A 45826-nucleotide genomic window follows, 5' to 3' on the forward strand; every position below is an offset into this window, starting at 1 on the left:
CGACCCAGAGCATCACTGGCTGCGCCACAAGATTGCCGCCGCAGCGGCGGCGGGAACAGAGCTGGCGCATCCATCGACAATGAGAGGGCAAACGGCTGATGCTTCGCCAAGGGAAGAAGCGTGATGCGATCGAAGTCTGGCACCATCTTCAGGACCGGGCCAGTTCATTACCCCCTCGTCCATCGGGACGCGATGCTGGTTTCGCTGTCCCAACTCAGTGAAACCGACGCGCGCTGACTTCGAGCGAGCATCTGCTGTGAAGAAGGCATTCACACTTACAGCCAACTACACAAACCAAGACCCACCTTTTTCGACCGCCGCTCGGCCGGGTCAAGGCTTCCGCAGGCCATGTTCTCAGGGTGTTCCCGAGGTGCATGCATCGATTCTGGCCGCGTATCTTGGCCCGGACCCTTTGGCAGGTAAGTGTTTGGCACAAATTGCGAGTTCTCGGATCTTCGGCAATCTGCCCAACGATGTGCGGCAGATCGATATCCTTGAGCACCGTTTGTTGCGGCGCTGCGCGCAAATCGTCATCATCGATTGCCGCGAATGGGAGCAACATGGGTACGGTCATGCGAAGCTCTCTTCCGGACTGGTGCAACTAGCCCTGGTTTCCGAAGACAGGCTGGACCGAGAGGCGGTTTTCTCCGACGGGTATTCCGATTACCTGTTGTGGCCACTGATCGAGCAGGAAGTTGTGAGCAGACTGACCGCCTGCGTCGCTCAGATCGCGCGGCGTTCTGCACCGCTATTCTTCTCAGCCGACCCCCTCGTTCAGAAGGCTTGCGATCTGCTGGCACAGCGCGTCGATCAGCAGATCGCCCTCAGCGAACTGGCGCGCATAGCCGGGACCAACAAGACAACGCTCGTCAACCGCTTCGAGGCTGCCTTTGGCTGCGGGCCTATGACCTGGTTACGGCACTACCGGATGATGGAGGCTGCCGCCCGCTTGCGAAGCGGGCATGAAAGCGTGGCCGAGGTTGCTGAATCCTTAGGCTACGAAAACAGCAACAATTTCTCCACGGCGTTCAAGGCGATCCATGGGCTCTCGCCGCTGCGCTATCGCAAAATGGCGGCGCGCAGAGAAAGGTCTGCCTGACGCAAAGGTGGGGATCGGAACAAACTGATATACAGCCAGTGAAGACATGCAAGATCACCTAATACTCAAGCGTTTACGCAGTCCAGGCACTTTGCGAATTTCACAGCAACGCTCACAAAGGAAGATAAGCATGTTGAACGCGGTCGCGGCGCATTTTCAAGGGCATGAACAGAGCTGTTCGGACAAGAACTATGAGGCGGCGAGCGCGTTTTTTGGCGCCAAGCCCCTGGTTTTGGCCCAGACAGGTGCTGCGCCCCCCAGTGACGACACGATCGCCAACGATCAAGGAACAGTACAGTTTCACCTCATTGGTCAGAAGACCGATGACCCGGCGTACAGCGGCATCATGAGTGAAAATCAGGACAATCTTCTGGCTGTAGGAGGACTCATTCACGACTACATGCATACCCATTATCCTGAGGTTGATGCGGAAAAACTTGACATCAACACCTGGACGAACGTTGTGGGCAACATTCCCGATCTTTCGATGGGACGGCAAAAACAGAAAGGTTACTCAAACAAGCTTGCTGGCACCTCCGTTTCAGCCACGTTCCTCTCCTTGATCGCGAAGGCGATCGTCACTGACGGGGCGTCTCTGCTAACGGATTTCCAGTCCTTCCTCACTGGGATGGGCAACCTGACCTTCAGCGCCAACAGCAAGGCGAAGCAGTACAAGGCTCTGACATGCACCTACCAAAGCTACCTTATCGATAACGGGGCAGGCGGATATTACGATTACGGAGCAATTGTTCTGCGGCAAATCGAGTTTAAGGAGTACTTCCTTGACCTAAAATCTTCTTGCTTGTCGACACAATACGTCAACGTCGACATAAGCTATAACGAGGTTACCAACATCGTTCAGACTCGCCGGATCCGCAAAGGCGGCCCCGATTACAAAAACTTCCAGGAGATCGTGAATAAGAACGCCACCGAGCAGTTTACGAATGCCAAGACCTTCTTTAATGGCGGCTCGACCCCGCAACCAGACATCACGCCCCAGGTCTGATCCTCATGATTGGTCTCGAAAGCAGCAGCGCACCCAACCGACGGTGTCAATTCGAAGGAACCTCGCCAGCGTCATAGATCAGGTCCGGCTACCCGCGGTGCCGACGAACTCCGGCCTCGCTTTTTTAAGAAAGCAACTATGAACCCCATCGCAGAAACAACTGCGGGCCTCTTCCTGGTAATCGGCGCCCAGAGCAGCGGCCCGCTCGAAGCGGAGAGGATTTGCTCAGCCTTGATCCAGAAACTGTCCGAAGGCTCAATTCTGAACTTGGATCCTAGTACGTGGCAGAATGCCATGCAGATGGTGCCGAACCAGGTGGAGGCCGCCACGGCTTCGAAGACCCTGAACCGCACGATGGCCGTTGCGGATTTGCCAAGTACCCTTGCGTCAATTTGCGCCGATGCTGCCGACGGCGACAAAGCAGGCGTCGATCTGGCGAAGCCCATCAGTGTCTATCTGAGCAGATACGGCGAACCGACTGCATTCAATTGCTTCATCCTAGATCAATCCGACTCCGCGAAAATCTATTTATCTTTAACCTGCCTTGCCGTTTTCGATGGTGGAAGCCCTGGCAGTTTCGCCGTCACCTCAACATTGCTGAAGGCGTGCCTGAATCTGTCAAACAAGGATACGCAGTCCACCATCGCGCAGGTTTTCGGCCGCTTCGGCCCGCCGAGCGACTCACCTTACTACCTGCGCGTCTTGCCCTGATCCGTATGCCAGACTCTGCATTCAGCCAGAAGGAGCAGCACGCTCGTTGAATATGTGAATACCGCAGATTCCGTCGGCGGAAGCGAAGTCGGTGGTGCGCGTTGTAGCGGGAAAGCCCATGTCCTATTGTGAAGACTTCGCGAAGGCGGACGGATGGTCCGCAGCGGATGTCAGCGTCCGTCTCAACAATAACGCGGGCCGGAAATTTCTCACTTTCTTGCGAAGATCGGGGGTGACCACGGTCATTCGGTATTACGCGAGATCCGCGAGGCCAAAAACCATCACACCAGTGGAGGCCAAACTGCTATCTGGGCAGGGTTTCGGAATTCTGCCGATCTTCCAGGACAGCAGCCGCCATATTTCCAATTTCTCGAGCTCGATCGGCACTGCAAATGCAAAGAGTGCTATGGGGTTCGCAAACCGCATCGGTCAGCCGAAAGATAGAGGCAGTACGATTCTTTTCGCCGTCGATGGGGACTATCCGGCTAAGCAGATCGATGGCCCCATCCTCGCCTACTTCCACGCGATCAAAGAAGAGATCAACGGCACTTTTGCCATCGGCGCGTATGGTTGCGGTGCGGTGCTCTCAAAACTAATGGCGGAGGGATTGATCACGGTTCCATGGATATCTATGTCGCGCCTGTTTCTTGGAACCGAGCAGTTCTTCTATTCCAACCGATGGTCGATGCGGCAGGTACCTCCAGAGGTTACCCATGGCCCCTCTGGGGTGGGCTATGATCGCAATATCGTTCGGGTTCCTCGGAGGGAGATCGGGGCCTTCCAAGTTGATGAGTCGGGCGAAGGCTCGCTGGCCTAGATGGCGAAGGACGGGCGGCCCGTAGACGCGGCAAGCTGAAAACGTTGTCGGATTTTATGTTCGTAGAGGTCTCCGACGTCAATTGCCGGACCGTGTCGTGTCTTTTATCGAAACCGGCGAGTGTAAAGCAGATGGTCCGCGAAGTTGCTTCGAAGACCAACGACATCGCCGGCTATTTGATTGGTGGTCATTCATTTCCCCTCGGACCTCGTCCCATAAAGCATAGGGCGGGTGTGGAGCGAAGAAAGGCGCAGCACGCATGCTTCCGCCTGGCCATGGTCAGCTGACATCAGCGGCTGCAGGTCTCAACGCGTGTATATGCAGACAACGTGACATCCCCTCTCGGTGAACTCGGTCAAGGGCAAGGCCGCACTCCAGCTCTCGCGCGAGATCGGCGTGCAGTTCAAGACCGCCTGGGTGATGCTCATGAAGCTACGTGAGGCGATCGCGTGGCGCAGGGAAGACATGGTGCTCAAGGGCGAAGTCGAGATCGACGGCAATACGCTGGCGGCTATATCCGACCCGAGAACAAGGCCGAAGACCGCGTCGACCGCCGGCCGAGACCGCGCTCCCTGAGCGCCAAGGCGCACAGCCGCTTCATGTTCTGGAACTGCTTCAGGCGTGGCGGCCAGACATTCACGCGCGGCATCCGCGACGATGACGGAGGTGGGCAGCGGTCCGTGACCACGTCTCCCGCGAAGCTACCGTGAACCGTGATCTCCGACGAGCATGGCAGCTACAAGGACCTGGCGGGCGTCAACAAGCTGAAGCGAGTGAACCACTCCAAGGCCTACCAGACCGAGGGCGGCACGAACACCAACCAGGTCGAAAGCTTCTTCTCGCGGGTGCAGCGCGCCTACCCGACCAATCTTTGCGAGCTGTCGAGGACCGCTGACAGACGATTTGCGATATGGGTCTGCGGGGCCTTGGCTGCGACTCCTCGGAAATGGATCCCATTCGCATTTTGTATGAAATCGCCGGCTTTTCCGGTTGGCACAAGCGTTGCAGAGCTATTTGCGATAACATTTCGCCTAATGGGTAGGACGCATGAATTGCTGCAACAAGCTGCCTGACATCGGCCGCCGTCAATTTCTAAGAGGAGGAACGTTTGCCGATGCAGGAAGGGCCATACCTGTGGAACTGCCTGCGCAGACTCAGACAAAGTCTGCACTGGGGCTGGCACTCGTCGAATACCCATCGAACAGGCTGAAGCCGAACGAACCCTCGACGTCAGTACCAGACGGCGCGGGCCGGACCGCGACATTGTCAGATTCTCGACCACGCGCCCGCACAAGAGCTTTCCATGGAACTACAACGCAGATGACCACTCCTTTAGTTGTCCCGACCACAACACACATTTGAGAAAGGTAGCAGATCTGGGACCAGTCGACGGCCAATATTCCTCAATACGAGCTGCGCATCGACGCCAAGGGCGAAATCTACGCCGAGTGAGTCGACGAGCTTCTTTACGGCTGCCTGAGCAACGTACTTTAAGCGAGGATTGGATCATGGCTTATAAACATATCGACCGCCTGCCGTACCTTCAATCGGGGAATTCCCGCGTGAAATATCTGTTCGTCGGCGCCACAATGGTTTTGGCGTGCTTGCCTCCGGTCGCCCGGGCTCAGGATATCGAGGCCGGAAAGACAGTCTTCAAAAAGTGTGCCGCCTGCCACAGCGCTGATACCGACGCGAATAAGGTCGGGCCAACCTTGAAAGGCGTTGTAGGCCGGACAGCTGGCACCGTCCCGGGCTATTCGTACTCGAAAGCCATGAAGGATGCGGGCGCAGCGGGCCTCGTATGGGATGAGCCGAACCTGATGGCATATTTGGCCAATCCCAAGGCGAAAGTCCCGGCGAACAAAATGGGGTTCCCTGGCCTCAAGAATCCCGAGGACCTCAAAAACGTCATCGCCTATCTCAGGAGTGTGTCAGGTTAGAAAGCTTTGGCCGTTGCGTTTCGGGAACAACGCGAAGGAGGGAGCAATCGTGTTTCACGCCGTGAAACCAGTTTTGAAAGCCGACTGTTCTGTCGGGCAAAGTGGCGAAGCTATCCGACGCGGCTGGTCGAGCAGGCCTGTGCTCATGCCGTCAGCAACCGCAGGACGGGAACCCATCCAATACGCTTGCTCTGGCTTCGCCACGACGGTACTCATTAGGCCGCGTCCTATGGCTCTGCCCAAAATATAGCCATGCGTCGCCGCGCCCTTAATAGGTCAAAGTTGGTTAAGTTGCTCCCTCTTCCGGCAGCCTGCATTCAGCAAGGGCCGCCGACAATTGACTCATTTCGCTGAGTTTCCGGGGCTGTCGTCCCGTTTCAACGGGATGAGGGGGATGTCACGTTGTCTGCATATACACGCGTTGAGACCTGCAGCCGCTGATGTCAGCTGACCATGGCCACGGCTTTCCATTCCGCCATGGCCTGCAGGCGGTGAATATGTGTAGCGAGAGCGGAGCGTTTTGAGCGGGGCGGGACGAAGAGATTGCGCAGAGCCGAGAAGATCGAAACGAAGCGTTGCAGTGCTCCTGGTGATCGGAAGCCTTGCATAATCCGCTCCCGTTTTCGCAGCGGCACATGCGAATTCTCGGCACGGTTGTTCAATCCCTTATGCGACCAATGCTCGACGTCCGGCATCACCTGTCGCCTGGCTGCTCCATAGGAGCGCAGCTTGTCGGTGATCATGCGCTTCGGCGCGACGCCTTGCTTCTTCAGCAGCCGCGTCAGCAAGCGCTTGGCCGCTTTGGTGTTGCGGCGGTTCCAGTACCGATGCTACTGCATCCCGCGCCTGTCAGCGCAGGAAATCCCATCCTAACCGGTCGACCATGGATTTTGCGCCCTAAAGTGCCGATTCCCTGATATCCAACGCCGAAGTTTTCCCGGCCAGTATTTGATTGCAAATCTCCTCGAGTGTGGACGTTGCAAACATTTAAGAAGCCTTTTCTAAAGAACGCTAAATTTACCGGTTCTCAATATCGATAAGCGGAATTCATCGAATCAATAGGGTTACCGCTCAAGAGCTGGCCGCCACTGCTGCGGATAACAGCACATGCGGCATTCAAGCCCGTTTGTACCGCGCCCTCGACCCACCCGCCGGTAAAGGAGCATCCACATCCTGCGAGATACAAGCCCGTGTCTTCTTCCGGTCTTTTTGCGGTAGCGAATTGGAAAAATAACCGTTCTGAATAGATGTCTTCACCAGGATAATTGAGCTTGAAGGCACCTACTGAATATGGATCCATCAGCCAATCGTGCTGCAGGACATGACGTTCATAGTCACCGTTAGCCGGGACTAGATGACGGGCGAAATCAGGGGAAATGGTGGCCAGATCATCGACCAGACGCTGGCACCGTTCCTTTTTGTCCAGAATGGAAAGCATTTTGTTAGCATCATCTTCCCATGTATAACTTAACAGCACCACGCCCTTACCATCCGGATCATCTGGCTGATAGTCTAGGCAGTAAACCCCTCTGGCAAGGCCATCTGACAAGATGGTTGTCGGCGAGCCCTTTTTTAACCAGAACTTGTTTTCCGTCAGCATAAACAGCTTGGAAGAGCCGGTAAGGTGAGTTTCTCTGACCGCTCGCAAAACTTCGTTAGTAAGAAAGGTTCCATCCGCCGTGAGACGATGGGCCAGCTCCATAGCTCGATTGCTGGTAGTGACGATGACGCGGTCAAAAGGCACGACCTGCCCTCCTGCGCATGTCACGAGAATCTGACCGCCCTGTTTGTAAATACGGCTTACATGACCGTAGCGGACACGCTGCCGCAAACTCACACCGTTAAGCTCCTGTTCAGCCAACCGTTTCACCAACAGGGAGATCCCTCCCATAATCAGGCGCTGATCGTCCTCGTACCCGTTAATTACTAGACGCAGTATCTCAGTAAACGCGGCTTGGTACACAGGTAAAAAGCCTCCAGATCCAATCCCCAGCGATCCGAAAAGCTCAAAATCTTCCGGCCTTTTCCAAGGTACGCGCCCTGGTGGCTGCGGTCCGGTAAAGATGGTGACGAGGGCCGAATAGAAGGAGATGTCGCGAAACGAATCTAGCCAGGCCTGCCATGCGTCACGAGCTTGGTCAAAGCGATGCGACCGAAGCAAAGTTGTGATCTTCGCCGGTGCGGGCAGTTGAATCCCTTCGTGCACGTAACCGTCGCTTATCAAAGCCTGCCATCCTTGATGAACGCGTCTGAACAGTGGCGGCGGAGACTCGCCGGCCTGCCATAAATGACGCGCACCTCGATAGTGCACCTCGGTATCCACGATGCCCGGATCGGGGAAGGAAGCTGCGGTATCTATCCTCAATTTGTCCAGATAATGGAACAGGCAGGTTGCGCTGGAAGGAAAGCGCATAGCGCCCATCTCGGCAATGAGATGCGGTTCGCGCGGGTCGAAGATTTGTGACCAAGCCCGCCCACCCATACGATCCCGCGCCTCAAATAGCACGATGTCCGTTATTCCGGCGCGCAAAAGTTCAGTCGCCGCCACCAAGCCACTGATGCCGGCGCCCACAATGCCAACCCGCGGGCGCCGGCTGTTTTGAGCAAAGCTCCCAATACCACCTTCAGACTCGCTCAATCGCAAGAACGGTCCATAATCATACAGAAGATCGATACTCGGCAATGAATTTCTTGCGATGGTATTGTTCAGCATACCGCTCTCCGGTGATAGCTATATTTCTTGAGATCTAGTGTGGCCGCCCTCAGAATGCCTCCCCCGTTAAATTGGAACGATGGCCACAGCATAACAATTTCTGCTCACCGGAGGCGCAATTAACGGTGTGTATTATAAGAGAGCTTGCCAGATTCTGTACTTAGTAATAATAATACGCATCTCGCTCATCGACTATTGACGCAATATTTATTTGGATGAGAATGGATTTCTCAGCCGAAATACATCGCGTTCCTCTCATATGGGGAAGTCGCTCTCCTGCCACCGAGCATGTTCCAAATACTCGCGCGCGATATCTTCTATTAGTGCTTTCTAACGATCCATATTATCTATTTCTTTCTATCACTCAATTCCAACTCATTGAATTAATATTACGTTTCATATGTAATATAATACGCTTCCTCACTGATCAAAACCCATTTGCCGCCTCTCTTGCGCTTGGGGCGTCGCTGGAAGAAAGCGTGCCCAATGCCAAGAAGTACGTATTCAACACCCTTGCTAATCAAAGTGAGATTTTGGCCACTTGGGATGATGAACAAGCCGCCGGATGAACGAAGTGCCCTCTTCAATCCAACAATCCTCTCGGTGGGTCTACCATTCTTCATGGGCAGGCCGGGCTGGCTGCGGTCGAGCGCCTGGATCTGGCTCTTCTCGTCGACCGACAGCACGATGGCGTGAGCCGGCGGATCAACGTAGAGGCCGACGACATTGCGCAGTTTGTCGACGAACTGCGCATCATTGGTAACTGGCGCCAGCGGTTGGGCTGCAGCCCGTGCGCCCTTCCAGATGCGGCGCACCGCGCTGGCGCTGATGCCGGCTGCGGCCACCATCATGTCGGCGGTCCAGTGCGTCGTCTCGCCAGGCGGGTCCTGCAACGACAGTGCCACCAGCGCTCGGCGACTTCTAAAAACTGGATGAAGCCTGGATCGTGAACTGTCTGCAGGGACCTGGACGTAATCGGCTTCGGCGCTAGAATCCGTTCGAACCCCACATTGCGAAGGCCAGCGATTATTCGTTTCGGCCGTTCTGGTGTGTCGAAGCAGGGCACCATCTGTCCACGCCATAACCCGCCCGCGCTTTCATGAGCATATTGGTCCTCGGAAAGATAATAAGCACGTTGCCCTAATCCTCTTCGCCAATTGGGCGTACTTGCATAGAGACGGCACGGCGCTCTGGCATGGATGTAATCAACGCCCCGACGATAATGGCCAATGCTGCAAACATTCCTGGACCTGTCAGCCATTCGCCGAAGAGGGCGGCTGCGAAGAGCGCAGAAAAGAACGGCTCGCTCGATTCGATGACCTGCGTCTTGTATGCCTCGATATGCTGAAGAGCGAGAATTGTGCAGTAGAACCCAAAGAACGAGGGGATAACCCCCAGTGCTAGCAAGCTTGGCAGCGCGTTCACTGACGGGATTGGTGCTCCGCTCCAAGCATAGGGAACAGCGAGCATAACGAGGCCATAAGCCAGGAACCACCAGAAGGTTTCTAGGGATGAGCGCAGCTTAAAGAATTTCCAGGCGAAGATAAAGCTGGCGTAGCCTAGACCCGCGATAAGGGCGAGGCTGACACCGATAATGCTTCCGGTCATCAGGCCGTCCCCAGCAATCACGAAGTAGCCTCCAAGAAAGACCATGGTCATGGCGAACGCCTTTCGCGTCGTTACCCTTTCCTTCAAGATGAGGATGTCGAGCGCGATTGCACCAAGGCCGCCAGCGAAAACAAGGATGGCGACAAGCGGGATCGGTGCATACGTGAAAGCTTGGGTTTCGAAATGGTAAAGTGTGAAGATGCCAAGCGCGGAGCAGACGGCGATCTTCCACGATCCCGTGAACACTGAGACTAGTCGGGCTAAACCTCCAGACCTTAAAAGGATGATGATCGAGAGCAGCGAAAACGCAATGGCGCAACGCCAAAATGCAACTGCAGTGTGATCGAGGCCTTCCTTGAAAGCGGACCGCGAAAGAACGCCGACGGTTCCATTGGACAGAGCTGCAAGGAGAGCGAAACCGGCCCCAAGGATTGATGAAAGATAAGCATTTCTCATGGCGGTCACTTTGTTTCTATCATATGCGAGCGGCAGGCCTCGCCGAATGCACGAAAGATTTCGACGCTGAGCAGATCCTCAACGTGAAACCATTCAGGATGCCATTGTACGGCGGCAGCAAAAGTTGCCGTGTCCTTTACCGATATGGCTTCAATAACGCCGTCCACGCATCGCGCATCAACCGCAAGGCCATCCGCCAAACGCGCGATCCCCTGCCGATGCAGGGTATTGACCAAGACTGGATTTTTTTGCGAGCGGCGGATGCATTGGGCGATGTGGCCGTGGCCTTCGGCTAGAATTGCATGAAAGGGGGCGTATTGAAGGTCGCGTGGGAGAGAGAGGTCTTCCACATGAGTGATCCGACCTTCACCTTCCGAGATGTTGCTTGAGAGGCTGCCACCAAGTGCGACATTGAGTTCTTGCAGCCCACGGCAGATTCCGAACAGGGGAATGCCCGATGATAATGCAATCTTGATCGCAGCAAAGCTTGTCCTGTCCCGGTCAAGATCAAGCGTCTTTGGACAAGCCTCTGGGCCCCCGTAAAATGAGGGCGAGACGTTCGACTCCGCCCCGGTCAGCAGTACGCCATTGAGGACTGACAAACAGACTCGCAAATCCCCTTCCACCAGTCCGCACGGGATCACTAGCGGTAAGACACCTGCGGTCGTACGCAGGGCTTCAAGATAACGAACGCGTACGGTCTCATACCCGACGCCGTCCTCTGTCCGGCGGTCGGAAATGACACCAACGCGGGGCCGCTGTTTATCAGCGAGGCCACAATCAGGTGCCCTCAAGAGCTTGCCCGATATCGGCGATGATATCCTCAATGTGCTCAAGTCCTACAGAAATCCGGATTGTTCCATCGCGAACTCCGGCAGCAAGGCGCGCCTCGCGCGGGACCGAAGCATGTGTCGTCGAGGCTGGATGCGTGGCGAGTGTTCTCGCGTCGCCAATATTTGAGACGTGATAGGCGAGTCGCAACCGCTCGATAAAACGGCGCCCAGCCTCAATGCCGCCAGCGATCTCGAACACGAGCATCGGGCCACCATGATCACCCATGTTCTGCTCGGCGCGATGCCGTTCAACAATCCCGCCAAAAGTCGGATATGTTACGTCGAGAACGCCAGGATGCGCCATGAGAAACTCGGCTAGCTGGCGGGCATTGGAGCAATGTCGAGGCATTCGCAAAGGTAACGTTTCCAGACCTTGGATACAGAGAAAAGATGCGAATGGCGACGGGCAGGGACCGAAATCGCGCATGAGCGTATTGCGCATCTTGAGCAGAAACGGGCTGGCTCCGTAGGGGCCGGGCAGATTGCGCGCGGCATCGAGCCAAAGAATGTTACCGTGCGAGATGTCAGGACGTGTCATCAACGAAAAGCGTTCGGAATAGGCAGCCCAGTCGAAGGTGCCCCCATCCACAATAATGCCGCCAATCGTCGTGCCGTGGCCGCTGATATATTTGGAAGTGGAGTGCACGGTAATGTGGGCGCCAAGCTCGAGAGGGCGGGAGATAAGAGGGGTCAGCGTGTTGTCGATGATCAGCGGAATTCCGAGTTCCTGCGCGATCGCCCCGACCTCGACGATCGGGAAAGGGCTGAGCTTGGGGTTGGGAAGCGCTTCGCCGAACCAACAGCGCGTTCGGCGATCTGAGGCTTCGCGGAAACGTTCGGGATCGCTTGGATCGACGAAGCGGGTTTCAATCCCGAGCCGTTGAAACGTACTGGCCAGCAAATTGATTGTGCCACCATACAGGTGCGTGGAGCTTACGATATTGTCCCCGGCTACGGTGATGTTTAGGATTGCAAGCATAATTGCGGCTTGCCCCGACGAGGTTGCCAAGGCGGCGACGCCACCATCCAGAGCCGCAACGCGTTGCTCGAAAATATCCGTTGTCGGGTTCATCAACCGCGAATAGGTGCGCCCCTCGCGTCGGAGATCGAAGACGTCCGATGCGTGATCAATTGATTCGAATGCATAAGCATTCGAGAGATAGATCGGTACAGTTGTAGCAAGGGTCGCCGGATCATAGCGATAGCCGCCATGCAACACTGCCGTTTCCGGATGCAGGTGTGGCGTTGGCGCCAATCGTGCTGAAGGGTCATTTTTCTCTGGTTTGGTCAACATTGGATCTCTCCGGGAGTTGGATACTTCTCGGCGCGGCATTCAGACTGGGCGAAGCGCTTCCGGTTCTGGTCGCGGATCAGTTTCAGGATCGAAGGCTCACCATTTGGGCCAGGCTGGAATATCCCACCCGTTTCGGAGCAGTGCGCCGCATAGACGGTGTCCCCCATGCGGATGGCATGTGCTTCGGGTAAGCGCCAGAACGGGGTTGTCGGGTCGAGATGATGATCGAGATGGTAGTTGTCGTTATTAATCGCGGTCAGCCACTTCTCGATATTACAGCTGCGGCGGTTCCTAGCCATGTGCAGGTTCACGGTCTGATTTTCGATGGAGCTGCAATGCTCAGACATCTCGATAAACCAGCCGATAATGTGGAATGAGGTGAGGTAGGGGACGACCCAGAGAAGGACGACTTCCGAGAAGTAGCCATAGATCAAAGCGTACACGACGATACAAGCCCAGAACGCGTAGAACCCCCAGCGATCGAACTCGTAACGCCACTTTTCTCCGCGCTTCACCCGCACTGAACTCTCCTTCCCGGAGAGGGAATTGAGGATTATTTGATATCTGCTGCGGACCAGATACTTCAGATAGGCGTAGGTTTTCGATCCAAGCAGGGGCAGGATGATGAGCTTCCAGACGAAGGAACGATCCGTTCGGGGTGTGAAGACACCTTCCGCGATGAAGAACTCCAGGTCAGGATCGGCGTCGGCTCTTCCCAGAAAGGGATGATGGCTGTGGACGTGTGATTCCTTGTAGGCAAAGTGGCGTTGAAAGATGGGCCAAGCCGTTGGCAATGTGCCGAGCAGGAAGTTCAGCAGACGGTTCTTTGTCAGCACACCGTGCGCAGAATCGTGCAGAATGGTGGAGATTCCTCGCTGATGGGCTCCGATCATTATCACGGCGAGAGGATAGAACCACCAGCTGACCCCAATGACCAGCCACGCGAAGGCAGCGATCACCGTATAATCCTTCACGATATAAAGCGGGCCATGCCAATTGTCAGTTGTAAGAGCTTTGATGTCACTAGTGATGCATCGATCAAAACGATGGTGAACGTAGCGGCCGGGCGCTTCGATGCCGCTGTAGAGCGGCCGCGCGTGAGCGTTCATGAAGACACCTTTTGCCGAGAATTGCAGCGCCACTCTGCGGTATAGGCACCGACGAAGCGGTCAATGAGATCAGCTTTGACGTTTGGCATAACGATCGCGTGGGCGGAGTTGTCATGGCATGCGAGCTGGTATTCGCTGACGAGCCTCTCGGATGGCTTCGGAAATACAACCGTCAAGGACCATGGATTGAGCAACACCGGGATGCCCGCTGAACGAAATGCTGCTGCGAGGCCTTCCGCACGCTCGATGCAGGTTCGGGCATTATGGCGGAAACCGGCTATGCCAAGCCGCATCACCCGGTTCCAGATCGCGAGAACGGCGTGGCCGTTGCGCGATCCCATCAGAGTCGTATCATCTGAGCGCAAGTAGCTGACGGCGGAAGCCACTCGACTGACATGCTCACGACGAACTACAAGGATACCGCAGGGCATTGGCGTGCCGATCATCTTATGACCTGAGGTTGACACGCTGTCGATCCCGTGCCGGAAAGAGGGACGGATGCAGTTCGGTAAGCCATCGACAAAGGGAAGGACCATTGCATTCAGGGCGCCATCGACGTGAACAAAGCGTCGGCTCGGATCGATCCCGACGCGGTCCAGAACGCTGACGCAGGACGTGATATCGTCGTGTGCGCCTTTCATCGTCGTCCCAGAGGTCAGTGCGAGAATGATGCTGCGATGACGATTTGCGTGGATAACCTCAGAAAGAGCATCTGGAGAGATGGCACCGGAACAATCGGCCCCGCACGTCAAAGCCTCGATCCGGAGGATTTTTGCAGCCTTTGGAAGCGAGTAGTGCGCCTCTGTGGAGTATATCAGAACAGGATTATCAAGGGTCTCGCGCGCAAGGTATATGGCCCATAGATTGCCTTCAGTTCCGCTCGCGCCCACAGTCCCCCAATATTTTTCTGGATCGGCGCACTCCCATACCCGCATGATCCAGTCGACCACCTCTCGCTCTAAGTCACAGACCTCGGTCGCATAGTGTGAACCGACATATGGATCACCTAAATTATTAATTAAAAACTTGTCGAATTGAGAGATTGGCTCGGGGTCAAAATCGAGATTGTAAGGATATCCCAGATGGTTATCACGCTTGTCGGAAAATTTCTTGCTAAGACTATGCAGCCTCGCATCAATATATCCATGCTTTCTTGAAAGATGGCCATCATCTTGGTTGCATATAATCTTCACGCATATGATCCACTATTAAATTCTGCTGCATAGGATCTACACGATGGGACACTTATTATGCTATCATTATTATGTCACGTGACACTTTTGGATGCCAGATGCAGTTGAAATCGCCTTGGGAACCACGACTCACCGTAGGTAGTGAGCCGATCTACCAGCGCCTCGCAGCCGCGATCGCGGAGGATCTGAGCAGTGGCAAAATCCCACCTAGCGCCAGGCTCCCAGCGCATAGGGACTTGAGCTATCAACTAGGCGTGGGCTTGGGAACGGTCACCAAGGCCTATGGCCTGCTGGAGCGCCAAGGCCTCGCCTCATCTGTCCATGGTCGCGGCATGTTCGCGACCAAAAAAAATCTCACGATCACCAAGGCTATTGATCTGAGCGTGAACGTGCCTCCGAACATTATGTCGGACCGGTTGCTAAGTGGGACATTGGCTTCGCTAGCGTCGGCGATTGATGCCAAGACCTTCGGAGCATATGCGCCTCCGCAGGGAATGTTTCAGCATCGTCTGGCACTCGCAGGATGGCTGCAACGTTACTGTGCCTCCGTCGACGCCGAGCGGATGATCCTCTGTAATGGTGGCCAGCAAGCACTTTCAATTGTGCTCGCAGCGCTGCTCGCGCCAGACCTTTGCATAGCGACAGACGATCTTCCGTTCCCTGGCCTCCAGATGATCGCGGGGCTATTGAGCCTTCAATTATTCGGCATAAAAACTGATTTTGAGGGCATTCTACCGTCTGCATTAGATAAGATTGCACACGAGGTCGCGGCGAAGGGGAAGCGTCTAATATTATTCACGAACCCGACGGCGCAGAATCCAACCGGCAAGACGATGTCGCGATCGCGCCTCAAGGATATTGCGGAAATTTGCAGGCACCGAGATATATTGATCATTGAAGACGACGTATACTCTGCCTTCTCCGCTCGAGATCACCTCTGTTTTCTCGATCTCGTGCCTGAAAGAACATACTATATCAACAGTTTAGCTAAGATTCTAACGCCTGGCATGCGACTCGGTATTCTCATCGCACCGTCTGACCAACTAGGTAATCTCCTGCGCGTGATCCACGCGCAGGGTTCCACTGTTTCTCCGATCGCAAGTCTTGTCATGTACAGATGGGTCGTGGATGGAGTCGCATCCCATATCGCGACGATGACACATTCAGAAGCGGTCGCGAGGAATAAACTAGCGGCTTCAGTCTTTAGCTCCATAACTGATGCCTGGATTGGCAGCGGGTTCCATATGTTCCTCCCGACACGCCGCGCGGCGGCCATCGCTCTTGCCAGCGCCGCCCGCGAAAACGGTATACTGGTCACCGAGCCTGCACTTTCCTTATCAGAGGAAAGCGATGAAAGTGGAATTCGCCTTTGTCTTGGTGGACCGACCTATGACGAGCTCAGCATCGCACTGAGAAAGGTTGCAGCTCTGCATGTTCAGGGATCGGTTCCGGCTGGGGGCGAAAAACCACTCTAGCGAATTAGGCCACAATTGTCACACTGCACTAGAGAATGCTAAGTCAATTATTTCAGAGGCTTAGCTGTGTACTTAATTTGAGATTGTGTACTTAATTTGAGAATTCGAGGCGACATATTGCACTTAATGCGAGAATCAGGACTCACCACGTTGATCTCCGTGTTGTGAGGCAAATGACCGAACCGTTTCCCGATGAGGTGGACCAGCAGCGCTGGGACGAGGCCTGCCGACGCGCGGACGCTATCCGCGATTTCCTGCGCCAGCAGCCTGATGGCTCAACGATCGGTGATGTCGCGAGGCTCGCGGCAGAACTCGGGTTGAGGTGTCAGGCCTCCGAGTGACAGACATACACCTTGATCACGCTATTCCGCACATCACGGTCGAATGGCACGACGACCGCCGAATTAAGAATGCAGTCTCACGCCGCAACGTGCCCTTGGTGGGGGACGCGCTGGAAGCTGCGAAGGAAGCCAAAGCTGCGGCAGGCGACGCGGCGATGCTGTTCCCGACCTACGGTAGGCCCAAAGGTGCATCCTCAGCGTCCGCCGCTCTGGGGAAGCATGTGCGGGCCTGCGTAGTCGACCCGAAGGCGACCACCCACTCGCTTCGCCACCTGATGAAGGATCGGCTGCGCTTGGCTGGCGTCAGCAAGTCTGACCAAGATATTGTTCTCGGGCACTCGTCGGGCACTGTTGGGGAGGACTATGGGGGCGATGAGGCGAGGCTTGAGGTAGCTAGAAGAGCACTGCAGCGCGCCAACCGAGCTACCGGCTAAAGAACCCGATGCGGCAGCTTGACGCTGCGCACAGCAATCACCAAATCTCGGGGCAGCCCTCAGAAGAGGGGCAGAAGGGAGAGTTTCCATGTTGGAAGCTTTTTTGGTGCCCCATTCTCAAGGCTGGTTGTTGCACCTTCTTGAGGCGTCTCTAGGCGGGGGCCGGGTTAAGGTCGAAATGTGCCGAAGGCTTAGCAAGGCTGACGGTCTGCAAATGTGAGGGCACTCCTCCCCAAAGGGCAGGAACAAGCCCGGGGTCATAAAACCCGCAGATTGATGATGGAACGTTAGAGTCGCCTTGAGCTAGCGAACCGGACCCCGTGTCGGTGACATGGGCCACTCCGGTATCCGGAAGTGGTCAAAGAGTCAGAACCACTGTGAAAAGGTACTAGCTGCCGGACGATTTCTTCGATGACTCTGGCTTCGCCGGCGGGATGCTCCACCCAGTTGGCAAGCTGGGGCGGGCGTCCTTCGACCTCCTTAATGATGCCCCGTCCAAGCGCGTGAAACGTCGTGACGCGGCACTCCAGCGCGCTTTCCTCGATCTGTAGCTGTCGTGCGATCCTGGTCCTGAGTTCATCTGCTGCGCTCTTATTGAAGAGCCAGAAGCAGGATCTCATCGGGCCGGTAGAGCTGCCTTTCCAGGACATAGGCCACGTTGCCGACCATGGTCGCGGATTTACCTGACCCGGCCGAGGCGACGAGGAGATTGTTATCCTCCAGACGGATACAGGCTTCGCGTTGCTGATCGGAAAAGGAGCGCCCGTCGAGATCGTCGAAAAATGGCTGGAATTTGCGCAACTCCGCGGCAACGAATGCTTCATTATAGGCGTGGCGAACGCCCGGGTCGGTCAGCATGGCGAACGAAGCCGGCAGGGACGCCTTGAGTCCGGCCGGCATCAATTGTGGATCCAGAAGCGGGTGAGAAAGCGCGGCAGCGGCGCTGCCGGGCACGCTGGCGATGGCCCGCCCGAGATCGGCCTGCGCGAGATACTGTCTGTTGTCTTCGATGATCTCCCGAAGCCTGGCATCGACATCGAGCAAATGATCCGTCTCTGTGCCGATGAGGTCGAAGAGATGGGTGTTGATGAACGCATGAAGGTCTGCGGCCAGTTGCTCGGACGCGTCCCCCGACAGACTCGGCAGATTGTCCGTTCTGCCGCGTGCGCGGATCTCGACGGTATGCCACAGCAGCGCCTTGCTGGTTGAAACCGACACGATATCGAGGCAGCTGAGATCAACATCGCCACCCTGGCTCAGCCGAATGCGCCCGGACAGCTTGGGGTCCAGGGTCAGCTTTCCATTTTCCGGAAGGAAACATCCGCGCAAGGAAGCCAGGGCGGTATGTGCGCGCACGGCCAGATAGCAATTTACTCAGTGCCACATTCGATCTGTCCAGTAAATCAGGGCTCCCAAGGAGCTGATTATCATCAACGTATTGAGATGTTCCAAATCATCGCGGGCAATCGCAATGAAATGTTCGCAGCCAAAGCGCTGTCCCGGGATCTCGGGTCATCCTGGCATAGGCCAGTCAGTGAGCTGCTTCGATTGTGTGTCAGGACATTGTCAGGCTGCGGTCCCACGCGTCATATTGGTCGTATAGACGCCGCTTGGAAGTGAGCAAATGGTTCGAGATTGTTCACAAGCCCTTGCGAGCCCTGGTGCGTTATGCATCGTAAGCTGGCGGCTGAACGAGATCACCGCCGAGCAGGTGGGCGCCGGGACCACTTTCGAGGTTTACATCGCTGTTCCGCTGGCGCTGGGGTGGAACGGGCTCCCGGCCAATGGCCGCCGGCCCCGAGGCAGGGCTCATCGAGATGATCCGACCGCCTTGCAACAAGATGGGGGTAGAGCATGATGAAGCGTTGGCAGCGTGTCTCCATGGACGCGAGCGCCGAGGATGGGATCACGATCATTCGCATCACGCGCGGCCGCAAGGACGACGCCATGGCTACCTTGGAATCGTTGGAGTGGTTTGAGCCGGACGGTCACAAACACCGGCTACGCCGCGGCCCAGGAAACCGGGCGGCGTCCGGCCGTGGAGGTGCTCGCCGACTCTAAAAAGGTGCGGGCAGTCGTTGCGCTTGAGAGCGACGACATTTGGGATCCGGCATGGGGTGACCTGCTGCCAATCGGCCGTTAACTGTGCCCGACATTAGTGTGCACAACATGCTGCTGAAGTGGCCGTCCGGAAGCGCTACCGGAAGTCCTGCGTCTTGACCTTGATATGGTCGATATGGTCATAGGCATCGATGATGTCGCGCCCATTCGGCATGCCGCGCGGATCGATGCCCGATCCGCCGTGATGACCCTCGTCCCCGCGGCCGTGCGGCAACGGAAACGGCGTCTCGCGGTTTCCCACGCTGGCCAGCTCGGCCGACAGATCGGTCAGCTCGTGGGCGACGAGGTGCACCACCTCCCCTTCCCGCTGGATGCGTCCGCGGACGCCGAGCATGGCCGACGCAAGAAGCACGCGCCGGAATTTCTCGAAGATCTTGACCCAGACGACGACGTTTGCCGCGCCCGTCTCATCCTCCATGGTGAGGAACATGAAGCCTTTGGCCGAGCCCGGCCGCTGCCGGACCAGCACCAGGCCGGCGGCCTCGAGCCAGCTTCTGTCTCGCGCCTGCATGGCTTCCTGACAGGTCACGATGCGGCGCCGGTTATGCGGCACGCCGATTTTGGTAACGCTTGCCTGTGAACTGAAAGATTGAAGGTCGGACTTGCGGCACATCGATTACGTTCAAATGAATAAGTTGCTGCCCGGCGAGGTCGTTTCAGTGCACCGGTGGCGACAGCGGTCATGGGGTCGACGTTGGTATCCAATGCGATCCCAAGCTCGAACGCTACGCGCTCCCGAACGCAGGGCATTCTGCTTGGCCCACCGATCAGGACGACCTTATCCATATCGATGGGCGAATAGCCATTATTGGACAACAGTGTGCGGTATTCCGCGATGGAGCGTTCCACGTTTTCCGCGATCAGGTTCTCAAGCACTCCACGGGTCACCTCGACGTCAAGATAGATGTCTGTGCCGTCCTCATCCTTGGTACCAATCTGGTTCTCATCGGCGGAGACGTGATCTACCTGCTGCGAGGACAACGCGATCTTGCACAGCTCAGCACGGTACGACGCGATCCGGATCAGACGGGAATATCGTGCGTCGGTCTGGAAGTTCTCGGGGAGATTGAAGGTCTCCAGCAACCACGGGCGCACCAGATTGTTCACGATGGCCCGGTCGAAATCGGCGCCACCCAGCATGTTCACACCAGCATGCGCGACAATGGTGATGTTGCCCGAAATGCTCTGCACGATTGCGGCGTCAAACGTGCCGCCACCCAGATCATAGACCAGGAACTGCGCTGACCCGCCGCCGATGCCGGTATTGGCAGCCATCGCTGCCGCAATCGGCTCCTGCAATAGCGATATCTTTGTCAAGCCCCGCCATCTTTGCGGCCCGCATGGTGGCCTCCGACTGCATCTGGTTGAATGCCGCCGGGATGGTAACCACTGCACCCTCGATCTCCATTTCCGGAAGATCGCGACGGGCCTGTCCGACCAAGCTCTTGATGACCTCAGCACTGGCTTCCTCGGGCGTAAGCACGCGCTCGGTGCCAGGAAAGTCGACCGTGCTGCCCGTGCCCATCAAGCGCTTAAATTTCTGCTGAACGCTCTGTGGGGAGAACGCAGACTGGTCGTAGGCCTTGCGCCCCACAAAGAGGCCACCGCGCCGGTCGATCATGATAGCGCTTGGCATGACGTCCATGCCTTCTACGGTCTTGAACAACCGCAGGGTTTCGCCATCGGTGCCGACAATTGCGGAGTTGGATGTGCCGAGATCGATGCCAAGATACATGATGTGCTCCTAAACCTTTTCGGCACGTAGAAAGACGCGGCCGGTCTTGACCGCGGTGGTTCCAACGATAATTGCGGGTTCCAACGTCTGTTCGATCACTGCATCAGCGCGCCGCCACGACTCCTTGCTCACAGCCATTGCGATGCTCCGAAGGCTTCATTCGGAGGGACGGCGTGCACCGCCCGAGCGTGTTCCGACCAGCCATCTCAGTCCAACCGATCGGAAACTGATCTTTGGGCAGCAGAAGCCTGATCGACGGCTCTATGAGATCGCCACGCTCGCCGCATTGCGCGAGCGCCTTTGCTCGGCGTCTCGGCCAGGCAAGTCCAGCGGCTAATGAAGACGTTTCAATCTGAAGGCGCGCCGGCTCTTCGCCACAAGGCGCGTGGCCGTCCCTCCAAGAACCGCATTCTTGATGGCCCTGTGCCGCAAGGAGGTCCGCACGCTGACGCAGGCTCTGACGCTGCGTTACGATAAGGTGATGTTCATTCTCCACCCGACCGAATTGGCGAAGAAGCTTGCCTGCAAGAAGGTGGTCGTCTGCGACTATGCTGATGGCCGTCTCGAGATCATGCATGAGGGTGTCGCCCTGCCCTACAGAGCCTTCGATGAGCTGCGCTCGGTTCACCGTTCGGCGATCGTCGAGAACAAGCGGCTGGACGCCGCCCTGGAGATGGTTGCCGAGATGCAGGTCGGCCGCGAGTCGCGCGCTCTCGTTGTGGCCGTCCCCACCGCCATGCGACATTCTACTTTGCTGGCGCCGCGACATTCGAACTTTGGTTGCAACATCGCGCACAAAGCATGACATCGCCAGATGCCGGGCCGGTCCGAATTCGTTACGTTGAGGTAAGCACCACGCCGCCAACCGGACGATTGCGAGCGGGCTAGCGATGGAGGCGCGGTGGCCAGCTCTCGATCAGGCTGGTCGCGGCCTTGGTTGCCCATCTCAATGACATCGGATCGTACTTCCCCCTGTCGCGTGCGAAATACGCCCCTCCCGTCATCGAGACGAAACGAGATCCTCTTTCACCTTCCTGCAGAAATGACGCCCGCCTGGAGCGCCATCACCAAGCGAATTGCGTTGCCCGCGAGGTCGAACAGCCCGAGCTTGATCACGAGCCCGTCGTGAAGCTTCTCCTGCCAACCGGCGCGCGACTTGGCTCTTGACCGAGTTCGACCGCGAACCCGGAGTCGCCGTCGGTGTTTGCGACCTTGGCATGGGATGGCCGGAGCTCGGCTATGTAGCCCGGTCGGACCTCGACAGCTTGCCCGGGCCGTTCGGCAGGCCATGTCCTCGCTTACCTGCTCGGCAACGAGCCCCGGTCAATTCCGGCAGTTCAGTCAACTTTTCGACGACGCTCAGTCATCGGATCCTTTCGGCAAGGTTGCCACGTCTGTTCGACCTAAAAGCTGGTGCAGGGTGAGCAGCGGCGAGCGCATCGCCTTGGCATAGGCGTAGTGGAAGCGACCGAAATTGCTGAGGCGCCGCTTTCCTATGCCGTGCTGTTCGGCGACGGCGACCGCGTAGGACAGGACGCGTCGGGGCGAACCGGGCTCGCGGAGCCGAATCTTTCGTGCTTCGAGCCATTCGACGACAACCGCATCAGCCGCTTTGTAGGCGCAATTCAACTGATCCGGCCGTGAAAGGACGATGATGGCTTCCCAGGGAGCAAGTGTCGATGTGAGCGGCGATGCCGCATCGAGCAGCGCCGCTTCATAGGCGTCGGCCGTGTCCTCCCCGCCATTATCGAGACGATCGCACATGCATCGACGAACATTATTCGTCACCACCTGTGAGGTCATGGTCGAGCTCGTGATAGGCCTGCGGTGGAACCGGCTTTCGACCTGGCTGAAAAGAGGCCGTGCTTAGCCAGAATCTTTTGCGCTGGCTCATACTTCACGGCGGCTTGTTCGTGCCGTTAGGTTCGCGGCTACGCAGCGCGGCCACCATGTTGGCGCGATGGACGATACGATCCCGTTCCTGCTGCGCCAGCCCTTCCGCGATCAACATTGGCGGCGAAACCCCTGAGCCACGCGACCCAAGCCCGGTATCGCGCAACGAACGGCTTCGGGAAGACGGGCAGAGGCTGCGTGCCGCACGCGCCCTCATGGTCTTGGCGCTTCGCGACCGCGCGGGCGGGCCACGCTGTTCTGGCGCCGCGAGGCGCGTGATGCGTGTCCACAACCTGACAGCGGCACACAAAATGCCAGGTTCAAAACAAACATTGGCGAAATGTCAGGTTCTTACAACCCGCCATCTGGGCACTGTGGAGGTTTTTCAAAGCATATCCATGCGCTTACTGCGCGCTGAGCGCGCTGGCACGGGCTTTGCACATAGAAGTGCGACACTGAATCAGGGTGACTGCACGCGGACCGGCAAGACGAGCATGATCTCTTCCGTTGAACCCGTGTGCCCGTCTTTGAGAGGACGGACTGAAACAGCACCTTCTAACGGATTTGCTGCAGGCCCTGGCGAGCTACAAGGGGTCCAGCCCAGCCTCGCCCGTCATTCGAAAACACGTGCCCGACCAAGGAGAAGACGGATCGACACCTTCCTGGCGCGGCCGAGCATGTTGATGCCGACATTCTCGAGCTTGATGCCGAGGTCTTGGGAGATCACCTGGCCGCCGGTCACGATGCCGGCGGGCCGACGTGCGTTGTCCCACCGGGTGATGCGGGCAAGGGCGAGACGGAAAAATGGGCTCGACTTCCCGGTTGTCAACCTTTCCTTTTTCCCTCGTTCTCAGAAGTAATCTTGAGGAGTAAACGATGCTCAGTGGAATGGCCGACCGTGGCGACGCTCAGATATATTATGAAGTTCGTGGAAGCGGTCCACATCTTCTGCTGATTTCGGGCGCCGGCGGTGACGCCGGGTATTTCTCAGGTCTGGCTGAGGATCTTGCCAGCGCCTTCACAGTCATAAATTACGACAGGCGGGGCAACTCACGCAGTACGGGCCGCTCTGAGACGCCGATCACGGTCGCGCAGCAGTCGGATGATGCGCGCGCGCTGATCGACCAGCTTGCCGGCGGCAAGGCCCTGGTTTTTGGAAACAGCGCCGGAGCGATCGTCGCGCTTGATATTGCAGCCCGTCACCCCGATGTCCTGCGCGGCGTGATCGCGCATGAGCCGCCCGTCACCGGGATGCTCGCTGACGGGGACCCGTTGCGGGGTTTTTTCGACCGCATCGGCGCGCGCTACCGTGAAGCGGGCGCTCAAGCTACTGTCTTCGAGTTCCTCCAGGCCGTCCGGGGCGAGGGCAGCGAAAGCACATATATCTGGCCGGAAGATCTCCAGGCGAGGTTCCTTGGGAATGCCGACCACCTGTTTGGGAATGAATGGGCGGCTTGGGGACGCTTTGTTCCCGACGAGGCAGCACTGCGCAGCGCCAAATTCCCTATAATTCTCGGCGCGGGTTCAGCTGACCGCGGGCTGTTCTATGCCCGGCCATCCGTCGAAATTGCGCGGCGGATTGGCGTTCCCTGGGTTGAGTTTCCAGGCATCCACCTCGAATTCATGCCTCGTCCCGCTCTTTTTGGCGCGGCAGTCCGTGTGCTGGCATGCCTGATGCACACTGCGGCGGACGCCCTCCCCGAGGCGTGGAATACCGAAGCTGGGGGATGAACGCGCAGCGATCCCCCCACTCGTGATTGACACGATTGTTTCGGGAAGCGATGGGCAGCTTCAAAATGTCCCGTCGACGCGCACCAGAGCTGCCATGCCACTAGGATAGTCGTGATCTCCGCATAGCGCCGTTGGGTCAGTTCCACCTCCTCTATCGGGGGAGCATGAGGAAGTGTGGGGCAGTTATGCGGCGAGAGCTGTTTCGTCTGGTTCGTGATTGTCGTTCGCCATACCGGGATACCATTGCTGGAAGGTCGAGCGTATGGAGCCGTCGAGGGTCTGCGTTCGGGTTTGCAGCAGAAGATGCGCGCCGATCCTGCTCCACTGCATCTGCTGCTTTTTCGCGAACCGCTTGCTGATGACGGCATTGACGGTTGCCTCGACGAAGGCCGATGATATCCGCTCACCGGACCGGTAGCGTTCGCCGTAGTTGATCAGGCTGGCACTGTTGGAAGCGATGTAGGATCGGAACTCGCCAATGGCCGTGAGGAATTTGCGCATGATCGGGTAGTCCGTTTCGAGCGCTTCCGCATCGAATTGCAGGTCGCCGATTTCCTCACTGGCACGGTACGCATTGCCATGCCAGAGGTGCCATTTGATCCTGCGCAGGGTTTCAAGCAGATCCTGTCCGGCCTGCTCATTATGGTTTTCGAGACCTTGGGCGAATTGGCGCAGGACCGTGATGCGCATGGTGATGTGGAACCAGTCGAGGACATGTTCGCTTGCCGGCGCGATCATCTCGGCAAGCGAGCGGACTTCTTCTCCTCCGTCGGTGATGAAGGTGATGTCCTGATTGGCCTGAACACCCTGCTTTTTAAGATGGTCAAGGATACGCCGCTGCGGCTTGCGATCGTAGCCATGGACAAAACCGATGTAACGGGCATCTCCGTCCTCGGGTAAGGAGCGGCCGACGATCAGTTCGAAGTTCTTCTTTCGATCGTTGCGGTCACGGATATACCCGCCATCCAGACCGATGACGATGCGGCCATCGGGAACGGGCAGGTTCATCCAGTCGCGCGGACAGGCATCCTGCATGAAGGAAACCCGCTCTTCGGTCAGTTCCCGCTCGATGCGCCTGGCGGCCTGCAAGGCGTGCTGCCGAACCGTCGTGGCGTTGGCGCCGCTCTCGACCGGCAGCACATCGGCCAGCAGCTCGGCCGCGGCGGCATAGGGCACGAGCGATGCCCACCGCGTTTCCAGATAGAGGCGCTCGGGCGCAATGTGGTCGGGGATCAGTCTCCGGAGTGGAGAGATCGTTGCTGGATCGTTTCCGCCGACCGAGTGCGGCAGGTAGTATCGGGGGCTTTTCAGGCGGACGTCCCCAAAGAGCGTATGGAAGGTTATTGGGTAACTGCCCTTGCTGCGCAGGCGACGCCCATCCAGCTCGCGGTTTTCGCTCAGCCAAAGTTCCACCTGCGTCTCCACCATCGCCTGCTGTAATTTCGTAAGAAGGCCTTTCGCCTCCGACAACGACAGACCGAGATCCTCGGCGCCCTTCGTCACCTTCACCAGACGGCGACGGTTTCCATTGCAATCATCTCACCATCGTCACCCATAATCTCCAGAACCAGCCGCGCCCGCATCTCATGTCCTCGCAATGAGTTTTCCAGAATGACCGGAGTGGAAAACTGATTGCGCCCATGACGCCCGTTTCTCCTCTGCGGCCTGCCGGAAACGCTGATAAAGACCATCAGTTAGCAATCCGAAAATCGTCCGGTAAACCGACATGATCTCGATCAAGCAGGCCGCAAACGCCATCCCAGCCTTGCTTTCGGGCATCAACACTCGCGGTGATGATGCCGCCCTTCTGGGGGCCAATCTTCTTTCGAAAGATCAGGTCACATCTGCTGGTGCATGAGGATCAGATGTTCGCTCTGCCGCAGGCGATCATTCACTTTCCGCCGCTCGAACGACTGGCCCAGCAGTGTAGCTCCGCCTTTGATCCGAACCGCAATTCCTGTAATTCCCAAGCGCGGTCCGGATCATCGAGGACCGCAAGGGACCGGGTGTCGCCGATTTCCGTGATGAATTCCAATGCTGTGGCGAGATCCTCATGGAGGTCAGGCCCGAGCGCCTCGTCCCTCTGCCACATCCAGGCTTCCGGTCCACCACAATCCTCAGGCGGACAGTTGCCGTCGCCGCCCGTACACGCCGGATAGTGAGCTCCGGGTTTGACAGGCCGGCGCTGCTCTAGCCGGACCTCGTGCTCCCAAGGGAAGTTGAGGTCGTACTCGTACAGGAACCGGCTGCCGTTACGCAGTTGCAAATTGCCAAGTGGGATAGCCGGAAAGCGGGCACCCGCCTCCCACGAGCCGTACCGCACCGTGTGAATGACGAACTGGTAAAGGTGTATGCCTTCCCATCCCATCGCGACCTGAAGGACGCCATGAAACTCGCGTAGCGTCATCGTCGAGGGAACCTGAACCCTACGCCACACCATGGGGCTCACGTCCTTCAGCCAGATGCGGAATTGCAGGATGGAAATCTCATCCTCCGAGGCTGCCGCCTCTCCGGCAGTTTTCGTCGCTGCCCGTTTTGCCCTTTTCACATCCGCCGGCCCCGTCAAAATTCAACGGTGACGACATACTTCGTTCCAGCCCGCCCCACAAATCCTCATGCTCCCCATTTATGTGTTCCGCTCGTTTGCGCGGTCGTTCTGGAAGGCGCTCTGTCACGCCAGCGAAGAAGTCGGCTACGAAGTGCAGTAGACCGAGGCGGCCGGTCGTCACCTCACTTCCTCACTTGGCGAACGTCACCCACTCTTCCAGCGGCGCGCGGTCGGTGCGGAACTCGTTTTCCGGCTTGGACGTATCCTCGTAACCGAGCGCCATGCCGCAGACGACGATCTCCTCGTCGGGAATGTTGAGCACTGACCTGATTTGCCGGTGATAAGGCGCGAACGCCGCCTGCGGACAGGTGTGCAGGCCCATGCCCCGCGCCGCCACCATGATGTTCTGCAGGAACATGCCGTAGTCGATCCACGAGCCCTTGTTGAGCCGCCGGTCGACGGTGAAAATCATGCCGACCGGAGCGTCGAAGAAGACGAAGTTGCGGTCGTGCTGCGCGCGCATCCTATCCACCTCACGCCGGCCGATGCCGAGCGCACTGTAGAGTCCGAAGCCGTTGGCCCGCCGCCGGCTGAGATACGGTTCGAAGAACTGGTCGGGATAGTAGCGATACTCGTCCCACTCGGCCTTTTCGGCGCGGACGCCGGAGTTGAGGATGGCGTCGGTGATCCGCTGCTTGACCTCGCCCTTGGTGACGTAGACTCGCCAGGGCTGCATGTTGGTGCCCGAAGGTGCACGCGCGGCAACAGAGAGAATGGCGCGGATCGTCTCGTCATCGACCATGTCGGGCAGGAAGGCCCGCACCGAACGGCGCGACGTGATCGCCTCGTCGACGATCGCCGCATCATCTGTAACTGTAGTCCTGTTTTCCAGCATGGGCCGTCCTTAGCGCATGACCCCGGAAACCGGAAATCGGTTTCCGGAAAGCATCATGCGCAGTCTAGAAATGCTAGAGCGTCCTTTGCGCGTCCAATTGGACGCGCGGCGCTCTAGCGTGGGTCTCAACCGGACGCCCCTCAACTCGCCGTTCGTAGCCACGGCCGCGCATAGCGCAGAAATCCCCGAGAATGGTCCAGTCAGGTTCAGGCGCCACCGTGTTCATGCGGACGCCCCGCCGCATGTATAGGTCGAAGCTCGCACTGGCCGACCAAACAATCAGCGCCTGGAAATACTGGTAGCAGGTTTCCTGTGGCACTGGATGGGCGGCGAGCCAAGTGAGTCCATCCGCAAAGCTCTGAGTGTCGGCGAGCTCCTTATGCAGATCAACGCGCTTGGGCCATTCGGTGTCCGAGAGGGAGGCGAAATTCACGATCGAAGCGCCCTTGGGCATACGGCAAAGAAGTTCATATGAGAGATGGCGTGTCCCGAGATAATTCACGCGTGCAACAATATCGCGGTCCAGTATGCGGGGGACGCCGGCGGCATTCACAAGACCGTCGATGCGTTCCGGGAATTTGGTAAGCGCTGGGCGCACTCTGGTCGATCTGAATGAAGCCGTCCAGCGTGACAGTGGGATCACCTCGAGCGAGCCGATGACGCGCGCGCCTTCGCACCGGGCAAGACGGGCGACTTCGCTGCCGACTCCGGAGAGACACCGGTTATGACGATGATTTTACCTGTAAGTTTCAACGGCTTCTCCAATTTAATGGCTGAGGGACGGCACTCTCGTGCAGACGACCTTCCAAACGAGTTGGCCTGATGAGGCGCGCGGCGTCCTTGACCGGAGCCGCCGCCGCTCAATTGAACTTCTCAATGACCGCCAGAGACCGCGCCCGCGCGTGCCGTTGCCCGACTTAAGCGTTGGTCCCACCTCGCGATCGAAAGATCGACGCCGTTAGGCGCTGTCCTTATGCAGCATCGGGCAAGATTGATAAAATCGATTGTTTGTATGAATCTTATCGGCGCTGTGGATACAGGACGCCGCTCTGATTTGGTCTTTTGAGGCTGCCGCTGAGCCCTTCGGCGCCGTTGCCGACGTACGGATTTGCCCGCATCGGCTTCTTCAAGCCGGCGCATGTGAAGTGACTTCTGGCGTTTGCCGTTCGCGCGCTGATCATCGCCCGCAAGAAGCTGGTCGGGCAAGGCGTCATGCAAACCAGATCCGCGGTGTTGTCGTGGGTGTTTCAGTCCCGCTTAATCAAACAGGAGCTGCAGGCCGGCGAGGGAATAGCCGGGCTATCCGCCGCCGTGCAGAGCCTCATTGCAGCGCGTGCCGCGATGCACTCGGCCGTCGGCAATCGATGGCAACATCAAGAACGTCGCGAAACGTTCCACGGCATGCCGCCGGCTAATGATAGTCCCAGGCGTCGACAACCTGACCGCGCTCGCGTTCTCCGCGGTGGTGGACGCTTTAGGCGCTCCCGCGATCTGGGCGCCTATCTTGGCCTGGTGCCACGCCGCTTCCAGTCGGGCGAGGTCGACGACATGACAGAATGTCGAAATGCAGCGCCGGCGGGTGCGTAACCCTGCTCTATGCGGCGGGCGATGTCATGCTGACATGCTTATCGAGACGCATTGAAGCGGTGATGCCACGTTGTCTGCATATAAACGCGTTGAGACCTGCGGCCGCTGATGTCAGCTGACCACGGTCACGGCTTTCCATTCCGCCATGGCCTGCAGCCGGTCAACATGTGTGGCGAGAGCGGAGCGTTTTGAGTAGGGCGGGACGAATAGATTGCGCAGAGCCGAGAAGATCGAAACGAAGCGTTGCAGTGCTCCTGGTGATCGGAAGCCTTGCGTGGTCCGCTCCCGTTTTCGCAGCGGCACATGTGCATTCTCCGCCCGGTTGTTCAATCCCTTGTGCGACCGGTGCTCGACGTGCGGCATCACCTGTCGCCTGGCTGCTCCATAGGAGCGCAGCTTATCGGTGATCATGCGCTTCGGCGCGATGCCTTGCTTCTTCAACAGCCGTGTCAGCAAGCGCTTGGCCGCCTTGGTATTGCGGCGGTTCTGGACGATCTCGTCGAGCACATAGCCGTCCTGGTCGATGGCCTGCCACAACCTGTTCATGCCATCGGGTCTATGCGGTTCTGTCGCAAATCGTGCTTTTGGTTACAACGGGACGCTTTCGCGCCGATGATCATGCTGCGAGGATTTCGAACTGCTCGGCGATCGAGGGACGTGGATTATAGGCGAACCTCGCCTGCCGTTTGCGCATCATGTGAACCATCTCGATGCCGGAAAGGACGGCATCGGCACTGGCCATCGACTTGAAGCCGAGCATCGACCGAGTGCGGCGCTTGATGCGCCGATGTTCTGCTCGATCCGATTGTTGAGGTACTTGCTCTTGCGGATGCGGATCGGCTTCAGCGCTCGTCGCGATCGATTCCGCAGACGGTGTTCGGCGTCGCAGGAAATGATCGCCTCATGATTGGTCGGGCTGCCGTCGATGACGGTGCGATCCGGTGCCGTGGCGCTCCAGGGCCTTCCGGAAGAAGCGCTTGGCTGCCGGCAGTCGCGGTGTTCGCTGAAGAAGAACTCGACCGTGTCGCCGACGCCGTCGACGGCACGATAGAGATACATCCATTGGCCGCGTATCTTGATGTATGTCTCGTCCATGTGCCACTTGCCGGTGACGGCGCGCTTGCGCCCGTTGAAGCGCTCCAGAAGCTGGGGCGAGAAGTGAACGACCCAGCGGTGCACAGTCGAATGGTCGACGTTCAGGCCGCGTTCGGCCATCATCTCTTCCAGATCGCGCAGGCTGACATTGTAGGCCAGATACCAGCGCACGCACAGCAAGATCACTGATCGGTCGAAATGACGGCCTTTGAACATAGCAAGCGAGCTCCCCGAAAAAGAGAGGCCTTCGTGCCAGATAGGGGTTGCCATTCCGTTTGCGACAGAACCATATGCCGGCTATGTCGGCAGGCGCTATGCCGGACAGCGGCTGAAAACGCTTTTGGCCTGGCATGAACAATATGCCCCTGACGAGTGGGAAAGCCATCGCAATGCGGCGATCTACGTTCTTCAAGGTAATCGCAACCCCCTGATCGATTTCCCCGAATGGGCCCCGCGCCTGCAGCTTGAAGGCTGACGAGATCGGTCGTGTCGGGAGGCACGTGCCTGGGCAGTGGCTGGGATAAGGCGCCAGGCTCGAACCGCCATAACCGCAATGGCGATGTTCGCCGCGATCCACACAAGGACAGGAAGCGCAAGCGGCCAGGAAAGCGTGGCAAGCAGGACGAGCGAACCTGTAAACTGCAACAGGAAATATGGTACGCTGTAAAAGGCGACGACGATCTGCTGCTGCACGGCGGAGGCGACTTGCGAAATGCGCGACGCCACCTGGCCGGCGAAGAGATCGTGGAAGAAGGCTACCGCATAGCCCTCTGATTCTCTCTAGGTATACTCTCGGCGATATCCGCGGGGGGTGATGGAGGGCGGACATGCCGCTCCTGCTGACCAACGCAGCAAGGCGTCAAGAGCGAGCTTCCGTCCCTCATGCCGACTCGATCGAACTCGGAACAGCTATCACTTGGATATCTTAAGCATTGCGGTCCCGATCAACGTAATGCCGATGGAGGCCAACCGCGCCAGGTCGAGGCGCTCCTTAAGGAAGAAGACACCAAACAGCACAGCGAACACCATGCTTGATTCCCGGACTGCGGATACCAAAGCCAAAGGCGCTTGTGTCATTGCCCAAGTGACAATCCAATACGCCAACAGAGAAATCATGCCCCCGAGCACTCCGACCTTCCAGCATTTCTGCAGCGAGACCCTAACCTGCCCCCTTCGCAGATACAATGCCAGCAAGGTTATCGGAATACCGTTGTAGAGGTGAGACCAGAAAGTGTAGCTTTCTGCGCTTTCGGCAAGACGGGCGCCTAAACCATCTACGACCGTATATCCGGCGATAAATACGCCCGTGCCCACCGCATACAGCATTGCTTTTGGTTCCCGGAAGCCTCCCGCGCCACGCGTCAGGGTTAGGCTCATGATACCCAGAGCGATAACAACAACCGAAAAGCCAGCCTGCATGGTCAGTGTTTCACCCACGATCGCGACGGAGATGAACGCTACGACCAGCGGTGAGCAACCCCGAGAAATGGGGTAAACGTGGCTCAGATCTCCATAACGATATGCATTGATCAGAAACACGCAGTAGGCAGTGTTAAGCACACATGAAGCCCAAATATATGGCCAGCTTTCTGGCGTCGGGAACGCCACAAATGGGACAACCACCATACCGACGGCAACCTGGCTCATCATCATGACTGCTATCATGACGAGCCTGTCGGCATTCACCTTGACCAAGGCGTTCCATGCCGCATGCAAAACAGCCGCGCCAAACACCATCGCAAACACTCCCGTCGTCATATCAAACTCCGTGTTTGGTAGTGTCCACCCTGGTGTCCATGTCGGCTCGTTTCGGTTAACTCCTGCAACGTAGCGGTTGTAGGAGATTTGCGACTAAGCCTTATTCGACCTGGATTGCCGGCCATGACGACGCGGATCTTCACTGCAACGTCGGCGATCAGGGCGGCAACGCCGGCGGTCTCCGTTTTGGTTGGCCATTGAGCATGGACGACAAGTCCGCGACGACGCCAAAGGCAGGGGCTTTCGAGCAGATTCCTCGACATGCTGCAAGGACGGCAATGGTCGAACGTTGCCGTTTAGGCCGAGAGTCGGTCGCGCATCATGTCTATGTAGCCGGACAATTCCATGCGGTGACGCCCATTACGCGGACGCGACGAAGCTGAAGATCCTCGGAGAGATCGAGAACCGTCCTGCCATCCATCAAAGCGGCGAAGGCATGGCACGGCGCGAGCTTTGACGATCCGGCCGCCGTTGCATCGGCGACCCAGGCTGGCGAGACACGGCGGGCGATGATCCGCTCGCCTTCATCGGTCTGAACACGATAGACCCGTGTCGATTCGTTCGGCAGCCGCTTCCAGATCGGGAGCAACAGGCCGGCGACGACATGGATGGTGCTGTCGACGAACTCCAGCACTTCAGCCACCTCAGCTTCCCAGGTACGGGCGAAAATGTCCGGATCGGCCTTCACCCTATATCACAGGCCCGCTGCGAGAATTTCTTGCCGCTCAACTAGCGGACGTTACCAACGGGGTCGGCCGCGTGGAGGTCGATGGGGCCGATCCTGATGGGCAGACGCTGTTGCTCTGGTACCCCGAAGTGGAGCCGCGTGACAGCGCCTACGTTCGGCCGGCGATACGTCTCGAATCCGGGGCTAAATCGGCGCTCGATCCTAACGGCCCATCACCATCACCCCCTATGTTGCGGAAGAAGCGGCAGGCATTGATCTCACCGTCGCCGACGTGACCACGATCGATGCGACCCGTACCTTTTGGGACAAGGTGGTGATCGCCCATGGATTGCGCTGCTGGTACGAGCGGCGCGGCGAACTGCGGCAGGAAGGCCAGCGCGTGTCTCGGCACTACTATGACCTGCACTGTCTTCTCGGATCCGAGACCGGAAAGGCCGCGCTCGGCGATCTCGATCTTGGCGCCGATTGTGTGCGGCACGCACGAATGTTTTTCGACCGTCCCGACTATGACCTCGCTTCAGCGGTCCCAGGCAGCTTCGCAATCGCGCCGAGCCCCGAGATGGCCGACGCGCTCGCGCGCGACTATGCCAACACGACCGCCATGATCTTCGGCACACCTGCCGAGCTTCGACGATATCCTGGCCTCGGCCCGGCAGATCGAGCAGAGCATCAACGGCAAGTAGCCGTTCACAACCGCGTCCGCCTTCTCTCCCATGAGCGAGCCGCCTCTTTGCAGCCCTTAGTTCGTCGAGAGTTGGCTGCCACCAAACGGCGCCATCGATCTCCGTCTTGGAACCCCGAGCGCGAGAGCCAGGTTTTGATGAGCTCACTCAGGTCGGCAGGACGCCATTGCCCTCCAGACTGTGAATCGGCGTCATGCATTGCCCCCTCCTACTTGCATGAAATCAACTGAATAGGACGCCGAACGGCATCGAGACCCCACTCCGATTCACATCCGGGCAGCAGGCGGTGGTAGGTCACCTCTGGCCGGTGCACTGGACCGCGGGGCTACCTTTGGCGCTGCGCTTGCGGCCAGCCTGGAGGCCAACCCAAGCGTTTCGCCGTCTTGGCAGGGCAACGAGTTCAGGTTAACGACGGCGCTCATTGCCCAAAGCTTCTTTGGATCCCCTCGTAATAGGCTGGCCCTTAGGAAGGCCTTGTCTGTCGCCTTTACTGTTTGTTGAAGCACCTCGGATGTGGCCGAGAAGCGCATCCGCTCAGGCTGACCATGACGGCAAGAATGACAAGGCTGTAGCGTCTCATGCAAGCGTAGATCGAGAGGAAGAAGTGCATCGACGCGCCTTAAATCTGGAGAAAGAAGGGCGCTCGTAAGCGCCCTTTCGTGGATCAAGCATGTGCAGGGTCCGGGGAGATATCCGGTTCTTCGCGCGGTATCCGGAACCAGGCCACATAAAGCGCCGGCAGGAAGAGAAGCGTGAGCACCGTGCCGACCACGATCCCACCCATCATGGCATAGGCCATTGGCCCCCAGAAGACTTCCCGGGAGATGGGGATGAGCGCGAGCGTCGCGGCCGCGGCAGTCAGCAAGATCGGGCGCATGCGGTGTTCCGTCGCCTCGACCACCGCACGCCACGGCGGCACATCCTCGCTGCGCAGATGCTCGATCTGGACGACGAGGATGACCGAGTTTCGGATCAGAATGCCGATCAGTGCGAGCACGCCGAGGATCGCGACGAAGCCCATCGGAGCATTGCTGAGAAGGAGTGCCGCCACGACGCCGATGAGAGCGAGCGGAGCGACTGCGAAAACCAGGAACAGGCGGCTGAAGCTCTGGAGCTGGATCATCAGGATTGTCGCCATGGCGAACAGCATGAGCGGAGCGACTGCGGCGATTGGTCCCTGCGCGTCGGCGCTCGATTCTACCGAGCCGCCGACCTCGACCTTGTATCCCGCAGGAAGAGCTTTCGTGAACTTTTCGACCTCGGGCTTGAGCTGTTCCACGATAGTAGCGGGCTGTGTCGACCCGGTGACCGCGGTCTTCACTGTGACCGTAGGAATGCGATCCCTTCGCGCGATCATAGGCTGTTCGAGCTCGTAGCGGAACTTGGCGACTGCGGAAAGCGGGACGGACTTGCCGTTCGATCCCGGAAGTTGGAGGTTTCTGAGCGTGTCGATCGAGCCTCGCTCAGCGTCTTGCGCCCTGCCGATCACGTCGATCAGGTAGATGCTGTCGCGGATTTGCGTCGCCGAGGACCCTTCGACGATGCTGTTGAGCACGTTAGCGATATCCTCTGAGGTGACGCCGAGCTGGCGAGCCTTGTCCTGGAGCACATCCACCTTCACGACGCGCGAGGGCTCGTTCCAGTCATAGGTCATGTTGGCGATGAGAGGATGCCGGTTGACGATGGATCCCAAGCGATGCGACAGCTCTCGCACCGTCTGGATGTCCGGACCGCTGACGCGGTACTGAACGGGCTTGCCCACCGGTGGGCCGATATCCAGGAGTTTCACGAAAGCGTCGGTACCGGGAAAGGTCTTTGCGACATAGGCCTGCAAGGCTGCGCGCAGCCTGTCCCGAGCTTCCAGGTCCTTGGCGACGATGACGATCTGCCCGAACCAGACATCCGGGGTCTGCACATCATAAGACAGAATGAAACGCGGCGCGCCTTCCCCGACGTGCGTGGTCCAGTGGTCGATATCGGGATTGCCAACGAGTTTCTCCTGTTCGAACTGCGTCATCTGGCGGTTCGTTTCCGCTATCGCGCTGTTTTGGGGCATGCTCCAGTCGACGACCAATTCGACGCGGTCGGACGCCGGGAAGAACTGCTGCTGCACCAGGCCAAGACCGCCGAGCGAGAGGCCGAAAACAGCGATGGTGGCGGTGATCGTGACCCAGCGCCAGCGCATGGCAGCCCCCAAGAGCCAGGCAAATCCCCGCGCGGCGCGTCCCTTACGCTCGTGGCGGGACTTCATTGTCTTGGGCAGGATCGCCACGCCCAGCAACGGCGTGAAGAGAACGGCCACGACCCAGGACACCACGAGCGAAACCGCAATGACGACGAACAAGGTGAAGGTGAATTCGCCCGCCGCGCTGTTGTTGAGGCCGATCGGGATAAAACCTGCGACGGTGACAAGCGTGCCTGTCAGCATCGGAAAGGCAGTCGACGTATAGACATAGGTGGCGGCTTTGCGCAGATCGTCGCCTGACTCGAGGCGCGCCACCATCATCTCAACGGCGATCATGGCATCGTCGACGAGGAGCCCCAACGCGATGATTAAGGCGCCGAGCGAAATGCGCTGCAGCGAGATACCCGTAGATTCCATAACGACGAAAGTGATCGCCAGGACAAGCGGGATCGAGATCGCGACCACCAGCCCGGCGCGCAGTCCGAGGCTAATGAAGCTGATCGCCAACACGATAGCGATTGCCTCAAACAACGCTTTCGTAAAGCCGGACACCGCTTCATCCACGACGGCCGGCTGGTCGGAAACCCGCTCCACGTTCACGCCGATCGGAAGATCGGCCACGACGCGCTTCATTTCCTCGTCCAGCGCCTGGCCGAAGTTCGTTAGATTGGCACCCGTCGTCATGCCAATTGCCAGGCCGATTGCGGGTTGTCCGTTGAAGCGGAAGAGCGCGGACGGCGGGTCGACATACCCTCGCTTGATCGTCGCGATGTCGGTCAGCGGGAAAAAGCGATCATTCACTCTAAGGTTGATGGCCCTCAAGCTCTCTTCCGTCGTAAACCGGCCACCGACGCGCAACGCGATCCGCTCCGGTCCTGCATCCACGAAGCCGGACTGCGCCACTGCGTTCTGGGCTTGAAGCGTTTCGATAACGGCCTGGCGGTCGATGCCGAGCGCTGCGATCTTGCGGGTCGAGAATTCAAGATAGACGGCTTCATCCTGAGCCCCGATAATGTCGATCTTGCCAGCATTCGGAACCGTCAGAAGTTTCGCCCTGGCGTCTTCCACCAGATCGCGAAGTTGGCGCTGCGTCAGGCCGTCGGATCTGAAGGCATAGATGTTGCCATAAACGTCGCCGAAGGTGTCATTGAAGAACGGACCGACGACGCCGCTGGGAAATTCGCCCTTGATGTCGTTGATCATGTTGCGGACGCGAAGCCAATTGCCCGTCACGTCCCTTGCTTTGGTGGTCGCAAGCAATTCAACGTAGACCGTAGTCTGGCCAGCGACCGTTTCGCTTCGCGTGTAGTCCAGCGCGTCAAGCTCCTCCAGCTTCTTCTCGATCCTGTCCGTCACCTGACGGGTCATTTCTTCCGCAGACGCGCCCGGCCACTGCGCGTTGATGATCATCGTCTTGATGGTAAAGGCAGGGTCTTCTTCACGGCCGAGGTTGAAGTAGGAAAACGTGCCTGCAAGGATGAAGACGACCATAAAATACCAGACGAGCGAACGATGCTCGAGCGCCCAGTCTGAGAGGTTGAAGGGTTTCAATTGATGGTCTCCTGATCGATGCGAACGGTCTGGCCGTTTACGAGCGTGTTGACGCCAGCGGTGACGATCCTGTCACCGGGTTTGATCCCGTCGGTCACGGTGACGGGGCCACCTGCGACGGCTTGTTCAGCAAGCGTGACCGGGCCGGAGGTGACCTCCCCGGTCGCGTTGTTGACGATCCAGACGAATGCCTGCGATCCCTTTGTCCGGATCGCGGAGGATGGCAGCCGGATTAAAGTCTTCGCCTCACCCAGGGAACTGGCCGTTATGACCGAGCCGAGCCTGAGTGCCTCAGGCGGATCGATCAGCGTCAACCGTGTGCGTCGCGTGCGCGTCGCGTCGTCCGCGTCGGGCGTTATCTCGCGGACCACGCCCCTGGCGTGAATGCGGGGATCAAGTTGCAAGGCGACCTCGAAGAAAGCGCCGGGCTTCAATTGATCGCCGGCGGCATCGGGCACATCGACCACCGCGTCGCGCTCTTCCGGTCGCGCGACCGTAGCAACACTCTGCCCCGGCGAGGCGACTTGGCCCACCTCGGCGGCGGTCGCGGTGACCACACCGTCGAATTCGGCGAGCAGACGCGAATAGCTCAGCTGTTCGTTCGCCTTGTCGAGATTTGCCTGGGCCTTGGCGAGCGCAGCTTCTGCGGTTTTGCGCTCCTGCTCGGCAGTTTCAAAGGTAGCCCTGGCCCCGATCTGTCTCTCGAGCAGAGTTCTCTGCCGGTCTTCTGTAATGCGGGCATTGGCAAGTTGCGCCTGGCTGTTGGTAAGGTCGGACTGCGCGCTTTTGACAGCCAACTCGAGAGCCACCGGATCGATGGCCGCCAAGACGTCGCCCTTTTTGACGAGGTCGCCCACCTGGACGTTGCGGGCGATGACTCGCCCAGAATGCGGAAGCTGAACTGGGTCTCGACGCGGGCCTGGACAGTGCCGGGCAGAGTGAATGTCGCCTGCCGGACCGGTTCGGCTAACTGAGATAGCACCGGGCGCGGAGGCAGCGATGCTGCGTCCTCGTCCTTCTGGCAAGCGGACAGCAGCGCGGCCGTTGCCAAAAGCGCCGCCAGGCGGGGATCAATTTTCATCTGCGGCTCCTTCATAAGACACGAGGTCGCCCTCGCTGAGAAACTTCGTGCCGTTGGAAACAACAACGTCACCGGCAGACAGGCCGGATTCGATGGAGAAGCGTCCGCTGGCATAGGCTGCGACCTTCACGGGATGGAGGGAGACGGCGCTCGTCTTCGGATCGACAAGCCAGACGGCCGTCCGCCCAGCATAGGAGGCCATAGCCGACCAGGGGAGCTCGACGACGGTCTCAGGCTTGTACCGCGCGGTGGCAACCACGGCGCTCCCCAGGGGGGCGTCAGGGGCATCTTCGAGAGCGAGCTTCACCCGGATCGTCCCCGTCGTGGTGTCGATGGTTGGCGATACCTCCCGGACCTTGGCCCGAAACTTGTCTTTGCCCGACAGGAGCCTGACCCCGGCAACGTCCTCAAGCACACGTCCGAGAAGAGCGGACTCGTTGGCATTGATCACGGCGTCTCGGGGACCGTCATGGGCGAGCGTGAAAACGAGTTGGGCGGCCTGCGCCACCTGACCTACTTCGGCGTTCCTGGCGGTAATAATTCCGTTGGCATCCGCCTTGAGGTCCGTCTGGCGAAGCGTATCGCGGGCCGTATCCAGCTGTGCCTGCGCCGACTGAACCGTGGACTGTGTTGTTAAAAGGGCTTCGCGTGCGTCATCGAGGGCGGCCCGCGTGGTCACGCCTTTGGTGAAAAGGCTCTGCTGCCTGTCGAATGCCTGCCGGGCCTGCGTTTGCTGTGCCTCCGCAGATTGGAGGTTGGCAAGTGCCACCTGGAGGTCAGCCGTCTGCTCTTGCGTATCGAGGCGCGCGAGAACCTGCCCAGCCTTGACGTGATCGCCGACATCCACCACCCGTGCGATAATGCGACCGCTGACGCGGAATGAAGATCGGACTGGACCCTGGCACTGATTTCGCCGGTCGTCGAGATGGTTTCCGACACCGGTACGGCTTGAACAGCAACCGTCTCCACGTGTCGCGCGTTTTTCTGTCGAGCTCCTTCCTGAGGAGCGCAGGCCGTGACGCATGCGACGGAAAACCCTAATAAAGTGGCTGTTGTTAAATGTCGCATAATTCGCCTCTCAGTCGCTTTTACAGCCGATTACCATTGACTTATCGGAAAGTCAATGAAATTATTGCGACAGGGTAAGGCCTTTAGGATCTGTTCGTAAGGGAGTGTGAACATGAAAAAGCTGACGCGTGCTGAACAGAAGGCTCTCCGGCCTGCCCAGATTCTCGATGCTGCCTTTGAGGAATTTATCGAACAGGGCTACACGGCGGCGCGCGTGGAAGATATTGCCGCGCGGGTAGGAGTGACAAAGGGGACGGTCTATGTCTACTTCCCCACGAAGGAAGTTCTTTTTTCTGCCATGGCACGGCATATCGCGGTACCGTTCGAGGACGTTCTAGCCGACGCCAAGGAACTGACCGGAAGTTACGCCGAGCGGCTGAGGTCATTGATCCTGCTTTTCTACGAACGCGTTATGGGGGACCGCAGAACCCGGGAATTGCTCCGCTTCGCTATTTCTGAGGGCGTGCGTTTTCCCCAGCTCATTGATGCGCATCACGCAGAGCTCATCGAGCCGATCCTCGTCACGGCGCAGACGCTCATCGACGAAGGTGTCCGTCAGGGTGAGTTTCGGGACGGGCCTGCGGCGGTTGCACGCGTCATACTTGCGCCTGCGTTGTCGCTGATCGTCGAAACCTTGATCCACGACGGTCGTCTCGATCTCGAAACGCCGAGGTATATCGAAGCCCATCTTGATCTGGTTTTGCACGGTCTCGCTGCCCCTAACAGCTGATGAGGCGAGACGGGCGACGCGTGGTTGATCCGAAAACCGCCCTACCCGAAAACGTTTTCTCTCCAGGTCACAGAAACAGCGGATGCGTGGGTACCTCTTGCAATGGAAACTATCTGATCATCGATAACTTCCCGTTGTCGCCCCCGGTCCCGCTTGGGGGGCCGCTTCGCCGACGAAGCCGAGGTATGCGCGAGGTAATTTTTCCACTCCTTTGGCGAGATGATCGACAGACATGGATGCATAGCCAAAGATATATCCGGCTCGTTCATCGGTCGGGGATGAGAACAGGCGTGTGACGGGATTGATTCCGATATGGTGGTTTCGAGCGGTATCTGCGAAACGCGCCTCTTGCCCGGCGCAAATCGTGTTGAGCCACACGACGACGTGAAGTCCCGCAGTCGTGCCGACGATCTCGATATCGTCCGCAATTGCGCGGATCATTGACGCCAGAAATACGGCGCGTCTTTCTGCGTTAAGTCTTCGCATCCTGCGGACATGCCGCTCGTAAGCACCAGTCTCGATCAGCGCGGCGAGAGCCTCTTGCTCGAACGTGAATGTGTGCCGATCGGCAATCCGCTTGCAGTCGATGAAGGCATCGACAAGTGGATGCGGAAGCACGATGTATCCGAGCCTGAGCGTTGGTGACAGCCTCTTCGAGACCGTCCGACATAGATGACGCGGCCCCGTCCAGACAGATGGAGAGGCGGTATGGGGCCAACGTCGTACCGATACTCGCTGTCGTAATCGTCCTCGATGACGTAGGCATTTGCCGACGCGGCCCACTCCAATGCCTGGCGATGCGCAGCAGGCAACCCCCCTCCCAGGGCCCTCCCAGGGGGAACTGGTGGCTCGGAGTCACGTACGCCACCGCAATGTCGCCAGCCTCGAGCAGCTTCGTGGTGTCCATGCCATGAGCGCCACAGGGCAGCAACGGTGTGCGCTCCGACTGCGAGCATGACGTTCTTGGCCATGGCATAGCACGGGTCTTCGACCACGACCCGGTCACCGGGGGTGACAAGGACCCGAGCGCAGAGGTCGAGCGCCTGTTGCGATCCGTTCACAACGATGATCTGGTCGAGATCGCAACTGATGCCCCTTGAGCGCCAGACGTAGCCCTGCAAAACATCTCGCAAGGATTGGCTTCCTGCCGGGCCATCGTATCCCAATCTGTCGCGACGCATGAGGAAGGCGGTGTTCATCGCCTTTCGCTAGGGAGCCGTTGGAAAGTCCGCTGACGCGATATGCCCGTAGCGGAAATCGAACTTGAGCGGCGGCCTCCCGGCGGTGCTGTTCGACGGCAGAGCCATCGCACGAGTTGACGTGTGGCCATCGCCGAACGGTCGGCCGGGGTGACCTGGCTCGGCCGCCCTGCGGCCGCAACCGACGCTTTCCGTCCCTGCTGTACCCAGACATAGCCCTTCGAATGAGTTGGTCGAATGCGGCGGTCACGGTCGCCCTTGAAAAACTCCAGTTCTTCCGCAAGCGACCGACTTGAAGGTAGAGCGTCACTGACACCGTACACTCCGGCCTGGATCTGCTTGAGCAGGGACTGATAAATTCGACGCGTCGCTCCTGTCCTGCGAGAACCCTCCTTATACTGGACCAGTTAAAATCTCCATAAGTGGCAGTTTAATTTGGGCCAGTGAGCTGCAATATTGGTCTGCAGTCAAGGACGCGATCGTCTCTGGTCGCGCCGCTCATGGATTGCTTGCCCTTGAATTGATGGAGTTGCCTGGATGTTTGAGGATCCCATCATCGATGGTCGAATTCAGAATATTGCATCGGGATTTAGAGCCGTGAGCGTCTACGTCGATGCCACTTCAGCTGGAGAAGGACATTTCGATCCTCGATTGCTTGCTGAAGCCTGCGATTGCGCGTTGGCGGGTGGCCCGGCTTGGGCAGAAGCTCATCTGGCGAGTTGGTCCGACGCCTACGTCCTCTTTGGCGCGAAGCCTAGCCGCACGCCGTGCTCAGCCCAGGCCCTCAGAAAGCGGGTTCTGAAAGACGGCACCCTTGCGACGATCAACCCAGTCGTCGATCTCTACAACGCCGTCAGCCTGAAATACGCAATCCCGGTGGGCGGAGAACCACGACGCCTATGTCGGGAGACCCTTCCTGACGATCGCGGACGGGAGTGAGACGTTCGACACTCTGATGAACGGGGAGGCAGTCGACGATCCTCCCCTATTGGGAGAGGTCATCTGGCGCGACGACATTGGCGTCACTTGCAGACGCTGGAACTGGCGACAAGGAACTCGAACCCGCCTTGAGGCCGCAACAGGCCGGATGTGGTTCATATTGGAGGCGTTGGAAACCATGCCCGACAAAGCGCTGGCGGAGGCGACAGATGCCCTAGCCGAAGGGCTGAACGCGTTGATGCCGGGCTGCAGGATCGTCAGCCAAGCTATCGCCATCACCAAATGGCGTTTCCGGTCGAGCGGTCGCATTAATGATTTGAATGAGAATCTCAAGGGCTCAGAGAATGAATGTCGATCTCCATCAGTTGCTCATTGTCTTTGCTGCATATGTCATTGCCGCGGGAAGCCCCGGCCCCAGCAACATGCGCATCATGGGCGTGGCGATGGCTCGCGGCAGAGGTGCTGCGCTCATGCTCGCCTCGGGTGTTGTCAGCGGCTCGATCTTCTGGGGTTTGATGGCCTCGACCGGCATCTCCGCCCTGTTGGCCAGGTACGCCAAGGCACTGCTCGTTCTGCAGATTTTGGGAGGCCTCTACCTGCTATACCTTGCCTTCAGGGCGGGACGCTCGGCGCTTACGTCGAACGAGAAGCTGGCGGCGCGCGCCTCGGCCGACGAAGTCGCTCTTTCAAGGGGGGAGCTGTATAGAAGGGGCCTCTTGATGCATTTGGCGAACCCAAAATCCGTGCTGGCATGGATCGCGCTCGTCACGCTGGGGATCGGCCCGAATTCGTCGTGGCAGAGCATCGCGGCGATATTGGGTGGCTGCGCCGTCCTAAGTATCACGATCTTCTGCGGCTACGCCATTGTCTTCTCCACACCGCCGATGGTGGCTCTGTATCGCCGCTGTCGCCGCTGGATCGAAAGTCTGCTGGCAATGTTCTTCGCGTTCGCCGGGCTGCGCATGCTGCTTTCCCGTATGTAGTTTCGAAAGGATAGATGATGACCTTTGTTTCGTGGCCTGTCGGCGTTCCCCCTCACGCCAACCGATGGGGAAGGGCATGTCGACACCGAGGCACTGGCTCGTTTTCTCGAGCGCATTCACCACGCGGGAGCAGACTCTATCGGGCTGCTCGGAAGCACGGGCGGCTATGCTTACCTCACGAGGGAAGAACGCAGGCGTGCCGTCCAGGCTGCCGTGGAGTGCATCGGCGGCAAAACGCCTCTTGTCGTGGGTGTGGGTACACTGCGTACCAACGAAGCTCAGGCTCTGGCGCGCGATGCCAAATTCGCTGGCGCTGACGGCCTGCTCCTGGCACCGATGTCCTACGTTCCCCTGAACGAGGACGAAGTCTTCCAGCACTTCGTCGCGGTGGCCGAGGCGGGGGACCTGCCTTTGTGCATTTACAACAATCCAAGCACCACGCGCTTCACATTCAGCGACGCATCGATTGCCCGGCTGTCAGCGGTGTCCAACATCGTCGCCTTGAAAATGCCTCTGGCGGCGAATGACGATTACGCGGGTGAACTGGCACGTCTGCGGCAGATAACCCCGGACACTTTCACAATCGGATACAGCGGCGATTGGGGCGCGGCCGATGCCCTGCTTGCCGGATGTGACACCTGGTACAGCGTTGCGGCAGGTCTGCTGGCGGTCCCAGCGCTTGCGCTGACGCGTGCAGCGCAGTCCGGCGACGCTGTGGAGGTCGCTCGGTTGAACCACGCTTTCGAGCCGCTCTGGACCTTGTTCAAACGCTGGCGCGCGAGAAGCTGCTTGAGCGGCACCAGCTTGGGGTAAGCAAGGAGACCTTGCGCAAATGGATGACGGAGGCGGGCATCTGGACGTTGCGGCGGGAGCGCAAGCGGAGGCTGCATCAGCCGCGCGGCCGGCGCGACTGTCTTGGCGAGATGGTGCAGATCGACGGCTCGCATCACTGGTGGTTCGAGGGGCGCGGGCCCAAATGCGCCCTACTCGTCTTCATCGACGACGCGACCGGCCGGCTGTTACATTTGCGCTTTGCCGGGTCGGAGAACACGTTCGACTACTTTCATGCAGCGAAGGCCTATCTCGAGGCATGGGGCAAGCCGCTGGCATTCTACAGTGACAAGCACGGCATCTTCCGCACAACGCATGGCTCTAAGTTGGACCGCGGCAGCGGCCTGACGCAGTTCGGCCGGGCGCTCTACGAGCTCAACATCGACATCATCTGCGCCAACTCCCCACAGGCGAAGGGCCGCGTCGAGCGCGCCAACCAGACGCTGCAGGACCGGCTTGTAAAGGAGATGCGCCTGCGCGGCATCAGCACGATCGAAGCGGCCAATGTCTTTGCGACTGAGTTCATGGCGGACTTCAACGTGCGCTTTGCCAAGGAGCCGCGCAACCCGAAGGACATGCACCGTCCCCTCGCCGCTCATGACAACCTGGACGGCGCCCTGTGCCGCAAGGAGGTCCGTACGCTGACCGACGCCCTGACGCTGCGCTATGACAAGGTGATGTTCATTCTCCACCCGACCGAGACCGCGAAGAAGCTCGCCCGCAAGAAGGTGGTCATCTGCGACTATCCCGATGGCCGTCTCGAGATCAGGCATGAGGCGTTGCCCTGTCCTACAAAGCCTTCGATGAGCTGCGCGCTGTCCATCGTTCGGCAATCGTCGAGAACAAGCGGCTGGACGCCGTTCTGGAGATGGTTGCCGAGATGCAGGTTGGCCGCGACTTGCAACGCAGCAAGCGCGGGCCACGCCGCACCGGTCAGACCGACCATATGTTCGGAATCCCTGACGGCGCTGAGAGCAACGGTTATGTGAGGAGTGGTCGCAAGCGCGGCAGGCCGCCTGGTTCCGCTCGGCGAGAGCAAGCGCCCGCTGACGCCCCCGTCCCGGAAGTCGGGCGCACCCCCGACGACCTCGATCTGCGGCTGACGGAGAGTGACAAGAGTCGGATCGCCGATGTCGTCACGATGCTGAGCGAATACAGGGTCCCGCCGCGGTCGACCTCGGCCAACGAAGCTCCTCCGTAGCGGCAGCTCTCAAAGCTAAAGCCGAGGAGCTTGGCTGAGCCGCACCCGATCGGGCTGCGCAACCCCGACCAGCTTACGCCCGATCGGGTACTCACGTCGGCGCCAAGAAGCGCGTCACTGTCGCGCTTCTAAATTGCTGCGACCTGCCCTGCGAATTGCCCCTTTGCGACATTTCTACTTTGCCAGCAACGCGACATTCGAACTTGGTTGCAACGTGACCCTAGGTGTTTGATCCCGGACTTTAATGGCGCATCATTGCCGTCCGAATCAAAGGATGCGCTATGGGACAGGTTCT

At 58.5% G+C, this 45826-nt stretch carries 36 protein-coding genes and 18 pseudogenes; 25 read left to right on the top strand and 29 right to left on the bottom strand.

Features of this window, described 5'->3' with window-relative positions:
* Positions 1–370 precede the first annotated feature (370 nt).
* From AC0L28_RS32205 to AC0L28_RS32235, 7 genes are all read left to right on the top strand, one after another.
* Positions 371–1099 (top strand): helix-turn-helix domain-containing protein, encoded by a 729-nt coding sequence (locus tag AC0L28_RS32205; protein WP_473482416.1) that lies wholly within the window; start codon positions 371–373, stop codon positions 1097–1099.
* A 130-nt stretch (positions 1100–1229) separates the two neighbouring features.
* Positions 1230–2105 (top strand): hypothetical protein, encoded by an 876-nt coding sequence (locus tag AC0L28_RS32210; protein WP_473482418.1) that lies wholly within the window; start codon positions 1230–1232, stop codon positions 2103–2105.
* A 138-nt stretch (positions 2106–2243) separates the two neighbouring features.
* Positions 2244–2816 carry a glutamate acetyltransferase gene (locus tag AC0L28_RS32215; protein ID WP_473482420.1) on the top strand — a complete coding sequence of 191 codons (573 nt, stop codon included), beginning with the start codon at positions 2244–2246 and terminating at the stop codon, positions 2814–2816.
* A gap of 118 nt (positions 2817–2934) precedes the next feature.
* Positions 2935–3633 carry a glycoside hydrolase domain-containing protein gene (locus tag AC0L28_RS32220; protein ID WP_473482422.1) on the top strand — a complete coding sequence of 233 codons (699 nt, stop codon included), beginning with the start codon at positions 2935–2937 and terminating at the stop codon, positions 3631–3633.
* Between the two features lie 345 nt (positions 3634–3978).
* Positions 3979–4209: a hypothetical protein gene (locus AC0L28_RS32225; protein ID WP_473482424.1), complete on the top strand. Its 231-nt coding sequence runs from the start codon at positions 3979–3981 to the stop codon at positions 4207–4209.
* 137 nt (positions 4210–4346) lie between these two features.
* Positions 4347–4706, top strand: a complete 360-nt coding sequence (locus tag AC0L28_RS32230) for a transposase (protein ID WP_473482426.1) — start codon at positions 4347–4349, stop codon at positions 4704–4706.
* Positions 4707–5222: 516 nt separating this feature from the next.
* Positions 5223–5573 carry a c-type cytochrome gene (locus tag AC0L28_RS32235; protein ID WP_473482474.1) on the top strand — a complete coding sequence of 117 codons (351 nt, stop codon included), beginning with the start codon at positions 5223–5225 and terminating at the stop codon, positions 5571–5573.
* 443 nt (positions 5574–6016) lie between these two features.
* On the opposite strand, the pseudogene AC0L28_RS32240 reads toward AC0L28_RS32235, so the two are convergent.
* The 9 genes and pseudogenes from AC0L28_RS32240 to AC0L28_RS32280 all read right to left on the bottom strand — a co-directional run.
* Positions 6017–6388 (bottom strand): annotated as a pseudogene (locus AC0L28_RS32240) (IS6 family transposase); the annotation flags it as partial.
* A gap of 212 nt (positions 6389–6600) precedes the next feature.
* Entirely contained in the window at positions 6601–8286 is a 1686-nt protein-coding gene (locus AC0L28_RS32245; RefSeq protein WP_473482428.1) for an NAD(P)/FAD-dependent oxidoreductase, read from the bottom strand.
* Positions 8287–8541: 255 nt separating this feature from the next.
* Positions 8542–8607 carry an isopentenyl transferase family protein gene (locus AC0L28_RS32250; protein WP_473482476.1) on the bottom strand — a complete coding sequence of 22 codons (66 nt, stop codon included), beginning with the start codon at positions 8605–8607 and terminating at the stop codon, positions 8542–8544.
* Between the two features lie 287 nt (positions 8608–8894).
* Positions 8895–9158: pseudogene (locus AC0L28_RS32255) on the bottom strand (IS630 family transposase); the annotation flags it as partial.
* Positions 9159–9426: 268 nt separating this feature from the next.
* Positions 9427–10350: a DMT family transporter gene (locus tag AC0L28_RS32260; protein WP_473482478.1), complete on the bottom strand. Its 924-nt coding sequence runs from the start codon at positions 10348–10350 to the stop codon at positions 9427–9429.
* 5 nt (positions 10351–10355) lie between these two features.
* The gene (locus AC0L28_RS32265) at positions 10356–11186 is read right to left on the bottom strand and encodes a gamma-glutamyl-gamma-aminobutyrate hydrolase family protein (RefSeq protein ID WP_473482430.1); all 831 of its coding nucleotides are present in this window, start codon (positions 11184–11186) and stop codon (positions 10356–10358) included.
* Positions 11131–12477: an O-acetylhomoserine aminocarboxypropyltransferase/cysteine synthase family protein gene (locus AC0L28_RS32270; RefSeq protein ID WP_473482431.1), complete on the bottom strand. Its 1347-nt coding sequence runs from the start codon at positions 12475–12477 to the stop codon at positions 11131–11133. Before AC0L28_RS32270 ends, AC0L28_RS32265 begins: the two co-directional genes overlap by 56 nt.
* Complete coding sequence (locus tag AC0L28_RS32275) at positions 12471–13586, bottom strand: fatty acid desaturase (protein WP_473482433.1); 1116 nt, start codon at positions 13584–13586, stop codon at positions 12471–12473. The genes AC0L28_RS32270 and AC0L28_RS32275 overlap by 7 nt, the downstream gene beginning before the upstream one ends.
* A complete protein-coding gene (locus tag AC0L28_RS32280) occupies positions 13583–14779 on the bottom strand; it encodes a histidine decarboxylase (protein ID WP_473482435.1) in 1197 nt (398 codons plus the stop codon). The genes AC0L28_RS32275 and AC0L28_RS32280 overlap by 4 nt, the downstream gene beginning before the upstream one ends.
* A gap of 98 nt (positions 14780–14877) precedes the next feature.
* Here AC0L28_RS32280 and AC0L28_RS32285 point away from each other — a divergent pair, with 98 nt between their 5' ends.
* The 3 genes from AC0L28_RS32285 to AC0L28_RS32295 all read left to right on the top strand — a co-directional run bounded on the left by AC0L28_RS32285 (position 14878) and on the right by AC0L28_RS32295 (position 17029).
* The gene (locus AC0L28_RS32285) at positions 14878–16254 is read left to right on the top strand and encodes an aminotransferase-like domain-containing protein (RefSeq protein WP_473482436.1); all 1377 of its coding nucleotides are present in this window, start codon (positions 14878–14880) and stop codon (positions 16252–16254) included.
* Positions 16255–16427: 173 nt separating this feature from the next.
* Complete coding sequence (locus AC0L28_RS32290; RefSeq protein ID WP_473482438.1) at positions 16428–16595, top strand: hypothetical protein; 168 nt, start codon at positions 16428–16430, stop codon at positions 16593–16595.
* Positions 16592–17029, top strand: a complete 438-nt coding sequence (locus tag AC0L28_RS32295; RefSeq protein ID WP_473482440.1) for a site-specific integrase — start codon at positions 16592–16594, stop codon at positions 17027–17029. Before AC0L28_RS32290 ends, AC0L28_RS32295 begins: the two co-directional genes overlap by 4 nt.
* A 591-nt stretch (positions 17030–17620) precedes the next feature.
* Here AC0L28_RS32295 and AC0L28_RS32300 read toward each other — a convergent pair.
* The 4 genes from AC0L28_RS32300 to AC0L28_RS32315 form a co-directional block, all read right to left on the bottom strand.
* Complete coding sequence (locus AC0L28_RS32300) at positions 17621–18385, bottom strand: UvrD-helicase domain-containing protein (RefSeq protein ID WP_473482442.1); 765 nt, start codon at positions 18383–18385, stop codon at positions 17621–17623.
* Positions 18386–19226: 841 nt separating this feature from the next.
* Positions 19227–19679, bottom strand: coding sequence for an OB-fold nucleic acid binding domain-containing protein (locus AC0L28_RS32305; protein ID WP_473482444.1), 453 nt, complete (start codon positions 19677–19679; stop codon positions 19227–19229).
* Complete coding sequence (locus AC0L28_RS32310) at positions 19676–20425, bottom strand: Hsp70 family protein (protein ID WP_473482446.1); 750 nt, start codon at positions 20423–20425, stop codon at positions 19676–19678. The genes AC0L28_RS32305 and AC0L28_RS32310 overlap by 4 nt, the downstream gene beginning before the upstream one ends.
* Positions 20373–20885, bottom strand: coding sequence for an Hsp70 family protein (locus AC0L28_RS32315; protein WP_473482448.1), 513 nt, complete (start codon positions 20883–20885; stop codon positions 20373–20375). Before AC0L28_RS32315 ends, AC0L28_RS32310 begins: the two co-directional genes overlap by 53 nt.
* A 103-nt stretch (positions 20886–20988) precedes the next feature.
* On the opposite strand from AC0L28_RS32315, the pseudogene AC0L28_RS32320 reads away from it, so the two are divergent.
* From AC0L28_RS32320 to AC0L28_RS32335, 4 genes and pseudogenes are all read left to right on the top strand, one after another.
* Positions 20989–21195: pseudogene (locus tag AC0L28_RS32320) on the top strand (hypothetical protein); the annotation flags it as partial.
* Positions 21196–21221: 26 nt separating this feature from the next.
* Positions 21222–21362, top strand: coding sequence for a hypothetical protein (locus AC0L28_RS32325; protein WP_473482450.1), 141 nt, complete (start codon positions 21222–21224; stop codon positions 21360–21362).
* Positions 21304–21594: pseudogene (locus AC0L28_RS32330) on the top strand (ISNCY family transposase); the annotation flags it as partial. The gene AC0L28_RS32325 and the pseudogene AC0L28_RS32330, both read left to right, overlap by 59 nt.
* Before the next feature lie 451 nt (positions 21595–22045).
* Positions 22046–22309: pseudogene (locus tag AC0L28_RS32335) on the top strand (DUF2958 domain-containing protein); the annotation flags it as partial.
* On the opposite strand, the gene AC0L28_RS32340 reads toward AC0L28_RS32335, so the two are convergent.
* Both AC0L28_RS32340 and AC0L28_RS32345 read right to left on the bottom strand, forming a co-directional pair.
* Positions 22245–22649 (bottom strand): type II toxin-antitoxin system VapC family toxin, encoded by a 405-nt coding sequence (locus AC0L28_RS32340; protein WP_473482452.1) that lies wholly within the window; start codon positions 22647–22649, stop codon positions 22245–22247. The pseudogene AC0L28_RS32335 and the gene AC0L28_RS32340 sit on opposite strands and share 65 nt — an antisense overlap.
* Before the next feature lie 742 nt (positions 22650–23391).
* Positions 23392–23607, bottom strand: coding sequence for a hypothetical protein (locus AC0L28_RS32345; RefSeq protein WP_473482482.1), 216 nt, complete (start codon positions 23605–23607; stop codon positions 23392–23394).
* A 47-nt stretch (positions 23608–23654) separates the two neighbouring features.
* Between AC0L28_RS32345 and AC0L28_RS32350 the strand changes: the two genes are divergently transcribed.
* Complete coding sequence (locus tag AC0L28_RS32350) at positions 23655–24509, top strand: alpha/beta fold hydrolase (protein ID WP_473482454.1); 855 nt, start codon at positions 23655–23657, stop codon at positions 24507–24509.
* 183 nt (positions 24510–24692) lie between these two features.
* On the opposite strand, the pseudogene AC0L28_RS32355 reads toward AC0L28_RS32350, so the two are convergent.
* A pseudogene (locus AC0L28_RS32355) lies at positions 24693–26092 on the bottom strand (ISKra4 family transposase).
* Positions 26093–26235: 143 nt separating this feature from the next.
* Between AC0L28_RS32355 and AC0L28_RS32360 the strand changes: the two are divergent.
* Positions 26236–26367, top strand: coding sequence for a hypothetical protein (locus tag AC0L28_RS32360; protein ID WP_280952233.1), 132 nt, complete (start codon positions 26236–26238; stop codon positions 26365–26367).
* A 33-nt stretch (positions 26368–26400) separates the two neighbouring features.
* Here AC0L28_RS32360 and AC0L28_RS32365 read toward each other — a convergent pair whose 3' ends face one another.
* Positions 26401–27057, bottom strand: a complete 657-nt coding sequence (locus AC0L28_RS32365; protein WP_473482456.1) for a plasmid pRiA4b ORF-3 family protein — start codon at positions 27055–27057, stop codon at positions 26401–26403.
* 76 nt (positions 27058–27133) lie between these two features.
* Between AC0L28_RS32365 and AC0L28_RS32370 the strand changes: the two are divergent.
* Positions 27134–27217 (top strand): annotated as a pseudogene (locus AC0L28_RS32370) (sarcosine oxidase subunit gamma); the annotation flags it as partial.
* A gap of 30 nt (positions 27218–27247) precedes the next feature.
* Here AC0L28_RS32370 and AC0L28_RS32375 read toward each other — a convergent pair.
* Positions 27248–27952 carry a nitroreductase gene (locus AC0L28_RS32375; protein ID WP_473482458.1) on the bottom strand — a complete coding sequence of 235 codons (705 nt, stop codon included), beginning with the start codon at positions 27950–27952 and terminating at the stop codon, positions 27248–27250.
* A 73-nt stretch (positions 27953–28025) separates the two neighbouring features.
* Positions 28026–28550 carry a Rossmann-fold NAD(P)-binding domain-containing protein gene (locus tag AC0L28_RS32380; protein ID WP_473482460.1) on the bottom strand — a complete coding sequence of 175 codons (525 nt, stop codon included), beginning with the start codon at positions 28548–28550 and terminating at the stop codon, positions 28026–28028.
* Between the two features lie 512 nt (positions 28551–29062).
* Between AC0L28_RS32380 and AC0L28_RS32385 the strand changes: the two are divergent.
* A pseudogene (locus AC0L28_RS32385) lies at positions 29063–29574 on the top strand (transposase); the annotation flags it as partial.
* A gap of 76 nt (positions 29575–29650) precedes the next feature.
* Here AC0L28_RS32385 and AC0L28_RS32390 read toward each other — a convergent pair.
* Both AC0L28_RS32390 and AC0L28_RS32395 read right to left on the bottom strand, forming a co-directional pair.
* Positions 29651–30076, bottom strand: a pseudogene (locus AC0L28_RS32390) (IS6 family transposase); the annotation flags it as partial.
* 79 nt (positions 30077–30155) lie between these two features.
* A pseudogene (locus AC0L28_RS32395) lies at positions 30156–30904 on the bottom strand (IS6 family transposase).
* Here AC0L28_RS32395 and AC0L28_RS32400 point away from each other — a divergent pair.
* Complete coding sequence (locus AC0L28_RS32400; protein WP_473482462.1) at positions 30843–31109, top strand: endonuclease; 267 nt, start codon at positions 30843–30845, stop codon at positions 31107–31109. The pseudogene AC0L28_RS32395 and the gene AC0L28_RS32400 sit on opposite strands and share 62 nt — an antisense overlap.
* 62 nt (positions 31110–31171) lie before the next feature.
* Here AC0L28_RS32400 and AC0L28_RS32405 read toward each other — a convergent pair.
* The 3 genes and pseudogenes from AC0L28_RS32405 to AC0L28_RS32415 all read right to left on the bottom strand — a co-directional run.
* Positions 31172–31393 (bottom strand): annotated as a pseudogene (locus tag AC0L28_RS32405) (ABC transporter ATP-binding protein); the annotation flags it as partial.
* A gap of 153 nt (positions 31394–31546) precedes the next feature.
* On the bottom strand, positions 31547–32392 hold the full coding sequence (locus AC0L28_RS32410; RefSeq protein ID WP_473482464.1) for a DMT family transporter: 846 nt from the start codon (positions 32390–32392) through the stop codon (positions 31547–31549).
* 299 nt (positions 32393–32691) lie between these two features.
* Positions 32692–33077, bottom strand: a pseudogene (locus AC0L28_RS32415) (hypothetical protein); the annotation flags it as partial.
* A 253-nt stretch (positions 33078–33330) separates the two neighbouring features.
* Between AC0L28_RS32415 and AC0L28_RS32420 the strand changes: the two are divergent.
* On the top strand, positions 33331–33993 hold the full coding sequence (locus tag AC0L28_RS32420) for a nucleotidyl transferase AbiEii/AbiGii toxin family protein (protein ID WP_473482480.1): 663 nt from the start codon (positions 33331–33333) through the stop codon (positions 33991–33993).
* Between the two features lie 434 nt (positions 33994–34427).
* Here the strand turns inward: AC0L28_RS32420 and AC0L28_RS32425 are convergent, their stop codons facing one another.
* The 3 genes and pseudogenes from AC0L28_RS32425 to AC0L28_RS32435 form a co-directional block, all read right to left on the bottom strand.
* Positions 34428–37499 (bottom strand): efflux RND transporter permease subunit, encoded by a 3072-nt coding sequence (locus AC0L28_RS32425; protein ID WP_473482466.1) that lies wholly within the window; start codon positions 37497–37499, stop codon positions 34428–34430.
* Positions 37496–38580 (bottom strand): annotated as a pseudogene (locus AC0L28_RS32430) (efflux RND transporter periplasmic adaptor subunit). Before AC0L28_RS32430 ends, AC0L28_RS32425 begins: the two are co-directional and overlap by 4 nt.
* Positions 38570–39648, bottom strand: a pseudogene (locus tag AC0L28_RS32435) (efflux RND transporter periplasmic adaptor subunit). The pseudogenes AC0L28_RS32430 and AC0L28_RS32435 overlap by 11 nt, the downstream one beginning before the upstream one ends.
* Positions 39649–39760: 112 nt before the next feature.
* On the opposite strand from AC0L28_RS32435, the gene AC0L28_RS32440 reads away from it, so the two are divergent.
* Positions 39761–40378, top strand: a complete 618-nt coding sequence (locus AC0L28_RS32440) for a TetR/AcrR family transcriptional regulator (RefSeq protein WP_473482468.1) — start codon at positions 39761–39763, stop codon at positions 40376–40378.
* A 117-nt stretch (positions 40379–40495) separates the two neighbouring features.
* Here AC0L28_RS32440 and AC0L28_RS32445 read toward each other — a convergent pair whose 3' ends face one another.
* Together AC0L28_RS32445 and AC0L28_RS32450 are read right to left on the bottom strand one after the other, a co-directional pair.
* Positions 40496–41161: an aminotransferase class I/II-fold pyridoxal phosphate-dependent enzyme gene (locus AC0L28_RS32445; protein WP_473482470.1), complete on the bottom strand. Its 666-nt coding sequence runs from the start codon at positions 41159–41161 to the stop codon at positions 40496–40498.
* Between the two features lie 212 nt (positions 41162–41373).
* A pseudogene (locus AC0L28_RS32450) lies at positions 41374–41577 on the bottom strand (MocR-like pyridoxine biosynthesis transcription factor PdxR); the annotation flags it as partial.
* 537 nt (positions 41578–42114) lie between these two features.
* Between AC0L28_RS32450 and AC0L28_RS32455 the strand changes: the two are divergent.
* The 4 genes and pseudogenes from AC0L28_RS32455 to AC0L28_RS32470 all read left to right on the top strand — a co-directional run.
* Positions 42115–42793: pseudogene (locus tag AC0L28_RS32455) on the top strand (B3/B4 domain-containing protein); the annotation flags it as partial.
* Between the two features lie 67 nt (positions 42794–42860).
* On the top strand, positions 42861–43499 hold the full coding sequence (locus AC0L28_RS32460) for a LysE family translocator (RefSeq protein ID WP_473482472.1): 639 nt from the start codon (positions 42861–42863) through the stop codon (positions 43497–43499).
* 24 nt (positions 43500–43523) lie between these two features.
* Positions 43524–44273 (top strand): annotated as a pseudogene (locus AC0L28_RS32465) (dihydrodipicolinate synthase family protein); the annotation flags it as partial.
* Positions 44183–45396, top strand: a pseudogene (locus AC0L28_RS32470) (ISNCY family transposase); the annotation flags it as partial. The pseudogenes AC0L28_RS32465 and AC0L28_RS32470, both read left to right, overlap by 91 nt.
* Between the last annotated feature and the right edge of the window lie 430 nt (positions 45397–45826).

It is taken from the genome of Mesorhizobium sp. WSM4847, assembly GCF_055811335.1.

Bases quoted from the DNA above. Each gene is read 5' to 3' on its own strand.
- AC0L28_RS32360 (WP_280952233.1), top strand. From the start codon at position 26,236: ATGATCTCGATCAAGCAGGCCGCAAACGCCATCCCAGCCTTGCTTTCG.
- AC0L28_RS32210 (WP_473482418.1), top strand. From the start codon at position 1,230: ATGTTGAACGCGGTCGCGGCGCATTTTCAAGGGCATGAACAGAGCTGT.
- AC0L28_RS32215 (WP_473482420.1), top strand. From the start codon at position 2,244: ATGAACCCCATCGCAGAAACAACTGCGGGCCTCTTCCTGGTAATCGGC.
- AC0L28_RS32235 (WP_473482474.1), top strand. From the start codon at position 5,223: ATGGTTTTGGCGTGCTTGCCTCCGGTCGCCCGGGCTCAGGATATCGAG.
- AC0L28_RS32315 (WP_473482448.1), bottom strand. From the start codon at position 20,885: ATGTATCTTGGCATCGATCTCGGCACATCCAACTCCGCAATTGTCGGC.
- AC0L28_RS32310 (WP_473482446.1), bottom strand. From the start codon at position 20,425: ATGGCTGCCAATACCGGCATCGGCGGCGGGTCAGCGCAGTTCCTGGTC.
- AC0L28_RS32440 (WP_473482468.1), top strand. From the start codon at position 39,761: ATGAAAAAGCTGACGCGTGCTGAACAGAAGGCTCTCCGGCCTGCCCAG.
- AC0L28_RS32285 (WP_473482436.1), top strand. From the start codon at position 14,878: ATGCAGTTGAAATCGCCTTGGGAACCACGACTCACCGTAGGTAGTGAG.
- AC0L28_RS32275 (WP_473482433.1), bottom strand. From the start codon at position 13,586: ATGAACGCTCACGCGCGGCCGCTCTACAGCGGCATCGAAGCGCCCGGC.
- AC0L28_RS32220 (WP_473482422.1), top strand. From the start codon at position 2,935: ATGTCCTATTGTGAAGACTTCGCGAAGGCGGACGGATGGTCCGCAGCG.
- AC0L28_RS32245 (WP_473482428.1), bottom strand. From the start codon at position 8,286: ATGCTGAACAATACCATCGCAAGAAATTCATTGCCGAGTATCGATCTT.
- AC0L28_RS32290 (WP_473482438.1), top strand. From the start codon at position 16,428: ATGACCGAACCGTTTCCCGATGAGGTGGACCAGCAGCGCTGGGACGAG.
- AC0L28_RS32260 (WP_473482478.1), bottom strand. From the start codon at position 10,350: ATGAGAAATGCTTATCTTTCATCAATCCTTGGGGCCGGTTTCGCTCTC.
- AC0L28_RS32410 (WP_473482464.1), bottom strand. From the start codon at position 32,392: ATGACGACGGGAGTGTTTGCGATGGTGTTTGGCGCGGCTGTTTTGCAT.
- AC0L28_RS32460 (WP_473482472.1), top strand. From the start codon at position 42,861: ATGAATGTCGATCTCCATCAGTTGCTCATTGTCTTTGCTGCATATGTC.
- AC0L28_RS32350 (WP_473482454.1), top strand. From the start codon at position 23,655: ATGCTCAGTGGAATGGCCGACCGTGGCGACGCTCAGATATATTATGAA.
- AC0L28_RS32270 (WP_473482431.1), bottom strand. From the start codon at position 12,477: ATGTTGACCAAACCAGAGAAAAATGACCCTTCAGCACGATTGGCGCCA.
- AC0L28_RS32375 (WP_473482458.1), bottom strand. From the start codon at position 27,952: ATGCTGGAAAACAGGACTACAGTTACAGATGATGCGGCGATCGTCGAC.
- AC0L28_RS32340 (WP_473482452.1), bottom strand. From the start codon at position 22,649: ATGTGCGATCGTCTCGATAATGGCGGGGAGGACACGGCCGACGCCTAT.
- AC0L28_RS32325 (WP_473482450.1), top strand. From the start codon at position 21,222: ATGAAGACGTTTCAATCTGAAGGCGCGCCGGCTCTTCGCCACAAGGCG.